Source organism: Streptomyces katrae (assembly GCF_000717655.1).
Taxonomy (GTDB): Bacteria; Actinomycetota; Actinomycetes; order Streptomycetales; family Streptomycetaceae; genus Streptomyces; species Streptomyces katrae_B.
Window position 1 is genome coordinate 57672 of sequence record NZ_JNZY01000008.1, and the last position, 56819, is coordinate 114490.

Consider the following 56819-nt stretch of genomic DNA (forward strand, 5'->3'; position numbering starts at 1 on the left):
TCACCGCGGCCGTGGTGGCCTTCACGCTGCTCCTGGCCAGCTACCACGGGGTGCCGATCGTCCTGCTGATCCTCGGCGTCCTGCTGGTCGGCTTCGGCTACGTGATGCGCAACTCGATCCTCGGCCGGCACACCTACGCCATCGGCGGCAACGAGGCCGCGGCGAGGCTGTCCGGGGTGAAGAGCAAGCGGGTCGTCTTCCTCGCCTTCGTGAACATGGGCGTCCTCGCGGCCCTGGCCGGGATGGTCTTCGCTGCGCGGCTCAATGCCGGTACACCGCAAGCTGGCATCAACTTCGAGTTGGAGGCGATCGCCGCAGCCTTCATCGGCGGCGCCTCCGCGAGCGGCGGTGTGGGCACCGTCCTCGGCGCGCTCACCGGCGGTCTGGTGCTGGGCGTGCTGAACAACGGCATGTCGCTGGTCGGCGTGGGGACCGACTACCAGCAGGTCATCAAGGGCCTGGTGCTGCTGGCGGCCGTCGGCTTCGACGTCTACAACAAGCGCAAGGCGGGAGCCTGACCTCTCCCCTCTCCGGGTCGGTGACACCGTCCGCCCGCGGGAAGGGGCCCTACGGTGATCCCAGCTCCTGCGGCTCCGCCCGCGCGTCGACCATCCGCTCGACACGCCATCGGCGTACACGGCCCGGCCGGCCACGTGGACGTGTTTGGCCTGCCGGATCTCCGGCAGGTCCATCTGTACGATTACGAGGCCGGCTTGACGGTGGACAGCACGGAGTACGCGATCCGCGCCGGCCAGGTCAGCCTGGTACCGCCCGGCGCCGAGGTCCGCCATCGCTACCGGGGCCGGTCCCCACACCTCTACGTCCACTTCCGCCTGGGTGCAGGTGGAACTCCCCACTGCATCCCGGTAATCCAGCAGGTCGGCCCCGAACTCGCCGGTTGGCCGTCCAGTTGCGGCAGGCACTGGCCGCCTGGCCGAACACCCCGGAACGGGCCACGGCCGAGGTGTGGGCCGCCCTGTGGCGGGTCACCCAGCTCGCACCCTCGAGGGAGCGGAACACACAGGCCGCTCATCCGGCGGTCACGGCCTCCGTGGCCCTGATCGAGGCGCGGGGCGGCATCCGCGCCGCCCAGTCCGGTTCCCCGCGCTCCCCCGCCCCGTGACCCGTGACCCGACCGGCACGGGACGCGGCTGCCGGCCCGCCCCGCAGGACCCGCCGCCCCCGCTTCCTCCCCGGCGGCAACCTTTCCGCATCCTGCGGCAACCCAGCAGCGCACCTCGACTCGGATCTTCGAACGGACGGACATGCAGACTGCACGGCAGACCGCGCGGCAGCGCAGGCAGAGACAGAGACTGATGAGGGGCGCGACGGTGCTGCTGACCGTCGCGGGGGTCCTCGTCTGCCTGGTGACGACCATGCGCCCCGGCCCCAAGGCCGAGGCCGCGGCCGAGGTCAGGGCCGACGTGGCGGCCACCGCCGCCACCGGGGCGGGAGCCACGCCCCAGGCCCCGACGAGCCCAGCGCCCTCGACGGACAGCTCGCAAGCGGCCCCCACCCCGACCGCGGCCACGGGGACGACCGCCGCGGCGCCACCGCCTTCGGCGGAAGCGCCCCCGGAGTCGGCGTCGACCACGACGCCGTCGGCAGGACGCATCCAGCCGGGTACCACCTACAGCGGCGTCGCCACCGCCTACGCCGCCGCCGACGGCAACGGCGCCTGCCTGTTCGGCCCGAGCGACGACCTCATGATCGCGGCCATGAACACCACCGACTACGAGTCGTCGAGGGCGTGCGGCGCTTACGTGCGCGTCCGCACGGCGAGCGGCGCCTCGATCACGGTCCGGATCACCAACGAATGCCCGCTGCCCTGCGCACCCGGACAACTGGACCTCAGCGAACAGGCCTTCGCGAAACTGGCCGATCCCAAACTCGGCCGCATCCCGATCACCTGGAGCCTGCTGAGCCCCTCGGCCCCCGGCACGATGTCCATCCGGTACAAGACGGGGTCCAGCCCCTACTGGTGCGGCATCCAGGTGATCGGCCACCGGAATCCGGTCGTACGGCTGGAAGTGCGCACCACCAAGGGCTGGCGGAGACTTCCTCGTACCGACTACAACTACTTCCTCTCCGCCGACGGCAGCGGGTGCGGCGGCGCGATGAGGATCACCGACATCTACGGAGAGCAGCTGACGGTCGAGGGGACCGCGCTGCTGCCGAACGTCGCACAACCGACCCGGGTCCAGTTCGCCCCGCACTGAAACCGCGCCGCCGCGGACGGCGGATCCACGGTGGCGCACGGGAGTGGCCCTTGATCGACCGGGCCGACCGGGCCCTGGTACGCTGCCGCCCGAATGTTAACGCACACATTTTCGGAGGGGGCGACCGACGGACATGGTCCCCGATGACGCGTCCGCGGAGTTCCACGACTTCTTCGAACGCCACTACGCCGGACTCGCCCGGTTCGCCCATCTCCTGACGGGCGAGTCGGACGGCGGCGACGATCTGGCCGCGGACGCCCTGATCGCCCTGTGGCAGCGCTGGGACCGGCTGCGCCAGGCCGAGTACCCGCTCGCCTACGCCCGTGGCGTCGTCGCCAACCTGGCCCGGTCACGGATCCGCAGCGCGGTGCGCGAGCGTCGCCGGATCGCTCTGTTCTGGTCCCGCGGCGTGGAGCCGTCGGACGGTCCGGACGTGGCCTCCGTGGTGGACGTCCGTACCGCTCTCGCCCGGTTGCCGTTCCGGAAGCGGGCATGTGTGGTCCTGCGGCACGCCTTCGACCTGTCGGAGAAGGACACCGCGCTGGCGCTCGGCATATCCGTCGGTACGGTGAAGAGCCAGACCTCGAAGGGGATGGCCGAACTGGAACGGATGCTGGGCAGCACAGGAGCGTCCGGGGAACTTTTGACGGGGAGGAGCAGCCGTTGAACGAGGAACTCGCCCGGCAGCTGCGCACGGCCGCCGAGGCCCATCAGCCCGACCGTGCCCGGATCCTGGCCCGTGTGGAACGCGGCATGGCCGGCGCCCCCGCCCGCCTGCGCCAATCGCCGGGCGCGCGGCCCTGGCGCGGGGTCGCCCTCGCCTCCCTCGCCACGGCCGGCGTCCTGGCGGTCGGTGGCTTCGCGGTCGCCGCCATCGTCCAGTCACCGCCGGCCCGGCCGTCCGTCTCGGCCACCCCCGCCGCGCCGCCCGCGTCCCCGGCGCCCTCCGCGCCGTCCGCGTCCGGGACCCCCCGCTCGACCCCGTTGGCGCCCACCACCGGCGGCTCGACCGCGCCGGGCCACTCGTCCCCGACGAGCCCCGGCCCCGCGGCGTCGGGCGGCGGCGGCTCGGCCGGGCCCGGCGGCGCGCGCGTCCAGGACGGGCCGTTGCGGTCGGCCGGTTCCTTGGCCGCGAACAGCAACCCCTACTGGGCACAGAGCGACCTCACCCTCAAGACCACCGAGCCGCTCACCGCGCTCACCGTGGAGCTGCGCATCACGCAGACCGGCGGAGTGCAGAGCACCGGCGGCTGGCGGACGCTGCCCGCGGACGACTTCACCGTCACCGTCCGGGACGAGGGTGCAGCCGTGGTCTACCGCTGGATCCTCAAGCCGGGCCGTACGGTCCCGGCCGGGCAGCACGTCTTCGCCGGCCAGTACAACCACGCCGCTGGTGAGCGCGAGGCCGGGCTCGACGGTTACCGCGTCGACGCAAACGGTCCCCGCGGCGCCCTCTCGGTCTGGGGCGGCTTCTCCCCGGCACGATGAGGCCGTGCCCGCAGCCTCGGGCTGAGCGGGCGCGGCCCCGGCGATGTGCGGACGTACCGCCGGTGGCCCGTGGGGGGCGGCTCCCATCCGCCGCCCACCCACGGGCCAAGGCGTTCAGGACTGGTCGCCGTAGACCACGCCACGGCCGTAGCCGCCCAGGTAGACCCGGCCGTACACGTCGGGGTCACCGCTGATGACGCTGATGGCGCTGCCGCCGAACTGGTGCTGGTCGTCGTTGATCCGGACCCAGGCCGAGCCGCCGTCGGTGGAACGGAACAGCCCTGCGACGCCCTTCACCTTCCCACTGAGATAGAGCGCCTGGTACCCGGCGCCCGGGGCCGGCCTGCCGAAGCCGACGGCGGTCGCCTGCTCCACGCCACCCAGCTTGCCGAAGCTCTTTCCTCCGTCGGTGGAGTGCAGCAGTCCGTTGCCCGCGCCGGCGATCCACAGGTCACCGGCGATGCCGGGAACCGCCTTGAGCTCCCCGGCGCCCAGGCCGGTGGCCCGGGCGGTGAAGTGCTTCCCGCCGTCGGTGGAGACGTACAAGGTGCCGCCACTGAGGGCGTAGAAGGTGTTCGCCGCCGAACGGTCGGCCACCACGGCCGCGTCCTTGGGCAGACCGGAGGCCGCCGCCCAGGTCGAGCCACGGTTGGCCGAGTAGAACGGAACCTGGCCCGCGGGGGTCCACACCACGGTGGCGCCGTCCGCCGAGACGGCCGCGGAACCGCCGCCCGCGTCGCGCACCGGCGCCGCGGGGAACGGTGCCCAGTCGGCTCCGCCGTTGGTCGAATAGGCGCCGTGCTGCTCGCCGCCGAGACCGACCCGCACCATGAACTGCGGCTTCGACTGGGCGAAGTCGATACCGGTGGTGTTGGTGAACAACGGTCCGGAGAGCGCCTTGGAGGGGACCTTGGTCAGGTCCTCGTGCCGGAAACCGCTGACATCGCCGAGCGCACTGATCAGGGGAAGACCGGGGGGCTTGATCAGTCCGAGCGTCGCGGTCTCCTCCAGGCCCTTGGCCGGAATCGTCCAGTGCGTCGCCCGCCCGCTGTCCGCCGCGGTCACGTCGCGGCTGCCCCACATCCCCGATCCCGTGCCGTACAGCACGTGCCCGGAATCGAAGGGGTCGATGGCCAGGGCGCCCATCCAGTGACCGATGCCGGTGCCCACGTAGGGCGCTGCGGAGTTGTCCCGCACCGAGGTCGCGCCGAGCGCCTTCCAGGAGGCGCCGCCGTCGACCGACCGGTATATCTCGTCCGAGGGCCACCAGCGGTCCAGCGTGGTGACCATGACCGTGGACGGGTGCTGCGGATCGACCGCCAGGCCCGCGAAGCCGTAACCGCCGCTGGACGGCGAGATGTTCTGCCAGCCCCCGGTGGACGGCGTGTACTTCCATACCGAACCAGCCGTCACGCCGTTCGGGCCCGGCGCGTTGGTGTAGGTCAGGTACAGCGAGCCGTCACCGGACAGCACTCCGTGCTGCGGCAGCTGCCCCTTCGGCTGGCCGGGCACGGCCTGCCAGGTGCCGCCGCCGTCGGTGGAGCGGTACAGCGAGGTGGACTTGTCGGCCACCCCGACGTAGATCGTCCGGCTGCCGGACGGGCCGAAGGTCACGAAGGAGAGACCGACTCCGCTGCTCGCACCGTCCTTCACGGGGAAGCCGGCGACCTGGCTCCACGTCACGCCGTAATCGGTGCTGCGCCAGAGCCCGTTCTTGCGGGTACCCAGGTAGAGCGTGCGGTGGTCGGACGGGTCCACCACCAGCCGCTCGCCCATGGACCGGCCGTCCTCGTTGCCGCCCAGTTTGAACGGCAGGTCGGTGCGCTGGAAGGTCCTGCCCTGGTCGGAGGAGCGCAGGATCGCGCCGTTGCCGGCCCAGTCGTTGGTGTAGGTGCCGCTCGCGAGGTACAGGCGGTTCGGGTCGACCGGGTCGGTCGCCAGGCTCTCGATCCCCAGCAGGTTCCAGTCGGCTCCGCCGATCCAGTCGGTCAAGGGGGTCCAGCGTGCGGCGGTCGCGTCCCAGCGGTAGGCGCCGCCGATGTCGGTCCGCGCGTACAGCAGGTCCTTGCGGGCGGGGTTGAAGACCAGCCCGGTGACGAACCCGCCACCGACGATCTGCGCGTTGTGCCAGGTGTACCCGGCCGGGCCGCCCACCCTCACCAGCTTCCACCGCTGATTGCTGCTGCCCTGATCCGCGTACTGGATGAGCGGCACGCCGTCACCGCGGGAACCACCCCATACGTCCAGCACCATGCCGCTGCTCCGGGAGACGATTTTCACCGCCCCACCGCCGACGTCCTCGATCTTCCACTGCTGCGCGGCGGCACCGTGGTCGGACTGCTGCTCGACGGCTGCCGCCGACTCTCTGGAGGCACCCCGGACACCGAGGACCTTCTTGCTGCTGCGGTTCTCCAGCTCGTAGTAGCCGTCCCGCGTCGGCCTCAGCCGCCATTGCTGACTCGCGGCACCGGCCACGCGGCTCTGCTGCCGTGTCCAGGCGCCGTCCGAGGTGTCCGCGCCGGGCACGTCCAGCACCTTGTCGCTGCGCACGGACACCACTTCGTAGTAGCCGTCGGAATCCAACGTCGCGGCCTCCGAGGCGGCCTGCACGAACAGCAGGTAGGGGCCGAGCACACCGGGCACACCCAGCGCCAGACCCATCGTCGCCCAGCGCCGGCGGTGGCGTCCACGCGTACGTCGCTCGCCACCGGCCGCGTGCGTGCGCCGATCGCGACCGTGGGCGGTGGGATCCGTCTCGTTCATGGGGGGTTGCTCCTTGCTCCGGGCCTGCCGCGCCCACCCGCTCAGGTCAGCGGTGCGCAGCGGCATACGGCGCCGTGGTCGGACGATCCGTGGGTGTGATCGTCTTCGGGTCGCCCGTCAGTCGCCACAGCTCCGCCAAAGGTTGCCGACCGCCGAAGTCTTCCTTGGACCACTGACGGCCTGACCCAGCGCGCGCAGATGGTGCTGGCGTCATCAGGAGGCTGGTACCACACGGGTGTCACCGCGGCACGTCGGCGCACCGAGCAGCACCGCTCCGGCGTGCCGGATCTGCCCCTTCCCGTCAGCGGCGACGGACAGCCGCTGGTTCCACCCTGTACGCTCGCTCACCGAGAAGGTGCACCTGTTCTTGTGCGGATCCGGCCTAGACACTCGAATCCGTGCAGCTCAGGAGCACCTTCTCCTCACTTGTCGTCAGATCGCCCAGCCCGGTTGAAAATCCGAGGCACAGGTGTGGCGCCGTACTCGGCGGATCGCTCCCCTGAGGGAGGGGGGAAGGGGGCTCATGAACACGGACCACGCGGGGCTGGTCGTCGCGGCGCAGGCCGGTGACGATCGGGCGCGCGAGAAGCTGATCGCCGCGTACCTGCCGTTGCTCTACAACATCGTCGGGCGAGCGCTGAGCGGACATGCCGACGTCGACGACGTCGTCCAGGAAACCCTGCTGCGCGTGGTGCGCGACCTGCCTGCCCTGCGTTCCCCGGAGAGCTTCCGGTCCTGGCTGGTGTCGATCACGCTCCGCCAGATCAATGCCCACTGGCAGCGGCAACGCGCCTTCGCCGACCGGACGACGGTCATCGACGAGGCACTCCGGATACCGGACGCCGGCGCCGAACCTGAGGACGCGACGATCCTGCGTCTGCATGTGTCGGACGAGCGCCGTCAGGTTGTCGAAGCCCGCCGGTGGCTCGACCCGGACCATCGGGTGCTGCTGTCGCTGTGGTGGCAGGAAGGCGCCGGCTCGCTGAGCCGTGACGACATCGCCGCCGCGATGGGTCTCACGGTCGCCCACGTCGGAGTACGTCTGCAGCGCATGCGCGAGCAGCTGGAACTGAGCCGGACGATCGTCGCCGCGCTGGAGGCCGACCCGCGCTGTCCGGAGTTGAACGAGACCGTCGTCGGCTGGGACGGTCTCCCTGCATCGGTGTGGCGCAAGCGGATCGCGCGGCACACCCGCGGTTGTACGGTCTGCACGGCGACGACGGCAGAACGGGTTCCGGCCGAACTGCTGCTCCTCAGCCTCGCGCCGCTGGCCGTCCCGGCCGGACTCATCGGCGCGCTGGCCGCCAAGGGCCTGCTGTCGGGCACGGCTGCGAGCGCCGCCGGGCCGGCCACGGCACACGTCGCCGTCGGCTCGGCGACGGGAGGAAGCGGTCTGCACAGCTCGCTGATCGGCAAACTCCACGCGGTGACCGCTCATCAGCTGATGGGCCTCGCCACCGGCGCGGTGCTCATCGCCGGGACCGCCACCTACGCGGCCTGGCCCGAACCGGTGCACCGGGTGCCCGGCGTCATCGCCGCTCCCACGGCCGGAGATCCCACGCCGAACCCGTCGCGGTCCACCGCGTCGGCTGGACCATCCCCGGTGAGTCCGTCCGCCGCAGCGGGCACTGTTCCGCTGGGCGCACAGTCACTGGAGTCCGTGGCCGACCCCGCCCTGTACCTCACTTATGCGGGCGACTTCGCGACGCTCGGCCGAGTGTCCGCGTCCAGCAGCGCGCAGGCACGGCAGCGTGTCACCTTCATGGTCATCGGGGGGCTGGCCGACACTCGGTGCGTCACCTTCCGCGCCGCCGACGGCCGCTATCTGCGCCATCGTGACCTGCGGCTACAGCTGAGCACCAACGACGGCAGCGAACTGTTCCGTGAAGACGCCACCTTCTGTCCGAGCCCCGGGGCGGTCGCCGGGTCGGTGACCCTGCACGCGCACAACTATCCCGGATCGGTCCTCCGCCACCGCGACGGCGGCATCTGGCTCGATGGATCCGACGGCACCCGGGCCTTCGCCGGCCAGGCTTCCTTCATCATGCGCAGGGCCTGGGCGACCGCTCCTTAGCATGTTGGACCGACTCGCGCAGTGACCGCTGGTGATCGTGCGCCACCATGGTCCTCACCACGGCGCTTTCAACCCGGCAGTGAGCCGAGTGCTGCGCCGAACCCAGCTCCGATCCGCATTCATCGACGGCTGCCTCGCCGTGACGGCCTGAAGACGGATCACTACGACCGCTGACCGGTACCACTCCCCAGGCCTTCGCTGTGATCAGGACGGCGCGCCTTTTCCCCAGGGGACGGCCGGACGGCGGGGCTGGGCATAACACTTTTTGCCTGCGAGATGCATCACCGGGCAATCGTCCGGACGGCGCGACTTTTTCGTTACGAGACCGCGGGTTCGGAGGCCTCCATATCGTGGGGTTCCTTTCTCGCCGCTCACCACGGGTGCCGGCGTGGCAGGTTCCCCGGCCTTGCCGTTGACGTATCTCCTGAAGAAAGCCGCTTCCATGACGCAACACACCCACGACCCCCGGGCGACCGGTATGCAGGAACGGTCTCACGTCCTGCACCGCACCCACCGCGAGGCGGATCAGGCCGTACCGGCCGATGCGCGCACGATCACGGCACCCAGGGTGACCCGCGACCCCCGAGGAGAATCATGAAGGGGCTGCACCGGCTCGGCCGGCGTCGCCGGACATGGACGATCGGACTGTCGGCCGCGGCGCTGGTGGCCGGTGTCGTGACGCTCCTCCCCGGCTCCGCCGGAGCCGCCAACCTGGGTACGGAGGCGGCCCCGTCGGGCAGGTACTTCGGCACCGCCGTGGCCGCGGGCAGGCTCGGCGACCCGACGTACGCCGCGATCGCGGACCGGGAGTTCAACATGATCACCCCGGAGAACGAGATGAAGTGGGACGCCATCGAACCGTCCCGCGGCAATTTCAACTTCGGCCCCGCCGATCAGATCGTCAACCGCGCCCTGGCACACGGCCAGCGCATGCGCGGCCACACCACGGTCTGGCACTCGCAGCTGCCGTCCTGGGTCAGCTCCATCGGCGACGCGAACACGCTGCGCAGCGTGATGAACACCCACATCACCACCGAGATGACCCACTACAAGGGCAAGATCTATGCCTGGGACGTGGTCAACGAGGCGTTCGCCGACGGCTCCACCCAGCACCGCAGCTCGGTGTTCCAGAACGTGCTGGGCAACGGCTTCATCGAGGAAGCGTTCCGCACCGCCCGGGCGGCCGACTCCTCGGCCAAGCTCTGCTACAACGACTACAACATCGAGAACTGGTCGGACGCCAAGACCCAGGGCGTCTACAGCATGGTCAAGGACTTCAAGTCGCGCGGCGTGCCGATCGATTGCGTCGGGTTCCAGAGCCACTTCGGCGCCGACGGCCCGCCGTCCAGCTTCCAGACCACCTTGTCCAACTTCGCCGCCCTGGGCGTTGACGTCCAGATCACCGAACTGGACATCGCCCGGGCGTCGTCCACCCACTACGCCAACACGGTCAAAGCCTGCCTGTCCGTGGCCCGGTGCACCGGCATCACGGTATGGGGCATCCGTGACAGCGACTCCTGGCGCAGCAGCGACAGCCCGCTGCTGTTCGACAACAACGGCAAACCGAAGGCCGCCTACACCGCCGTCGTGAACGCCCTCAAGGCCGCCGCCGGTACCACCGGCGGGACGGGTACCGGAGCGATCAAGGGCGTCCCCTCCGGTCGTTGTATAGACATCAACGGCTCCACCACAGTCAACGGCACCCAGGCGCAGCTGTGGGACTGCCACGGACAGACCAACCAGCGCTGGACCTACACCTCCGGCAAGCAGCTGATGATCTACGGCAACAAGTGCCTGGAGGCCAAGTCCAAGGGCACCGGCAACGGCACCGCGGTGGTCATCGGGGACTGCGACGGCGGCGCCGGACAGCAATGGAACATCAACACCAACGGCACGATCGCCGGCGTCCAGTCCGGGTTGTGCCTCGACGCCGTCGGCGCGGCCACCGCCAACCGCACCAAGATCCAGCTGTACTCCTGCTGGTCCGGCACCAACCAGAAGTGGACCGGCCTGTCCGGGGCGTCGACCCCGACGACGCCCGCGCCGACGGGCGGCACGTGTGCCCTTCCGTCGACGTACCGGTGGACGTCGACGGGTGCGCTGGCGCAGCCGAAGAACGGGTGGGGCTCGGTGAAGGACTTCACCAGCGTGGTGTACAACGGCAAGCACCTGGTCTACGCGTCGAACACGTCGGGATCGTCGTACGGCTCGATGATGTTCAGCCCCTTCACGAACTGGCCGGACATGGCGTCGGCCGGCCAGAGCGGGATGAGCCAGGCCGCGGTGGCGCCCACGCTCTTCTACTTCGCACCCAAGAACATCTGGGTGCTGGCGTACCAGTGGGGTTCGTGGCCCTTCATCTACCGCACGTCGAGCGACCCCACCAACCCCAACGGCTGGTCCTCGCCGCAGCCACTGTTCACCGGCAGCATCCCCAACTCCCCCACCGGCCCGATCGACCAGACCCTGATCGCTGACGGCCAGAACATGTACCTGTTCTTCGCCGGTGACAACGGCAAGATCTACCGGGCGAGCATGCCGATCGGGAACTTCCCGGGCAACTTCGGCTCGTCGTACACGACGGTCATGAGCGACTCGACGGACAACCTGTTCGAGGCCCCGCAGGTCTACAAGGTTCAGGGCCAGAACCAGTACCTCATGATCGTTGAGGCGAGGGGTGCGAAGGGGCGCTACTTCCGCTCGTTCACGGCCTCCAGCCTGAGCGGTTCGTGGACCGCGCAGGCCGGCAGCGAAAGCAACCCCTTCGCGGGCAAGGCCAACAGCGGTGCCACCTGGACCAACGACATCAGCCACGGTGACCTGGTCCGCAGCAACCCCGACCAGACCATGACCGTCGACCCCTGCAACCTGCAGTTTCTCTACCAGGGCAAGTCCCCCACCGCGGGCGGCCCCTATGACCAACTGCCGTACCGGCCGGGTGTCCTCACCCTGCAGCGCTGACCCGCCCGATCCACGGTGATCGCGATTCGGGGTGGCCTGCCGACCCGCAGACGAGCGGTACACGGCCCGGGCAGCTCCTTCTGCTGACCGATACCCCACCGCCTCGGGGAACCCCAGCCGTGCGTCGGCTGGGGTTCCTCCCCCCCGCAGCCCGCTACGACGCGGGACGGCCCGCCCACCACGCGGGCACGTCGTGGGCGCCAGCCCGGTGGTGATCCACCTGGTGGTCCGATTCCCATGCGCCGGCTGCGGGGACAGTTCGAGGGGGTGAGCTGACGGTTCCGTTCCAGCGGCCGGCAGCGGAAGATGCCTGGCGCTCCGGAGATCGTCGTAGGTGAGCGGCTGCGGCCGCCGGGTTGTGAGTGAGGTGTCACGCTCCGTGTCAGCGTGGCTCGAGGGGCCGCGCCACGTTTACGTCGTCACATCCCCCACACGCGGGACCGTCCGAGAGCGTAGTAGGGCCGCCCATGGTTGCGGGCGAGTCGGGCGCGGGACGAATATGGAAAGGGTCCACCCGGCTTTCGGGCGAGGCGAGGCACCATGCGAAGCGAATGCGAAATCCACATCAGACGCTACGGTGCGACCATGGTCGTCACCCCCGTCGGAGAGCTGGACGCGGACTCCGGCCAGGCCCTGAACGCGGTGCAGACGGCCCTCGACCAAGACGTCGCGGCGGTGGCGTGCGACATGCGCCACCTGTCCTTCCTCGACGTCGTCGGCCTCCACCACCTGCTCGGCCTCGCCCGGGACACCCGGTCCCGGGGCATCGCCTTCTTCGCCTACAACTGGCAGCACCAGCCCCGGCGGCTTGTGGACTTCACCGATGAACTCCTCCAGGGCGAAGGCCAGGACCGCCGTACCGCCCCCACCCGGCTCCTGCGCCGCACCCTGCGAGAAGCCACGGAATCCGCACGCGCCACAGGCGCGGCCCTCGCCAGCACGGCCGACCAACCTGACGCGACACCACACCGGGATGCCGACGGACCCGCCGCCGAAAGGGGGGTCGCCCCGGCGGTGCTGCCCCCAACGGGTGGGCACCGGGCCTGACCCGCGCACGCCATATCGGCACGGCTGCACATACCGCGCGAGCCGACGCCGTACGGCCCGTGGCGGTGCTCGGCGGCGTCAGATGTCGCCGCTCCACACATCAGGGCCGCCCTTGCCTCCTCCTCGCCGACGGCAGCCGGTCCGCTGCCCGGCAGCGCTTGAAACGCAGACCGCCGGGCAGCCGCTCTGTGAAGGGACTCCCGACAGACGCCTCCGTGTAGGAAGCGCCGCCCCAAGGCGCTGCCACTGCGGCGATCAATGAATGCCCGTGGGACGGCCGACCTGTCGGTGCACCGTAAGAGAGGCGCAGAATGCCATGGACAAGACCTCGCACCCCCTTGCCGTGATCACCGGCGCCTCGAGCGGCATCGGATTCGAGCTGGCCCGGGAGTTCGTCCGCCACGGATACGACGTGTTCGTCACAGCCGATGACGAACTCCTCGACGAGGCGGTGGCCCGGTTGCAGCCCTACGGCACGCGGGTCCACTCGGCCCGCGTCGACCTGGCGGCCGCCGACGGCGCGGAGACCTTGCTCGCGGAGCTCCGCGCCCTCGGCCGGACGGCGAGCGCCGCCGTCCTGAACGCGGGGGTCGGCCATGGCGGCCCCTTCCTGGAAACCGCCCTCCCGGATCTGGCCCGCGTCCTCGACGTCAATGTCTTCTCGACCGTCCACCTGACTCACCAGCTGCTCAGCGACATGGCCCGGCGGGGCGAGGGGCGCATACTCATCGTCACGTCCGTGGCCGCCGAGATTCCCGGGCCGTACCACGCGGTCTACAACGCCTCCAAGGCCTTCCTGGAGTCCTTCGCAGAAGCCCTTCACAGCGAGGTGAGGGATTCCGGCGTATCTGTCACCGCGTTGATGCCCGGTGCCACTGATACCCGGTTCTTCGTGCGTGCGGGTCTGCTCGACACCCGCCTGGGGCGAGCGAAGAAGGATGATCCCGCGCTGGTGGCGCGCCAGGGCTACCGAGCGCTCATGGACCGGAGATCACGCAAGGTTGCGGGATCTCTGCGCACAAGGGCACAGCATTCGGTGACCCGGCTCCTCCCCTCGGAGGCACGCGCCGCCCTGCACCGCCGGTGGGCGCAGCCGCACGGCAGTCGAAGCCACCTCTGACCGCGCTCCGGCCCGGTTGTGAGGGTCACCGTTCCGGCCAAGAGCGCTTCGAGGCATGCCGTGTTGGTCAGCCCGCTGCCGCTTCCCGCGCGCTCACTCGGCTGTGACGAAGTTCGCGATACGAAGTCCCCAGGTCTGCACGTCGGCGCGGGTGCGGGCAATGTGAAGTTCGCTCCGCGGTAGGTAGTGGGCCAGGGTGGCCGCCGTCGTTACGGGGTGGCCGGGGTCGTCCGCCCACGTCAGGATCAGTACCGGGCACTTCAGCGCGGCGAGCGCGGTGGTAGGGGGCAGGTCGGATCGGGCCAGGCCGCGCAGAACGGCGGGCAAGATCGGTTCGGGTGGCGTAGGAGGGAACTCCGGGACGTCGGCGGCCGCAGCGGGCCGGTGCGCCTCACCCCTGGTAGCGAGCCAGTGCTCGGCTCCTTGCCGCTCGATGGTGTCGGCGGCGGCCCGGTTGGCCCGGGCATACCCCTCCCGGGTCGCCCAGGCGGTCGGCGGGAGCAGCAGCACCAGCCGGGAGAAGCGGTCCGGCTGCCGGACAGCGGCGTGAAGGCAGGTGCCGCAGCCCATCGAGGCGCCCATCGCGTCGACGGGCTCCCGGGCTTCCAGGTGGTCGAGCAAGCTCATCAGGTCATCGGCGAGAGAGACGTAGGTGTAGTCCTCGTCGACGGGCCGGCCGGTGGAACGGCCGTGCCCGCGTGCGTCGTAGCGGACCAGGCGCCGGCCCGCCCGAAGGACCGGCTCCCAGTCGAAGAGGTCCATCCGGTGCTCGACGTCCTGGCTCGTGAACCCACCGTGCGCGTACACCGCCAGGAGCCCTTCGCCTGCGTCGTCGTACACGAGCTCGGCACCGCGGTGGCGGAACCGGCCCTCGGTGACCGGCCACGTCTTGGGCGTCCCCATGCTTACGCCTCTTTCCGCCCTCGCGGCCGCCCACTCCCCCGCACTGCGAGGGGAAGAGCGAGGCCCGAGCGGATGCGGGGATGCGGGTAAGTCGCCGTCGCCAGGGTGCTCAAACGGTGCTGGCGGCATGAGCGTCGCGGACCACGCCTATTGCGGCCCAGCGGACGAGCAGTACTGCGGTGATGAGTGCGGCGGCAGCGATGGCGTACGTCCGCCAGGACTGCTGAGCCACGAAACTCCTTTCGTTCAGCCGCCGGCGCGTCCTTCGCGGCAGCAGCCGTCAGCTGGAGATGGCTTCGAGGAGATCGCCGACCTGGGGATCGGGCAGGGCGCGGGCCACGTCAGCCTGGGCGACGATTCCGACCAGGTCGTGGCCGTCGATCACTGGCAACCGCCGTACATGGTGCTCGGACATGGTGCGGAGGATCTCGGAGGCGTCGTCGTCGGCGCCGATCGTCACGGCTTCGCCCTGTGCAAGCTCGCCCGCCTTACAGCTCGCCGGGTCCTTACCCACAGCGAGGACCTTGGTGACGATGTCCCGGTCGGTGAGCATGCCCTTGAGCTTGTGATCGGTGCCGCAGATCGGCAGCGCACCGACATCAAGGCGTGCCAGCTTCTGCGCCGCCTCCAGCACGGTGGATTCAGCATCGATGCATTCAGGTTCCGGAGTCATGATGTCGCGTGCGGTAGTCATCACAGCCATCCCGTCTCGGAGGATCGAAGACTCTTACTGGGCCCCTGCCCCCTCTTCCCTCACCTACGCATCAACAGGCTCGTGTCCCTGGGAAAAGGGAGAGGAGCACTCGCGATGTGCTGCATGAGCGCGTACACGACGTCGCCACGGCCGGATCCGATTCAGCACGGCCACGCCGGTGTCCGCGCGGGGACTGCCCACGTGGACGTGCATCCGGCAGATCAGCTGCTCGTCCACCAGCTGGAGCGCCTCGCCTGCCATCCGCAAGTACCCGGGTTCACGCGTGACCGGCCCGGCCGAGGTTCCGCGCACCGGCGCCGCTCCCGTCGCCGCCATCCGGCAGCCGTGAACCTCGGCGGCCGAGGCCAGGGGCGGCGTGGCCACGGCAAATGGCCTCCGACTTGCGGGCTGCGGGCTGCGGGCTGGCGCAGTTCTGCCTCGCCGAAGAGGAGGAGGATGGTTGACCTTCTGCAAGGGCGTTCCGTTGGTGGCCGGGACGACGACTCGGCGCCGAGGCGCAGCAGTCGTCGACCTCCGTCGCACACAGCCCGGGCCGACACTGGAGGCATGGATCCGGACGAAGCTCTGCGTCGGATCGCCTTCCTCCTCGAATGGCGCGGCGCGTCCCCGTACCGGGTGCGGGCCTTCCACACGGCGGCCGACGCCGTCCGCGACCTGCCATCGGGTCCGGTGGACGCCGCCGAGGCCCGACAGCTGCGTGGGGTGGGCCCGGTCACCGCGGAGGTGATCGCCCAGGCATCGACCGGCGCGGTACCGCGCTACCTGGCCCGCCTGGAGGCCGAAGCCGACCGGAACGCCCGTGCCGGCTGGGACCTGGCGGCTGCGAGTACCGGGGACTGCCACCTGCACTCCGACTGGTCGGACGGCGGCAGCCCGCTCGAGGACATGGCCGAGGCGGCCCGCGCCCTGGGCCACCAATGGGCTGTTCTGACCGATCATTCGCCGCGGCTGACGATCGCCCACGGCCTGAGCCGGGACCGCCTCAAACGCCAGCTGGAGGCCGTGGCCGCCGTGAATTCCAGGATGGGCGCAGGCTTCCGGCTGCTCACCGGCATCGAGTGCGACATCCTCGAGGACGGCTCGCTCGACCAGGACGAAGACCTGCTCGGACGGCTCGACATCGTCGTGGCGTCTGTGCACTCCAAGCTCCGCTCGGAACCTGAGCCGATGACCGCCCGCCTGCTGGCTGCGGTGCGCAACCCGCGCGTCGACGTCCTGGGGCACTGCACGGGACGGATCATCACCGGTCGGGGGCGCCCGCAGTCCCGCTTCGACGCCGAGGCCGTGTTCGCCGCGTGCGCGGAAGCGGGTACCGCGGTGGAGATCAACTGCCGGCCCGAACGACGGGACCCCCCGGACGACCTGCTCGTGCAGGCCGCCGCCGCGGGCTGCCGGTTCGCCGTGGACACCGACGCCCACGCCCCGGAACAGCTGCACTGGCAGAGCTCCGGTTACGCACGCGCGGCGCGGATCGGCCTGGGCGCCGACCGGCTGATCACGACCTGGTCGCTCGGCCGGCTGCTGGCGACCAGAAGCGGCAGTCAGTGATCTACCCGCCTTCCGCCCTCCGAACAGGCTCGCGCCGCTGCCGTGACGCTGTGATCAAGGTGATGACAACCGGGCTGTGCAGGTGGGATCGACGATCTGCGGATCCGGAGCGGTCTCCACCTTCATGTTGCGGCGGCCCTGCCAGACCTGAGAGAACGTCTAGGTACCGCCCAGGTGGACGTGGATGGTCTTGCCGCCCTGCTCTCCGAGGTGGCGTACGGAGACCTCTGTGCCGAGCCGGTTGACGAGGTGCCAACCCCATCCGCCTTCGCCCTGCGGACCGGGGTTTCGGGGCCGGGGATCGGCACTGCTCGTGTCGCTGACATCGACGTCCAGGCCGCCGTCGGTTGTCCTGCGCAGTTCCAGCACGCAGCCTCCGGACGTGTGCCGGACGGCGTTGGTGACCAGCTCGCTGATCACCAGCAGGGCCGTGTCGCGTGCGACGGGCGCGAACGCGCGGTCGCCCGCGTCGGACGGCCCCAAGAAGCCGCGCGCTGCGCTCCTCGCAGCAGCTGCGGCACCCGGACCGTTCAGCTCCAGGTGCAGGATCGGGAGGAGGGGCATGGATCGGCTCCGAAAGCCCAGGGCGTACCGGGTGTGACGCCCTCCGTTGTGCCCCTGCCCCCTCCGGCCCAGCCCAGTCGCACACCCGGCGGATACGGAAGCCATCAGGGCGGCGGCCCCCTCCCGTAACACGTTCGGCTCAGCTGCTCTTGTCCCGGGACGGACGAAGGGCCTGACCGGACGCCCGTACTCAGGGGAAGGTGCGCCGCGGGGGCTCGGCCCTGCAGGCGCCTGCCCCGCGCTGCCGAGGTTCCGGGGTTCCGGCCCTCGTTGCCGCCAGGAGTGGAGACCGTAGAGCAGTGCCGGCCAGGGTCTGTGTCAGGGCCCAAGCCCCGCGCCCATTCCGGCCGGTAGACACCCGCTCAGGGCGGTCACTGCGCCTCCGACGCCTGCACTTGCGTCGTCACATGGCCAGCACGATCCCGTAGACGAGGAAGAAGAGCGCCACGAGGGCCACGACGGTCACGATGATCGCGAGCGGCCCCTTGGACCAGCCGCGTTTGAGCGGGCGGTACGGTCCGGCACCGGAGGCGGTGCTCGACTCGGCGGGAGGGGTCTCACCGGGCGGCACCGAGCCGCCCGGTTCCAGACCGGGACTCGTGCGGGGATCAGGATCCGGTGTGTTGGTACTCATGCCCGGCGTGTCCCCGAAATCAGGACGTGCATGCCCGGCCGGGCGGCCACCGCGACGTTACGTTCGGTGAGCACCGACCATCAGGAGAGTCCTGCGCCGTGAGCGTTCAATCGTTGCAGGAGCTGGGGCCGGTGCAGCACGGCGATGCCTTCGAGAAGGTCGGGGTGGCGCAGCAGGGCGGCGGCTTCGCTGTCGAGGGCGCTGGGGTGGGTCAATCGTTGCAGGCTGCCGGTTTCGGTGTGGTGCTCGGTGGTCGCCAGGGCCTGGTGGGCGCGTGTGGCCAGGGCAGGCTCGGCAAGGAGGCAGGCTGCCCAGCTGACGACGGTTTCGTCGACCCAGGTCCGCCAGGCGGTGTCGGTTTCGTCGTCGTGCGGTTCGCATCCGGTGAGCCAGTCCAGCCGATGAGATCCGCTGGGGGCGAGCAGGTGGAGCAGCTGGACGTCCATCCTGGTCGGGTAGCACAGGGCTGCCGCGAGCGCGGTGGCCTGGCGGGCCTGGGCCTCGGCCAGCGCGCGGCTGAGCGCCCCCGTCGGGGGCTGGTAGGCCGCCGTGAGCCAGCGGGCGGATGAGGCTATGAGCGCAGTCAGGTCGGCGAACACGGGCGATCGGTCCTCAGGGGCGAGCTCCCCGGGATCGGCGGACCGGCGGCGAGCTGTTCTGTACGGAGCCGCGCTGCCCCGTTCGTGACCGACCAGTCTAGGCGGCCGACGCGCCGCGAGAGGTGACCCACGTCACGATGCCCGACCGGCTTGCCGAGGGCAGCTGACCCTCCCGGCCCGGCGCAATGCCGCAGCTCGCGGGCGGCAGGTCTGCATGACGTGGATATCGGGGCCCGCACCAGCGGCCCGGGCAGATGCTTGGGGGGATGGTTTTGTAGTCGCTACAGGTCGTGAGTGCACTGGTGGGCATCGACGAGCAGGACGACCGCAGTGATCCGTTTCCCGGTGGGCTCCCGGTAGATCTTGAAGCCCTTGGCTGAGGCGATGACGACTTCCAGGCCGTGCTGTCCGATCCGGAGGGGGTCCGGGGGCAGGATGGCAGGCGGGGTGGGGTTGCTGTCCCAGACGCTCACTTCGAGGCAGCCGCCGATCACTTCAAGGGTCAGCCGGTTCGGGCCAGGCGCGTACTTGCGGGCGTTGGTCACCAGTTCGCTGACGATCAACTCCACCACTTCGACGGCGCGGGCGGAAACCGGCAGACCGTCGAGGATCTGCACCTCGTCGAGGAACGAGCGGGCCAGGCGGCGGGCATCAGCGATCCTCTCCCACTCGTTGAGCAGGAAGGAGGCGGCGATCGGACCGGGGCGGGACGGTTCGGGCTGCTCGTCTGTACCGACACCGCCCATTACGCCGCCTACTTGCTTCCCGCCATGTCTCCCATAGCTCGCACTCTACGGTCTGTCGCATACAAGCGCACCGAACGCGTGGTGGTCCGGGACCTGACCCCGCGGCCGCCCGCCGGCACGGACACCCGATGAGGCCGACACGAATGGCAAAAGGTCTGGACTGGGCTTCGGTTCGTCGGCAGCCGCCCCCGCGCGTAACACGTCGGCGGGTCGGCTACGGGAGGCCGGCAAGTGACCGGCCCAGTGCCCCCGCCGACGGCCGACGGCCGGGGCGCAGTCCGTTCGTCCCCAGTTCAGTTGGGCAATTCGGAGTAAGAGGGGGGCTGAAAAGGAAGACGAAGCAGTCGTTTCGCCTCGCGAGTCCGAGGAATGGTGCAGGTCACCGCCCCTTTGGCGCAGGTGCGGCCGACACGCTGAGCGGAGCGGAACCAGGCTGCTGTGCGCGTCGCACGATTCACTGGGTGGCCAGCAACCTCCGAAAGAAAGGCGCTACCCATGGGACACGGCGGTGACGTGATCGCGGAGCTGATGACCGACCACCAGGAGGTCGAGGAACTTTTCGCGAACATCGAGGAAATGCCCTCCGGTGACGCCCGCAGAAAGATGTACGCCGACCAGGTCACCATGGAACTCGTCCGGCATTCGGTAGCCGAGGAGGCGTACCTGTACCCCGCCGTACGCAAGCACGTGCCGAACGGCGACAGCATGGCCGACAAGGAACTGGAGGATCACGCCGCCGCGGAACGCATCATGAAGGAACTGGAGGGATGCGACGCCGATCATCCCCGGTTCGACGAGCTCGTCATGAAGCTGATGACGGAGATCCGCAGCCACGTGAACGACGAGGAGAACAATCTGTTTCCTCGCCTGCGGCAGGCGTGTTCCACGGAGATGCTGGAGAAGCTCGGCGACAAAGTGCGCCAGGCCAAGAAGACGGCTCCCACGCGTCCACACCCGTCCGCCCCGGACAAGCCGCCCGCCAACAAGCTTCTCGCCCCGGGGGTCGGGCTCGTCGACCGCCTGCGTGACGCGATGAGCGGGCGAGGCAAAGAACCCTCCTGAGAGTCCCGACGCCTTCGCCTCCGCCAGGCCGGGTGCCGCCGGCCTGGCGCGCACGGCTGTTTCGCCGTTTCGCCTGCCCTCTCGCGGGCAGCCGCCCCACGGGGTCATCGAGACGGAAGGACACCGAGATGACCGAGGGCACACCGGACGCCGCCGCGCGGCGGAGCCCGTACGAGCGCGCCCGCAGCAGCGAGGAACCGGGAGCCCACTCCGGCTCGGAGAGTCAGGCGCGGGAGCGCGTCGTGCCCGGCACGGCAAGCGCCCGAGAGGGATACCACCAGGCCGGCACCGGTAGCGGGGTCGGCCGGGGGACGGTTGAGAACTCTCACAGCCATGGCGAAAGGAGCGCCTGATGACTGAGAACCAGATGGCGGACGACGCCTATCAACCCACGGGTACCAATGAGGAGCAGGAGGACGCGGCGCCCTTGGACCTCCAGAACGCCGTGGACGAGCGCACCTACGACGACATGTTGGACGAGGGCTACTCCCCTCCCGAAAAGCCGTTGGGTGTCACCAAATACGGCACGACGGCGGAGGAGCAGAATGCCGGCGAAACCCTGGACGAAAGGCTGTCCCAGGAGGTCCCGGACGTGGCGGAACCCGAAGGGGACGGTCTGGGGGACCTGCCCGGCGGGCAGGGAGAGCTGATGGACCCCGAGGTGGGGACCGACCGCGCCGGGCGACTGAGGGCGCCGGACGAGGGCGCCCGTACCGACACCACCAAAGAACTGATCGCCCGGGACGAGGGCATCGACGCAGGCGCGTCGAGCGCCGAGGAGGCGGCCATGCACGTCGTCGAGGGCGGTCCCGCTGTCGAGGGCGAAGAACCGGACTCGACTGTCTGACCGGCGCCGCGCCGGCCGTCGGCGCCCGACCGCCCTGAGCGGCATCTCTCAGCACGGGCGCCACGGGGGCGCCGTGACCGCCCGACCGGCCCCCCATGGGTCGCGCGTCATCCCGTCGACCCCACCCGAGGTGGCCCCGCCGTGACCCCCGATCCCCGCACCACCGTTGTCGTCATCACGCACAACCGCCGCGATCAGTTGCTGCACACCCTCGACCGGCTGGCAGCGCTGCCGGAGCGGCCGCCCATGATCGTCGTCGACAACGCGTCGACCGACGGGACCCCAGAAGCGATCGCGCGGCTGCGGCCGGAGGTCACCCTCCTGGCACCCGGCCGCAATCTCGGCGCTCCGGGCCGGAATCTGGGCGTACGCCACGCCCGGACGCCGTACGTGGCGTTCAGCGACGACGATTCGTGGTGGGAAGCGGGATCTCTGGCGCGCGCTGCTGACCTGCTGGACCGGCATGCGCGCCTCGGACTGCTCGCCGCCTCCGTCCGCGTGGGTCCCGGTGCCGACCCCGACCCCCTGAACGACCTGCTCGCCGCCTCCCCGCTCGACCGCGCCACCGATCTGCCCGGGCCGCAGGTGCTCGGCTTCCTGGCCTGCGCCGCCGTCGCCCGACGGGACGCCTACCTCCAAGCCGGCGGCTACCACCCGATCCTGTTCCTCGGCGGCGAGGAGACCCTGCTCGCCTACGACCTGAGCGCGCACGGGTGGGGAGTGTGCCACGTTCCGGACGTGGTGGCCGTGCACCGGCCGACCGGCGGGGTGCGGCCCGGCCGGCCCGCGGTCCAGCGCCGCAACGCCGCTCTCACCGCGTGGCTGCGCCGCCCGGTGGGCGTCGCCGTGGAACACACCCGCAGGCTCGCCGCGGAGTCCCCGCGCGACCCGGAAGCCCGCCAGGCACTGGCGGGAATGCTCAAACGGCTTCCGGCGGCGCTGCGCTCACGCCGTCGGCTGCCGCCGACCGTGGAGGCGGCGGCCCGCCTTCTGGACGCGGACGCAGGGCAGGCCTGAAGGGTGGTTGCGGATGATGTCATCCCCTACGGTGAGCCGCTTGATGCGGGGCCCGGGAATCCCACGACGACCGCGACTCGAACGCGCACGCCGGTCGGCGACCGTCGTGGGTTCCCGGGGCGCCGATGCACTCGGCTCCTCCGGTCATGACTCGTGGTGTGGTGCGGCCATCAGCGAGTTGGGGACGGGGGCGGACCTACCTCTCTCGGGATGGGTCCGCCCCCGGGCATGGGATCAGGTGTGCAGGAGGCTGTTCGTGCCGTCGTGGCCGTCGGCGTGGTCCTCGTCGAACCAGTAGTCACCCGCCGCGAGGTAGCGGAAGGAGTGCACCCTCTTCGCCGGCAGACCCACGGTGACGGCGCGGAAGCCGTCGGGGCGGGGCTCCAGGGTGTGGGTGCCGGGCTTCCACTCGTTGAAGTCACCGACCACGCTGACCGGGCCGGGCGGCGTGTCGGCGGGCAGGACGAAGGTGACCTGGGCACGGTCCTTGAGCAGCTTGCGTTCGAGCATGGCAGAGAGCTCCTGGAGACGGGGTGGTCTTTCCGCTCATCCTGCGGCCCTCATCGAGGTCGGGCATCCCCACGCGGCCGCCCGGGGCCACGGCTTCACCCGCCCGGCACTCCAACTGACGGGTCTGCATCCCGCAGGCCGTGAAAAATTGCTCAGCCGGCCGCCGCGGCCGGGCCCGGCGTCCGGAACAGGGGAACGTCCCCGATCGTCGCGTCCAGGCGCAGTCGCTTGAAACGGACCGGGTGCCGGTAGACACCGCCTCGGTCAACGGCGGTGTCGGCGCTGATCTCCGCTACCAGCTCCGGGCGGACCAAAGTCACCTCCAAGAGGTCCCGGCTGCCCCATGCAGATGTGAACCGCGTGCCGGTCCATGGGTGCTCCGGACCGGCCGCGGTCAGGTTCCCGCCGACAAGGCGGGCTGCTTCGGGGCGCAGTGGAGCGGTGCGGCCCATGGGCTGGAGGTGGCCGCAGGGGTCGTGGCGGCCCAGGAGGAGGAACCGGGGCCGGGTCAGGGCGCCGGTGATGGCTCCGATGACAGCTTCGGTGGTGTCCCGGCGTCTAAGTTTGTACCAGCCTCTGTATCCGGTTCGGTAGGGGTCGTCCATGGCTTTGACGACGATGCCTTCCATACCGGCGACGTCGGTGCAGGACTCCAGCCACTTCTGGGCTTTGATCAAATCCGTGGTCATCGGGCAAAGGGTCCATGGGGCCTTCAGCCCGTGCGTGTCGAAAAGGGCTTCCAGGCGCAGGCGGCGTCTCCGGTAGGGGTCGTGCAGGAGCTCTTTTCCGTCTTGCTGGAGGATGTCGAAGGCGATGAAGAACGCGGGCAAGGGCCCGGCGAGCTCCCGCGCGGTGCGGCCGCGGGCGGCGGCCCGGCGTTGCAGTCCCTCGAAGGACAGCTCGCCCGTGTCGATGTTCCAGACGACGAGCTCCCCGTCGAGGACCAAGCCGCCGGGCAACTGCGCGGCGGCGGCGGTGAGGTCCGGGAAGCGGCCCTGGACAAACCTCCCACGCCGGGTCTGGACGAGAGGTTTGCCTGCCTCGGGGGGAGTGAACAGCAGCGCCCGGTATCCGTCGAACTTCTGCTCAAAAGCCAGCTCGCCCAGCACGCCAGGGCCTGGCACCGACTCCACGGCCTGCGCCAGCATGGGCTCCACCGGCGGTCGCAGCGTCACCCTGAGAGCCTCCCCTTGCGCTTACGTCCGGGCTGAGGGCCGGGCCAAAACTGTGACGACGTGGGTTCGGGTCATACACGAGCAGCCGAGACGTCGGCGCCACCTTCTCCTGGAACCGTTGCAGGCGATCTCACCTGCGGTTGAGTGGCCCCCAGGTGCCCTGTTGCTGCTTGACCTCCTCTTCCGCTTCGGTGATCACTTTCCGATCGACCCATCCGAGCGGCTCCACGTCTCGCACCAGGGGTTCGTTGTCGGGGCCGCGACCGGACTCCACGCCGTGCAGCAGCCACGGCCTTACCCGGCCGTCCTTCACACGCGGCAGGTGGGAGTAGTCGTAAAGACGGCGCGCGGCCCATGTGCGGAGCGGCCGCTGCCCCCACCAGTCCTCCACGTCCATGGGATTGGCCGACAGGCCCGGCAGTTCGATGCCCGTGAGCCCGTCCCGACTCGACGGCTCGCGAAAGAGATCGACCTGGGGGCCCAACGACCACCGGACGTACAGCCCCCGTCGAGTGGCGAGCATGCCGGTCAGCTCATCCAGCGATCGAATGAGCGCCATATGCGACCGGTCTCCCTTCCCGCTCATGATTGGCTGCTACCCCGCTCCTCGCGGGATACCACCTCTCGAGGGCCGTGAGCATCGAGCCCGATCCATCGCCGAGCGGCGACACCGATCCCGGCGACCGGCACCCCGTCCAGCCTCGGCTCCGCTCCCGGCTGGTCGGCCCGCGGCCCCCGCAACGTCGCAGGTATTCCCCGTCATGCCGCCGATGAACGGGCTGGGCGCGGCACGGGCCATGCGGCACCCAGCCCTCAGTGGCTCTGGTGTGCCGCAGCGGACCCGCCGTGAAGGCTCAGGGCCTCGGTCTCCCTCCGCATGAGTGCGGAACCGCGGCACGGAAGTGAGGCTTTCCGGTTCGCGGCGCCTCAAACCCCGTCCCGTTTCGTCCCGTCCAGTCCCGTCCACTCCAGTCCAGTCCAGTCCAAGATCACGCGGTTCGGCCGCGCCTTTCGGTTTACGCCGCGGCGCTTCCGCTGGGGGCCGCCTGGCCGACCCGGACGGACAGTGCGCCCGCCGTGTAGGAGCCGGTCGGGCGGGCATGCGCCCCGCATGACGAGCCACGGTCGGCATGACCACCCGTGGAAGCCGGGACCCCTGGAGGGCCGCGTCGCCGTCGTCACGGGCGCCGCACGCGGACTCGGCCAGGGGCTCGCGTGCGCGCTGTCCCGTCACGGCGCCCGGGTGGCGTTGGTGGGCCTGGAAGGTGAGCGCCTCGGCCGCCTCGCGGCGGACCTGCCCGGCGCCGCCCACTGGACCGTCGACGTAACCGACGCCGACGAGCTCGCCGCGGTCGCCGAGGCCGTGCGCCGCGCCCTCGGCAGGCCTTCCGTGGTCGTCGCCAACGCGGGCGTGGCGCTCGGTGGGCCCCTGCTGGACTGCGACACCCACGACTGGCGACGGGTGATAGAGGTCAACCTCGTCGGCAGCGCCCTGACGGCCCGCTCCTTCCTGCCGGACCTGCTTCAGACATCCGGCTACTACCTGCAGGTCGCCTCCCTGGCAGCATTCGTGCCCGCGCCCCTGCTCACGGCGTACTGCGCGTCCAAGGCCGGTGTGGAGGCATTCGCGCACGCCCTGCGCGCCGAGGTCTCGCACCGCGGCGTCGGTGTCGGCATCGCCTACCTGAACTGGGCCGACACTTCCATGATCCGTGCAGCCGACGAGACGGCCGTCTTCCGCGAACTGCGGACGCACCTGCCCTGGCCGGCCTCCGTCGTCCAAGACCCCGCGCTCTACGTCCGAGCCATGGTCCGGGGCATCGAACGCCGGTCCGCGCACATCTACGCCCCGCCGTGGCTGCGCGGCGCGCAGGCAGCGCGGGCGCTCCTGACGCCCGTCGTCGCGCACCGTTCCCGGCAGGCCCTCGCGGCCAGGGGAGAAGAAGCGCCCCTGTCGCCCAGCGGTCTCCTCGGGCCCGGCGGCGCTGCCGCGGGCTCCCGGATCGGGGGCCCGGCACCCGACCCGTTCCTCAAACCCCGGGAGTGACACCATGGCCGTACGCCACCGACTGATCCACGCCACCCCGCAGCAGGTGTGGGACGTACTCGCCGATGCCTCGAGCTACGCCGCCTGGGTGGTCGGCACGAGCGAATCGCGCGTCGCCCGCGGCCCGTGGCTCGAGCTCGACTCAGCCCTCGAGTACACCGTGAAGATCGGACCGTGGACGGGGTCGGGCACCACGGTCGTCCGGCGCGTGAACACCCTCCGCGAACTCGAACTGGAAGTCGACAGCGGCCCCGTCGGCACGGCCCGGGTGGCGATCGAGGTCCGCCCCTGGGGCAGGGATTCCCTGGTCATCGTGGACGAACACCCGCTGCACGGGATCGGCGGCACCCTGCACAACGCCGTGTTCGACGCACTGATCCAGCTGCGCCACCGCGACATGCTCAGGCGGCTCGCCGACGTCGTCGAGGAACAGGCCGGAGCCGGTGCACACGAACACGCCTGAGCACGAGGGGAAACGCCATGCCCGACGCGATCGTGATCGGAGCAGGTCCCAACGGGCTGGTCGCCGCAAATCTGCTCGCCGACGCCGGCTGGAGCGTGGAAGTCCTCGAAGCACAGCCCGGACCCGGGGGCGCCGTACGCAGCGACCGCGGGGTGCACCCCGACTACGTCAGCGATTTGTTCAGCGCCTTCTATCCGCTGGCTGCCGCCTCGCCCGTCATCGCTTCCCTCGGCCTGGACCGCGAAGGCCTGGTCTGGGGCCACGCTCCGCGTGTGCTCGCCCACCCCCTGGCCGACGGCCGGTGCGCGGTGCTGGACCGGCTGCCGCACGACACCGCCGCGGGCCTGGACGAGTTCGCTCCCGGCGACGGCGACGCGTGGACCGACCTGTGCAAGGTGTGGGACCGGCTCGGCCCTGACATCGTCCAAGGCCTGTTCACGCCCTTCCCGCCCATGGTTCCCGCGGCCCGGCTCCTGTACGGCGTGCGCCGCGCCGGAGGGCTGGGGCTCGTACGGCGGCTGCTGCTGCCCGTGCGCCGGCTGGGGGAGGAGGAGTTCCGCGCCGAAGCGGGAGGCCTCCTCCTCGCGGGCAACGCCCTGCACGCCGACCTGCCCCCCGAGGCGGCCGGAAGCGGCGGCTACGGATGGCTCATGTCGATGCTCGGCCAGCATTTCGGGTTCCCCGTTCCCGTCGGCGGGGCCGGTGAGCTCACGGCCGCCCTGGTACGGCGGCTGGAGCGCCTGGGTGGCGCGGTCCGCTGCGGCACACCGGTCGTCGAGGTCGTCGTACGGAGGGGCCGGGCCGTCGGCGTGCGGACGGCCTCGGGCGAGGGCGTGCCGGCCCGGCGGGGCGTCCTGGCCGACGTGTCGGCTCCCGCGTTGTACGGCTCCCTGGTCGGCGAGGAGCACCTGCCCGACCGCGTCCTGCAGGACCTGCGGCGCTTCCAGTGGGACTTCGCCACGTTCAAGGTGGACTGGGCACTGGAGTCCCGGGTGCCGTGGGCGGCGCCGCAGGCGGCGACGGCCGGCACCGTGCACTTGGCCGCCGGCATCGACGGCCTGACCGCCTACGCCGCCCGGATCGCCACGGGACTCGTACCCGAGGACCCCTTCCTCATCTTCGGCCAGATGACGGCGGCCGACGCGTCCCGATCGCCGGCGGGGACGGAGTCCGCCTGGGCCTACACACACCTGCCGCACCGGATCAAGGGCGACGCGGGCGGCCAGGGCCTGACCGGGCGCTGGGAGGGCAGTGAGAGCGAAGCGATGGCCGACCGCATGGAGGAGGTCGTCGAGCGCTACGCCCCCGGGTTTCGCGCGCGCGTCCTGCGCCGGAGGGTCCTGGCTCCTCCCACCTTGGAGGCGATGGACGCCAACCTGAGCGGCGGCGCCCTCAACGGCGGCACGGCCGCCCTGCACCAGCAGCTCGTCTTCCGGCCCGTCCCGGGCAACGGACGCCCCGAAACGCCGGTCAAGGGGCTCTTCCTCGCGTCGGCGTCGGCCCACCCTGGCGGGGGTGTGCACGGCGCGCCGGGTGCCAATGCGGCCCGCGCGGCCCTGCGGCGCCACCTGCCGACGGTCCTGACCGTGCGCCGCCGGCGACTGCCCCGGTCCGTTTAGCTCCACCGCGCCCCGGCGGGCCGCGTCCGTCGAGGTGCTCACGGCCGATGCCTGCGGTGGAGCGCCTTACGGTGGAACGCATGCGGCTCCTGCTGGCCTCGACGGGGCACTGCCCCTTCCCCGCGGCCGGACAGGGCAGTCCAGGTTCTCGGACACACTCGACCGCGTCCTCGGACGTGAAAGCGGGGAAGCCGGTGGCCACAAGCACCCCTTACCGTCTTTGCGGCTTAATGTCTTATATGTGACTGATGACAGCATCGCGTCTGACGGCGAGGTGTCTCTGGACCAGGCACTCAGGGGCACGGTGCAGCGTACGGGGGCCTTGGCGGCCGGGGTGTACCTGCTCTCGCCGGACGAGCCGGTGTTGAGCCTGACGGCGCTGTGCGGTCTGCCGGGGCGGGCGGTGGCCCCGTGGTGGCGGGTGACGCTGTCGGCTGTCGGCCCGCTGTCAGAAGCGGTGCGGGAGGACCGCCTCGTATGGGTGGGGCGCCAGGAGGACATGGCACGCATGTACCCCAACGCGGCCGCAGGTCTGCCGTACCAGTTCGCACTGGCCTTCGCCCCCCTCCACGGCGTCCGCCGGTGGGGGGCGCTGGTCCTGGTGTGGTCCAAGAGCCGCCCGTCCTCGCTGACCCGCCGGGAACGCGGGCACATCCTGTCCAGCGCAAACCGCATCACCCGAGTGCTGGACCAGGCGCCTGCTCCATGGAGCATTCCTGATCGGCCGCGTGCCGTGCCCCTGCTCCTGCCCGGTCCGGACCCGGCACAGGCCGGGCTCGCCGCCATGGACCTGCTGCAGCGGCTGCCCGTCGGAGCCCTCAGCATCGATCTGCAGGGCCGCATCACCTACCTCAACGACGCGGCCGCACGACTGCTCGGCCGCAGCGCCGACAGCCTCCTGGGTGCCCAGCCGTGGCAGGCGGTGCCCTGGCTCGACGACCCGGTCCACGAGGATCATTACCGCGCCGCCGTCTTCAGCCGCGAGGCCGTCGCCTACACCGCGCTGCGGCCGCCCGACCGCTGGCTCGACATCCGCCTCTACCCCGACGACAGCGGCATCAGCGCCCTCATCTCCCCCAGCCTCCACAGGCAGCCGGCCGACGCCTCGCCACCCCCGATCCCCGCGGATCTCGGCGCCTCACCGGAGGCAGTCGGCAGGGGACGGATCCACCAGCTGATCCACCTGGCGGCTGCCCTGAGCCAGACCGTCACCGTGGCCGACGTCATCAACATGGTCGCCGACCAGATCCTGCCCGCCTTCGGCGCCCAGGGCATGGTCATCTCCGCCGCCGACGCCGGACGGCTGAGAATCATCGGACACCGAGGCTACGACCCGCGCGCCGTCGCGGCCTTGGACGGCCTGCCCCTGGACACCGACGTCACTCCCGCCGGCCATGTCCTGCAAAGCGGTATCCCGGCCTTCTTCGCCGACCCCGCCGAACTGGCCCGGGCCCACCCGCGGGCACCCGCCCTCAGCGGTAAACAGGCGTGGGCGTTCCTGCCCCTGCTGGTCTCCGAGCGCCGCGTCGGCTGCTGCGTCCTCACCTACGACCACCCGCACCCCTTCAGCGCGAGCGACCGCGCCGTCATGGTGTCGTTGGCCGGGCTCATCGCCCAGGCCATGGACCGAGCGCTGTTGTACGACGCCAAGCACGACCTTGCCCACGGCCTGCAGCAGGCGCTCCTGCCGGTGACCCTGCCCCTCATCCCCCACCTCACCGTCGCCGCCCGCTATCTGCCGGCCGCCCACGGCATCGACATCGGCGGTGACTTCTACGACCTGATCCGTCTCAGTGACACCGCCGCCGCCGCGGTCATCGGTGACGTACAAGGGCACAACATCAACGCCGCTGCCCTCATGGGTCAGGTCCGCACCGCCGTCCACGCCACCGCCGGCGCCCTGCCCGGCGAAGTCCTGGCCCGCACCAACCGCGTACTGATGGATCTCGAAACCGACCTGTTCGTGTCCTGCCTGTACATCCACATCGACCTTGCCGAGCGACGCCTCCACCTGGCCAGCGCAGGACACCTGCCCCCGCTGCTCCGCAACCCCGCCCCCGCACCGCACACCCAGGCACTCGAAGTGGAGCCGGGCCCCTTGCTCGGCATCCGTATGTGCAGCGAAGCCGACTACCCCGTCGCCACCGTCCCCCTGCCCGCAGGATCCCTCCTCGCCCTCTATACCGACGGTCTCGTGGAAACCCCTGACACCGACATCACCGACTCCATCACCGACCTCGCCGACCGCCTCACCAGGAACGGCGACCGGCCGCTCGACGCCCTGGCCGAGAGCCTCCTCCACCACGCCGGTCTGCAACACACCCGCACCGACGACATCGCCCTGCTCCTTTTGCGCAGCCGGTAGGCCGGTAGAAGACAGGGCTCGCCCCCGCCCAGCCTGCATACCGGGCGGCCGGGAGCCCTCCCAGGGAGGGCGCGGCGGTGTGAGCTCCACCGGATCCCCGCTGTCCGCGTTCCTGCCGCCCCGCCTCGGAAGCGGCGGCGGTATCGACACTGTGCTCGTACGTCCACGCCCCCTACGCCGGAGAACGTCCAGTCATCCGTATGGCACGAGGCTCGTTTGGGGCGAGCCGCGCGGGAGAGACGCCTCCACAGAGCATGCTGTCGAGGTAAAAAGGGCAAATCCATGGGACGAGCGGGCGCAATTACAGGCCCGGTGGGAGTGCGTACACCGTCCAGCATGGAGCGTGCCGACCGTTGGGCGACGCGGTCGGTGGCTGCCTGGGACGGAGCGTTGGCCCGCCGGGTGTTCCCGGCGGTGGGCCGGGCGGCGGAACACACCAAACTGTGGCTGGCCACTGCCTGCGTGCTGGCAGCGACCGGGGGCGCCGCAGGACGCCGGGCCGCGATGTCGGGGCTGGCGGGCATGGCGGGAGGTCAGCTGCTGGCAGCCCTGGCGAAGCGTACGTGGGAGCGCCGCAGGCCACCCGCGGAGCTGATCCCCCACAGCCGGGTCCAGGAGCGCCCTGACACCTCTTCCTTCCCCTCCGGTCACACAGCAGCGGCCGTCGCCTTCACCACCTCTGTCGTCCCGGAGTGGCCGACGGCCGGGGCGGTCTGTGCCGCGCTTTCGGCTGCGGTCGGCCTTGACCGGATCCACAGCGGGGCGCACTATCCGAGCGATGTCGCTGCCGGAGCGGTCATCGGGCTCGTCGGCTCGCGCTCGGTGCGCATGGCAGTCCGGACACGTTTCGGCCGACACCCGGGGGCCGGCTGAATCCGCTGTTCGTCCGTCGGCGGTTGATCGCCACTCGCGGCGCGATGCACCGAATCAGGGCCGGTAGACGGCGAGGTATCGGAAGGGCTTGACGACTGCCATGTACCCGCCCTCCCGCTCACGGGGGCGGTTTGAGGGCTGGAGTTTGGGCATGCGCAGCGTGCAGGAGAACTGTTCAAGGGGAGGGCGGAAAGGAGGGCGGGCTCATGTCGACCGGTCCGAAGTCGCATGTACCGCATGGCGAGGGGCCCAGCAGACACCAGGGATCGGAGCAGCACGGCTGGTCTCCCGATGTCGATGCGACCCACAAGCAGGACAACCCGAGCGCGAAGCGTTCGTTCCACCCCGATGAACACGCCCCCAAGTCGAGAGCCAAGACCTCCGACTCGTCCGAAAAGGTCGACGAGGGCGTTCCGGTCAAGAGCAGCAGCCGGCGCGGGGAAGACCAGGCCAAGGGAAGCGGTCAGAAGGGCCACCACGACATGGGCTCGCGCGGGCGTTCGCAACGCCCCAGCGGCGGCAAGGACGCATCGGCCTATACCGGTATCAACCCGGAAGGCGGGTCCAAGAAGACGCGCCGCGGCTGAACCCGTGCCGTGCCTTTCCGGGGCCAGGGCGGCCCGCGCCTGCTGACCGCCCACCCGCCCCGTGCAGTGAGCCCCCGTCCTTTCGTGGACGGGGGCTCACTCCGGCCGGGTGGTCGGCGGCGCACGCCCATTGGGAGCGGCCGCCGCTCCGCCCTCAAGGCCTGAAGAGGACCTTGACCGCGCCGTCCTGCTTCTTCTGGAACATCTCGTACGCTTCCGGGGCCTGCTCGAGGGGCAACCGGTGCGTGGCGAAGTCGTCCACGCCGAGGGGATCCCCGTCGGTGAGCAGAGGGAGGATGTCGTCGACCCAGCGCCGGACGTTGGCCTGGCCCATGCGCAGCGTGAGCTGCTTGTCGAACATGGTCAGCAGGGGCAGCGGATCGGCCGCACCTCCGTAGACCCCGGACACGGAAATGGTGCCGCCGCGGCGGACGAGGTCGATGGCGGTGTAGAGCGCGGAGAGCCGGTCGATACCCGCGCGTTTCATCATGGCCGCGGCCAGGGAATCCGGCAGGAGGGTGGTCACACCCTGCGCGGCGGCCGCGATACGGCTGCCCTGGGCTTCCATGCCGACGGCGTCGATGACGGCGTCGGGGCCCCGGCCTCCCGTGAGCGCAAGGACGGCGTCGGCCAGGTCTTTGCCGTACTCCTGGATGTCCAGGGTGTGGATGCCGCGCCGACCGGCCCGCTGCAGGCGCTCGGAAACGACGTCGATTCCGATGACCGTGCCGGCGCCCCGGTGAGCGGCGATGCGACAGCTCATGTCGCCGATGGGTCCCAGGCCCAGGACGGCGACACTGCCACCCGGCGGAACGGACGCGTACTCGACCGCCTGCCATGCCGTGGGCAGCACGTCGGACAGATAGACGAACCGCTCGTCGGGCGGCCCCTCCGGCACCCGGATCGGAAGGGAATTGCCGAACGGGACCCGCAGGAATTGGGCCTGCCCGCCCGGGACCTGCCCGTAGAGCTTCGTGTAGCCGAAGAGGGAGGCTCCGGTGCCGTGCTCGCGCACCTGCGTCGTCTCGCACTGGGACTGCAGCCCCTGGTCGCACATGAAGCACGACCCGCACGAGATGTTGAAGGGGACCACCACCCGGTCCCCGACCTTCAGGGAGGTGACGTCCGGTCCCACCTCCTCGACGGTGCCCATGGGTTCGTGGCCGAGGATGTCGCCTGGGTCGAGGAACGCTCCTAGAACCTCGTAGAGGTGCAGGTCCGAGCCGCAGAGACCGGTGATCGTGATCTTGACGATCACGTCCTCGCGGTCACGGATCGTGGGGTCGGGCACGGTGTCGACGCGTACGTCCCGCTTGCCGTGCCATGTAAGTGCCCTCATGACGCCTCCTTGCCGACCTGCTGCTTCGCTTCTGTCAGTCCCTGCTGTGTCCCCCCCTGTGCGCGTGCCCCCCGCGGTGCCGGCGAACCGGACCGTCCCGGCCTTCCTCTCCGGTGCCGCCGCATCGGCGCTGCGGGCCGCCGACCGGAGCGACGGCGCTTGAGAGTGGTTCTCCTGGGCAGCCGCCGGATATGAACCGACCTCCGGACACCGGCCGCTCCTACTGGATGCAGACAGCAGCCCTGCCGTCCTTCACCCCCCTCTCGGGGGTCGCGGAGGCGGATGTTGCGGTCATCGGCAGCGGCATCGCCGGTCTCAGCGCGGCGTCGGAACTCGTCCGGGCCGGCTTCAAGGTCATCGTGCTGGAAGCGGACCGTCTCGCCGGCGGCGTCAGCGGCCATACGACGGGAAAGCTCACCGCGCTGCACACCGCCGTCTACGACACGCTCCGCTCCGAGCACGGAGAGGATGCCGCCCGGCAGTACGCGGCGTCGCAAAGCGCTGCGCTGCGTCACGTCTTCGAGGTGGCCGAGGCACTCGGCATCGACTGCGAGCTGGAGCGGCGCCCGGCCCTCACTTACTGCGAGCGGCCCGAGGGCGTCGAAGCGTTGCGTGCGGAGGCCGAAGCGGCCCGGTCGGCAGGCCTCAGCGCTTCGTTCGTCGCCGAGACCGGCCTGCCCTTCCCCGTGGCCGGCGCCGTCAGGGTGGAGCACCAGGCCCAGTTCCATCCGCTCAAGTACCTGCGCGGGCTCGCCGACGAGATCCTCGCGCTCGGCGGCCGGATTCACGAGGGCACACGCGTCACCGGGCTCGAGGAGGGAGACCCCTGTCGGCTCGCCACCGACTCCGGGGCCACTCTCTTCGCGCGGCACGTCGTCGTGGCCACCCATCACCCCGTCTTCGACCACGGGCTGCTGGCCACGCGGCTCACCCAGCACCGTGACCTCGTGATCGCGGGCTCCCTGCCCGCTCGTCGGGATCCCGACGGCATGTACATCACGGAGGAGGGCGGCAAGCGGTCCGTACGTACGGCGCCGCTCACGGACGGCAGCCGGCTCCTGATCGTCACGGGAGAGGCGTTCACCCCCGGCGCCGGGGAAGACACGGAGGCCGGGTACACCCGCCTCCAAGCCTGGACCGAGCAGCACTTCCCCGGAGTCACGATCTCCCACCGGTGGGCAGCCCAGGACAACAGCGCCACGGACACGCTGCCCCTCATCGGCCGGCTTCCCACGGGCGGCGAGCACGTGTACGTCGCCACCGGCTTCGCCGGCTGGGGCATGACGGGTGGGGTCCTGGCCGGGACGATCATCGCCTCCCTCGTCAGCGGGGAACGGGAGCCCTGGGGCGGCCTCTACGACCCAGGCCGCCTCGGCTCCGCTCTCCGCTCCGCCCCGGCGCTCCTCAAGGCTCAGTGGGACACCGGGAAGCACTTCGTCAAGGGCCGCCTGGACGCGCTCGGCGACGGCACCCACGGAACCGTCCGAAGCCTGCGGCCCGGTGAGGGAACCGTGGTTCGGGCCGGCGGCAAACCCTGTGCCGTCCATCGCGACGACGAGGGCCGACTGCATGCCGTGTCCGCCGTCTGCACCCACCTCGGGTGCCTCGTCGCCTTCAACAACGCCGAACGCACATGGGAATGCCCCTGCCACGGCTCCCGATTCGGCGTCGACGGCAGCATCCTCCAGGGACCGGCCCTGCGTCGACTGGAACCGCAGGATCCCGGAGAGCTCTGACTCACCCGTCAGCCTCCCACCGTCGCAGGAGCCGGCGTCCATGTGGCTCGTTCCTGGCGGGCCCGGTCTGGGGGGCTGGCTCGGTCACGGGGCGGTACCGAGATGCTGCTCCAGCCAGTCCGCGGCAGCGCGCCGGTAGAGCCGCCGGTTGTCCGCCCGCAGGAATTCGTGGCCCTCGTTGCGCAACGTCAGCTGCCGCGCCGGCACGCCGCGCGCGCGTGCCGCCCGGACGAACTGCTCCGACTCCGTCGGCGGCACGTTGGTGTCGTGCTCCCCGTGGACGGCCAGTACGGGTGCGCGCAGCTGATCGATCCGGCTCATCGGGGACAGAGCGCGGAGCAGTTCGCGGTCGTGCTGGGGGTGCCCGTACTTGACGGCTGCGGACTGCGCGATCCACGGCTCCGTACCGGCGAAGAAGGTGGCGAAGTCCGACATCCCGCAGACCGCGACTCCGGCGCGGAAGAGGTCCGGATGCCATACGAGAGAGGCCATGGTGAGGTAGCCGCCGTACGAGCGGCCCATCACCCCGAGCCTCAGGGGGTCTGCGTACCCGAGCGAAACCACATGTGCGGCGCAGTCGGCGACGTCTTCGATCGCCGCGAACCGGCCGGCGCCGAGGTCGGCGTCCACGAAGGACCGTCCGCGGCCGGACGAGCCTCGGACGTCGGGGGCGAACACGTCGAGGCCCCTGCCGAGGAGCTCGTGGTACAGCGGGCTGAACACGGGCCGTTCCTGTTCCTCCGGTCCGCCGTGGAGGTGGATCACGCACGGCGCCGGCCGACCCGGGTCCTGCTCCGGCGCACGGTAGTACCAGCCACCGAGTACGAGCCCGTCCCGGGCCTCGCAGCGCAGGGGCACCGGCCGTACGGGCGGCCGCCCGGGCGGGACCGCGTCCTCGTCCCGCGCCGACCAGCCGGTGCGCGCGGGGACGAGGGCCTCGTCCACTTCCCAGATGCCGGGCCTGCGCCGGGATCCCGACAGGGCGGCGAACAATCCGCCGCGCTCCAAGGGCGCGATGCGGGTCACCACCTCGTGGGGCAGGACCGGTTGGTGGCGCGGTCCGACGCCGCCGTCCGTACGGCCGACGGCCAGCCCCACGCTTTCCAGCTCGCTCGCGCCGTGCGCGTTCCAGGCGAGGACGGCCCACCGGCCGTGGTCGGGCACGCTCAGCAGATCGAGGGCGGACTCCTCCCGCTCGGCGGCGACGGACAGCCCCCGCGACGCGCCCTGCTCGTCCAGCCGTACCCGCAGGAGGGCAGCGAACTCCCGCTCCGCGTCGCTGCGCAGCCACAGTGTCCGCGCGTCGGCCGAGAAGCGGCCGATCCAGGGGTCGCCGTCGGCGGCGCGCAGCGCGAAGGTGGTGCGGCCCGAGGCGGTGTCGAGTACGAGGGCCTCGCGCCGGCCGCGCGGGCCGCGGCGGACGAGCGCGTAGCGGCCGTCCGCGCTCATGTCGCACACGCGCAAGGAGGCGGCCCCCTCCTCGCTGAACAGCCGGACCGGGGCGTTGGCCCCGTCCGGGTCGACCAGGTAGGCGGCCAGCCCGCCGCTGCGCGCCGGGCCGAGGTCAGCGGCCGGCGCACCGCTCGCCGCAGGACTGCCCGCTGCGAGCACGGACGGCGCGGGGTACCGCCCGGCCGGTCGTCGTGCGGCCCCACCGTCGAGCAGCGTGGCCGGGCCGTCGCGTTCGGACCATGCCGGGCCCGGTGCCCTTCCGTCCGCCGGCGGCCCCTCCGCGTCCGGCGGCAGGTGCCCCGGTCCGGCGTGCTCCGAGCCCGTCGGGGAGGGCTGTGCGACCGTGACGGCAAGGGCGGTGCCGTCGCGCGTCCAGCACCCGAGGTGAGCCGAACTCCCCGGCTCCGCACCCGCGAGAACCTGCCGTCCGGTGCCGTCCGGGCGCACCACCAGGACCCGGGTGTGCTCCCCGCCGCCGGGCGCCGAGGTGTAGGCGATCCAGCGCCCGTCCGGCGACCAGGACACCTCGGTCACCGGGTCCGGGTCGCCGTCCAGCACGTGTACCTCACTCCCCCGGGCGGGCCCGCTCCACAGTTGGGGGACGCCGGCCCGGTCGCAGATGAACGCCACGTGCTCGCCCGTCGGATCGGCCGACGGGTACCAGCATCCGTGGGCGACGAGGAGGGTCGGGGGGTCGATGCCGCGGTGGCCGGGCACCCGCACCGGCGCGGGCGCGGGCGCCGGATCCGGCACCGGGTCCGCTCGGTCCGCTCCGCCGACGGGCGGGCCGGGCGCCCTGCGGGGGGTTTCGTGCTCGTGCCTCAGGGGTTTCGTGTGCTCCAGGGGCATGGGCCGCCTCTCCCGGGCTTCTGCTTTCGCTTCAGGTGTCGACCGCTCACTTGATACCGTGCTTTTGCAGCCAGATTTCCAACGACGCGACTTGCCACAGGGTGTTGGCCCCGCGTTTGGTGCGATGGCGGTTGGGTGCCCCGAGCAGCTCCTGAACAAGGCGTTGGTCGAAGATGCCGCGTCGGCGTGCATCCGGGGCCGTGAGGGCGTCGCGAACGCGAGCGAGCACGGGCGGGGCCATGTGCCGGACCGCCGGCACCGGGAAGTAGCCCTTCGGGCGGTCGACGACTTCGGGGGGCAGGATCTTGCGTCCGATGTCCTTGAGCACGGCTTTGCCGCCCTGCGCGAGCTTGAGCTGCGGAGGGCACGCCGCGGCCAGCTCGACCAGCTCGTGGTCCAGGAAGGGCACTCGCGCCTCCAGGCCCCAGGCCATCGTCATGTTGTCGACCCGCTTGACGGGGTCGTCAGGCATCAGTGCGTGGACGTCCATGCGCAGGGCCGCGTCGAGAGCGGTCGCGGCCCCCGGTGCGCCCATGTGCGCCCGGACGAACCCCATCGAGGCGTCGTGGTCGGCGGTGAGGTCGGGGTGCAGCATTGCGGTGAGATCGGCGTGCGTACGGTCGAAGTACGAGTCCGCGTACGCCTCGTCCGCGTCCGGCCGGGTGGCTGCGGCGATGCGCGGGTACCAGTGGTAGCCGGCGAACACCTCGTCGGCGCCCTGGCCGCACAGCACGACCTTGACCTCCTTGGAGACCTGTTCCGACAGCATGTGGAACGCGACGGCGTCATGGCTGATCATCGGCTCGCTCATGGCGCCGATCGCGGCGTCCAGCGCCGACGGAAGCCGATCGGAGGGGATCAGGAACTGATGGTGGTCGGTCGAGAACCGTCGCGCGATCAGGTCCGAATACCAGAACTCGTCTCCGTCCTCCCCGTTCTCCGCCTCGAAACCCATGGCGAACGTCGCGAGGTCCTCCTGCCCGGCCTCGGCGAGCAGCGCCACGATCAGGCTGGAGTCCAGCCCGCCCGACAGGAGCAGGCCCACGGGTACGTCCGCGACCGTGCGCCGCCGAACCGCTGTGCGCAGCGCGTCGTGCACCGCCTCCTGCCAGAGCGCCGGGTCCTCGCCGAGCTCGGAGTGCCGGGTGTAGGACGGTTGCCAATAGCAGTGGTCACGGTGCGTGCCGTCCCGCTCCACCACGCGCACGGTGGCCGGCGGGATCTTTCGCACTCCGGCCAGTACGGTACGGGGCGCCGGGACCGTGCCGTGCCAGCTCAGGTACTGGTGCAGCGCCACCGGGTCCAGGGACGTGTCGACTCCCCCGCCCGCCAGCAGGGCGGGCAGGGAGGATGCGAAGCGGAGCCGGTCGCCGTCCTGGGTGATGTACAGGGGCTTGATGCCCAACCGGTCGCGGCCGAGCACGACACGGCCGGTGTGGTGCTCGACCACGGCGAAGGCGAACATGCCGATGAGGGACTGCACGCATTCCCAGCCCCACTCGGCGTACGCCTTGACGACCACCTCGGTGTCGGAGCGCGAGAAGAAGCGGTGTCCGAGCCCTTCCAGGCGATCGCGGAGTTCGCGGTGGTTGTAGATGCAGCCGTTGAAGACCACCGTGAGGCCCAGCTGCGCGTCGGTCATGGGCTGGGCGCCGCATTCGGAAAGATCGATGATCTTCAGGCGCCGGTGCCCCAACGCCACCGCCCCCTGCGACCACGCTCCCCGGCCGTCCGGTCCTCGCGGCTCCAGAACGTCGGTCATGCGTTCGATCGCGGCGAGGTCCGGTCTACAGCCGTCGAAACGCATCTCCCCGCTCACACCACACATGGGGCACCCACCGCCTCCACGGCACCGCGGGGGCGCCACCCCCTGGAGACCTCACTCTCCGTGGAGCACCTGGTCACGTACGCCATCACTACACTCCTGTACCACTTCGGCCGAGGGCGGCCGGCCGGCCCGGAACGGGCGATCGACATATGCGGCGCCTGCCCGTCCGAGCGGCCCTTAAGCGGTCGCTCTTCGTCGACGTCGCCGGTACCGCGCGTCGGTGCCGGTGCCGGCGCGGGGCGGATGCCTCAGCCCTCGACGCCCGTCGACGTGTGGGCGGCGCCCACGGGCTTGGACTCGGGTGAGCCCCTCTGGCGCAGGTAGACGGACAGGATGACCATGGCGGCCACCGCCAGCAGCTCGGACTGCCAGTTCTGCAGGGTGCGGCTCCAGAAGTCCGGCAGCGTCAGGTACGTGCCCCAGCCGACCGGGTCCTGGAGCTGCCGCAGCCGCTGCTCGTCGTACGCCGACGTGCCCGAGACCGACTGCGCGAACCAGGACCCCACGAACAGGACTCCCATGACGAGGCCGAGCGAGCGGGAGTACAGCCGCTGCCGCCAGTCCTTCGTACCTGCCCAGCGGGGCGACTCCTTTTCCGCGTGGTCCCCGAGGCGCTGCTCTCGGTCCGACTCCGTACCCGTCTTGTGGAGTTCCTTGGACTCGGGCGAACCCCGCTGGACCAGCCACACCGTGCCGAAAATGAAGAGGAAGAACTGCAGGAACTCCGACTGCCAGTTCTCGGTGACGTCCACGGCGAAGTCGGAAGTCGTCACGTATTCGCCCAGGCTGATCCGCTGGAGGCCGTCGACGGTGAGCTGGTCGTTGAACTCGGCGTGTCCGGCGAAGGCCTGCCCGGCCAAGACCAGCAGGAACCCCGTCCCGAACGCCAGGGTCAGACTGTTGTCCCGCCAGAACCCGCTCCGTCGCGGCTTCTCGTGCGCGTCGTCGCTCATCGGTGCATCGCTCCGATCGCGGTGAAGTAGGCGAGCCCACCCACCACCACGACCAGACACGTCACGAACAGGAAGCGCATCCTCAGCCGCCCTTCAGCACACACTGGTAGGGCTGCTCCCCCTGCGGGGTGCAGCCGGCCGCCACAACCTTCCATCCACCGCTGAACTGCGACAGGAACAACGTGTCGCCCTCAAGGCTCAGCTGGGCTTGACGTCCGTACACCTCGGTCTGGCGGACCGCCCCCGCCGTCGGCAGCTGCTCCGTCCCCAGCGCCTCTGCGCACGCCTTTCCTTCGTCCTGTTCCAACTGCGCCAATGTCTCGGGGGCCACCAGCCGGCAGGCCGCCTCGTGGTTGCCGGACGCGAGAGCTCGCTCGAACCGTTCACCGGCGGCCCGTGCCCCGTCCACCCGCGCCGCGGATGCTCCGCATCCGGCGAGGAGCGAGCCGACGGCACCGGCACACAGGGCGGCGCGAGCGGCCCTGGTCATCGCCGCTCTCATGGGCGGTCCCGCTCGGACATGAGGGCCGGCTTCACCACGATCTCTCCTCACGTAGGACATTTCGGCTCCCTACGTATGCCCCGCTCCCGCCCTCGAACCCGTCCCTCTCCCGGCAGACCACTCGACCGGACGGCATTGCGCCGGGAGGCGGTCGGCCTACCTCACCGCGGCCAGCTCGTCGAGGAACCGGGCCAGCGTGCGGACACCGAGGCGAAGTGCTTGGATCTCCACCCTCTCCTCGGGTCCGTGCCAGCGGTCCCCGGGTAGTCCCGTCCCGAAGAAGACCACAGGCGCCGTGCAGGCGCGGGCCAGCTGTGCGGCGGGCGTGGCCCCGCCGTTGCCGATGTGCCGCGCCGGAGCCCCGTAGGCGTGGCCGACGGCCCGTGTGAGAGCCGTCAGCGCAGGGTGGTCGGGCGGCGTCCGGTAGGGGTCCGAGATGGTCGACGAGATTTCCAGAGCGTAGGTGAATCCCGGTCGACGGTGCCCGTCCAGCCAGGTGCGCAGCTGGTCGGCGACCTGGTCGGCCCGCTGGTCCGGTACGAGCCTGAACAGCAGGTCCGCACTTGCCTCCGCCGGGATGAGCCCGAGCGCGGGAGCGTCGGTGCGGCCTGCCGCCAGCCGGGCCACCTCGACGGAAGGGCGGGCCCACAGGCGCTCCGCCACCGTGTACCCCGGTTCACCGGCGGCTTCGAAGGTACCGGTGTCGGCCAGCCAGCTCGGCAGGTCGAAGGGCAGGGTGGCCAGCGTCGCGAGGTTCGTTCCGAGGTCGGCCACCGGGTCGTAGAAGCCCGGCAGGGCGACCCGGCCGGAGCCGTCGCGCAGAAGGCTCAGCAGGCGGCACAACTCGAAGGGCGCGCTCGCGGCGGCGCCGGACACCACACCGCTGTGGATGTCGCGCTCGGCACCGCGGACGGCAAGGGAGGCGGTGACCGACCCGCGGACCACCGCACAGACGGTCGGCTCGTCCAGGGACCAGAGCATGGAGTCGGAAACCATGACCACGTCCGCTTCCAGATCACCGGCGTGCTCCGACAGCAGGCCGGCCAAGTGCACGGAGCCGATCTCCTCCTCCCCCTCGATCAGGTATTTCACCGTCACCGCCGGGGCCGAGCGCCCGGCCAGATGTGCAGGCAGAGCCCACAGGTGGCACATGATCTGCCCTTTGGCATCGGAGGCGCCCCGTCCGTACAGGCGGCCGTCGCGCCTGAGCGCTGCGAACGGCGTGCTGACATGCCATTGCGAAGGCTCGGCCGCGTGCACGTCGTGATGGCTGTAGACCAGCAGGACCGGCGCGCCCGGATCGGCGGCCGGCCAGCAGCCGTAGACGGCCGGGAGACCTTGCGTCTCCCAAATTTCCGCGCGGGGCAATCCGGCCCGGCGCATGGCATCCGCGAGCCATCGGGCGGACCGCCGCACGTCCTCCCGGCGGTGCGGGTCGGACGACACGGACGCGATGCCCACCCAGTCCGCCAGGTCGGCCACCCCGTCATGCCCGGCCGCCGCCCCTACGGGCTCCACGGCGTTCTCGGCGTCGCTCATGGTCGTCGGCTGCCCCGTGCGTCGCGTCCGGAGACCGGCGCGCGGCGGGAGGTCGTCCCACGCGCTCCCTCCCCCCTGTCTCCGTGAATCGTGTCCAGGAGATCCGCCATCTGCTCCAGAACCTTGACGAAGTCCCTCCATGGAGCCGTCCGGTCCTCGCCGTCGTCGGCAGCGCCCGTACGGCTCAGCCTCGATGCGGTCGGTGTCATGGTCCACCTCGTCGTTCTGGCCGACCCTGCACGGCCGGTCCGTACACGCCACAAGCGGCGTACGCGACGTCTTCCCCCGCACCGAATGTTCATGCGGCTCGGTCAAAGCGGTCGTCGTCTGTGCAGCCGGACGCACGTCGGGAACGTGCCGGCCCACCTCGGCGCGCGCCATCGGACCCATGGGGTGGTATCGCATACGAACCCGCGTTGGTGGTTCCGGGATCCGCCGGCTGGAGTGAACCGGATCGGCGCCGGTCCAGGCTGTGTCCGCGCCGGTGGGTCCTGCTTCACCGCGCATGCAGGGCATCGAAGGTGATGTCGTCCACCGCGCAGATGTCCGCGGACATGTTGCAACGCATCATCCGCAAGGCCGCTTCGGCCAGGTCGGCGTCGATGTCGGCGACCGCGTCGGCCGCCACGACGACGTCGAAGTGCCGGATGTGGGCGTCCAGTGCCGAGTACATGACGCACTGTTCGGTCACCTGCCCGCACAGGACCAGGCGCTCCGTCCCGAGTTGGCCCAACAGGTAGGCCAGGGGGGTTTCGAAGAAGATCGAGTGCCGCGCCTTGACGACGAACAGCGAGTTCTCGTCGGGCGCGACCGGCTCCACCAGGTCGCTGTGCCGGCCGTCAAGGGCCGCCCGCAGGATCTCCCCGTGGTGCGAGCGCCACTCCCCGAAGTTGTCGTTCACGTAGATGACGGGCGAGTCGCTGGCCCGGGCGTGCTTCAGCAGCGTCGTGATCCCGCGGAGCGCCTCACGGACGGACGGGACCAAAGCCTCGGCGTCTTCGTGCTCGTAGGTGTTGAGCATGTCGATCACGATGAGCGCCGTGCGAGGCATGGGAGCCGCCACCTCTCGTCCCGCCCCGCCGCCAGATCGGACGAGAGCCCGGGAGGTGGGCTCGGACGAGCGAGGTCAGATCGTTTGCCGGTTCCAGTCTCCCCCATCCGGGGCGGCACGGCCCACGGGACTGCTCGAACTCCCGAGCCTGCTGCCGGGCCGCCTTCCAGTTCGCACACACCCTGCTCGTGCGCGGCGGCGACCGCGTAGCGCCAGGGGCGGCCCTCCGGCGGTACGTCCCCGTAGAGCACCATTCCCCGGCACGCCGGCAGTGCTCGGGCGGCTCCCCGGCCGCCGGAGTGAGATGCGCCCAGACGCGGGTACGCGCACCATGACCCTGACGTCACGCCCCCTGATCCGCCCGAGAAGGGCGAGGACGGAGAACCCATGCCTCAGGACGATTCCCAGGCCCCCGACCCGGTGACACGCCACCCCCGCCCGCCCTTTCCGGACCAGGAGCAGGACCACCCCGGTTCCACGGAGCAGATGGAGCCACGACCCGACCATGGCGAGGATTCCTACCAAGGTCACGACGTACTGCTCGACCGGGCGGCGGTCGTCACCGGCGGTGATTCCGGGATCGGCAGGGCCGTCTGCGTGGCGTTCGCCCGCGAAGGCGCGGACATCGTCTTCACTCACCTCTCCGAGGAGGCGGACGAGGCAGCCGAGACGGTACGCCTGATCCGCGCGGCGGGCCGCAAGGCGGTACCGGTCGCCTGTGACATCCGTGAGGAGGAACAGTGCACGGCCCTGATCGACCGGGCCGTGCACGAATTCGGGCGCGTCGATCTCCTCGTCAACAACGCCGCCTACCAGATGTCCCAGCCCGACGGGATCGAAGCGATCACCACGGAGCAGTTCGACCGGGTGATGAAGACCAACCTGTACGGGATGTTCTGGCTGACCCGCAAGGCTCTGCCCCACATGCCGCGGGGCGGGTCGGTCATCAACACGACCTCCGTGCAGGGCTACCAGCCGAGCCCCCACCTCCTCGACTACGCGATGACGAAGTCGGCGATCATCTCCTTCACCCACGGGTTGGCGCAGATGCTCGCCGAGCGCGGCATCCGCGTCAACGGGGTCGCCCCGGGCCCGGTGTGGACCCCGCTGATCCCGGCGACGATGCCCGGCCCGACGAAGTTCGGCGAACAGTCACCCCTGGGGCGGCCCGCCCAGCCCGCCGAGATGGCACCCGCTTACGTGTTCTTGGCCTCGCCCGGAGCGAGCTACATCACCGGGGAGATCGTCAACGCCACGGGCGGCACTCCTCTGCCCTGACAGGCGCCGGGGCGGATCGCCCAGCCGGGAGACGGCGATGGACCTGGTTGTCTCGCGCTCCCGCGAGCTCCTCGCCGCGCGCGGGCCCGGCTCGATCGGCTTCTACACCACCGGCCGGCTCGCCGCCGGGCCGCCGTGGACCTCGCCCCGCGCGTCGGCTCGACTGCGTCCGCCGCCCGCTCGTCCGCGCTGCTGGTTTGCCTCAGCTCGTCCGGGTAGGCGCGGGAGCGAAACGAGAAGGACCGACGGCCGGTCGAAGGGTTCGGCGCACGACCGTCCGGCTGGAGGGAGCAGAAGGTGTCCAGTCCACAGCAGCCCGAGGCGCGACGCAGCGGCAAGGGCGGAGGCACGCCGCAGGACAGCAGGAAGCTCAAGGCCGAGGAGGCAAGCCAGGGCACCCGGAAGAGCCGATCGCAGGGAACGGACGGAGGACAAAAGGGTGGCGGCAAGGGCGGAGCAGTACCTCCCGAGCAGCAGCCCGACCACCCGTAGCCGCTCACGCCACGCAAAGCTCGTGGCTCGCGCCCTGCCCCCGGCTGCGCGAGCAGGTGTCGCAAGATCTCGCCGGGCGCGGTTTGACCCGCGCCCGGGTCCTGGCCTGCCTGACCGAGCTGCTCGACCTGGGCTTCCTGCGGATCGGCGGCGAGCGCTACGCGCGCGACAACGGCAGCTACGGCCTCACCACCCTGCTGCGGGGGCACGTCACCTGTCGGCGCGGCGAGATCCGCTTGCACTTTCCGGCCAAGCCGCCGACGCGGCCCCCGCCCGGCGCAACCGGGTCGTGACGCGCGCCGTGCGCGAGGTCAGCGGATACCTCGGGAACACTCCCGCTGTCTGCCGGGCTGCCGTCCTGAAACTCCTGCAAGCAGGCCACGTATGACGAAGCCGTAGGCCCGGCGGGGTCACGCCGCGTCCGTATGGGCGCCGGACCCCGGCGTGACCGGGGACGCGGCGGCACCTGGAGAGGGGCGGGCGCGCCACCTGCTGGCCTAACACCGCGCGCCGGGTGCCCGGCCCTTGCCCAGAGTTGGTCCCACACGATGCGTCGGCGCCCGCCCCGTCCCTTCCGGTGGGCGGCACCGGCCGCCGGAACCGAGGGAAGGCCAAGCACAGCATGGACAGCGCGACACAGTTCGACCTGACGGGCAAGCAGGCTTTGGTCACCGGCGGCGCCCGGGGGCTGGGCGCCGCCATCGCACGGCGGCTCGCAGCGGCCGGCGCCTCCGTCCTGGTCGCCGACGTGCGCAAGGACCTCGCGCAGGAGCTCTGCGCGGACCTCGTGGTGATGGGCGGGCGCGCCCGCTTCGTCGAGATGGACGTGTGCGACCCCGACGCGGTCGCGGCGGTCCTCGGGGACATCGAGTCGGACGGGGGCCGCGTGGACATCCTCGTCAACAACGCGGCCGTCGACGTGTCCAAGTCCACCGAGCACCTGACCGCGGAGGAGGTCAGGCACGTGGTGACCACCAATCTGCTGGGGCCCATGTACCTGTGCCTGCAGTCCTACCGGCGCATGGTGGCCGCAGGCGGGGGCCACATCGTCAACATCCTCTCCACCGCCGCGAACCGGACCTGGACGGAAGCGGGACCGTACGCGGCGAGCAAGTCCGGGCTGCGGGCCTTCACGCACACCCTCTTCAAGGAGGCGCAGCGGGACTGCACCGGGATCGGCGTCACCGGGATCATCGCCGGCGGAATGGAGACCGCTTTCATCCTGGACCGGTTCCCGGACGCCGACACCGCTCTGCTGCAGAGCCCGGAGGTCGTGGCCGACACCGTCATGTACGCGCTGTCCGTACCCGCGGGGAGCGTGATCGGCGAACTGGTCGTGGTGCCCCGCCGGGAACCGTCCTGGCCCTGACGGGAGGCTCCGACCATGATCAGCCCCCTGGACTTCTCCCCCACCGCGGCGGTGGTCACCGGTTCCGACTCCGGCATCGGCCGCGCCGTAGCCGTGCGACTGGCCACGGCAGGACTGGACGTCGGCATCACCTGGCACCAGGACGAGGCGGGGGCCGAGCGCACGGCCGAGGAGGTGCGGGCCCGCGGCCGACGCGCCGTACTCGCCCGGCTCGACCTCACGGACCTGCCCGCCGCCGCCGACGTCATCGACCGGCTCGCCGACGGTCTCGGGCGCATCGACGTGCTCGTGAACAACGCCGGCACCGGAACCGCCACGCCTTTCCTGGACCTGGACCTGACCACCGTTCGCCAGGTTCTGGACATCGACCTCGTGGGCCCCCTGTTGTGCGGTCAACGGGCGGCCCGGCACATGATCCGCCAGGGCACCGGCGGCCGGATCGTCAACGTCACCTCCGTCCACGAACACCAGCCGCGCGTCGGCGCCGGCCCGTACTGCGCCGCCAAGGGCGGACTGGGCCTCCTCACCCAGGTCATGGCACTCGAACTCGCCGAACACGGCATCACCGTGAACGCCGTGGCTCCGGGCGAGATCGCCACCCCCATGACCGGCCAGGAAGACGAGGACGTGCGTACGGAACCCCGGCCGGGCATTCCCGCCGGCCGGCCGGGCGACGCCCACGAGGTCGCCGCCGTCATCGCCTTCCTGGCCGGCCCCTCGGCTTCGTACGTCACCGGCGCCTCCTGGACGGTGGACGGGGGCATGCTGCGGATGGGGCCCATGGCCGGCTCGCACATGGACCACGACCGGTGGCGCCGGCCGTGAGGGGCGGCCACTCGGCGCGATCCGACGCAACGCCCCTCCCGGACTGGTGCTCCACCCGACACGCCGTCCGGTCCGCACTCGCCGTGCCGCCTGGTGGCTGAGGCTGCCGGCTCGCGGCGGCCCGGTCGACGCGGGTTCGCGGCAGCCGGCTGTTAGCTTCACCCGGTAGCGGCGGACACGGCGAAAGGACCACCCGGTGGGCGGCGCGGGAAGCAGGTACCAGGGCGCCGGACAGCGCGCTCACATCGGTTCGTTCGCCTCCGGTGGCGGCCGCGGGATCACGACGGCGACCGTGGACCCCGTCACCGGGGCGCTCACCGTACTGAACGTCGTGGATGACTTCCCGGACGCCTCGTGCCTGGCCCTGTCCCTCGACCGGCAGGTGCTCTACACCGCCGGGGGCACCGATCACGGCCTCGCGGCGGCGTACCGGATCACCGCCGACGGTCTCGCTGCGCTCGGACGGCCCGTCCCCGTCGAGGGCCTCGGTCCCACGCACCTGAGCGTCGTCGAAGACCGGCTGCTGACCGCCAATTACACGTCCGGCAGCGTGAGCGCTCTCCGGATCGCGGGCGACGGCCGGCCGCAGGGCCCCGCCGCGGTCCTCACCCACCGCGGCCGCGGGCCCGATCCTGAACGGCAGACCGGCCCGCACGCCCACCACGTGGCGCCCGATCCTAGCGGCCGCTGGGTGCTCGGCGTGGACCTCGGCACCGACTCGGTGCGCGTGTGCGTGCCCGATCCGGCCGGCGGGCCCCTCCGTGTACATGCCGAGACACCGCTGCGTACCGGGAGCGGTCCCCGTGAGGTGGCCTTCCACCCCTGCGGGGACGTGGCGTACGTGATCCACGAGCTGGAGCCGCAGCTGACCGTGTGCCGATGGGACGCGGGCTCCGGGCGCCTGCACCCGACCGGTGAGGTCCCGCTGGGCTCGGCCGAGGCCACGTCGGACACCAGGGAGTATCCGTCGGTCGCCCTCGTCTCGGGGAACGGCCGCTTCGTCTGGGCTGCGGTCCGGGGCAGCAACCTCATCACCACCCTGTCGCTGGCGGACGGCCCCGAGAAGCCACGGATCACGGATGTCGTGGACTGCGGCGGTCAATGGCCGCGACATCTGGCGGCCGACCCGTCGGGGCGTCATCTGTACGTGTGCAACGAGTGGTCCGGTGACGTCACCTGGTTCGACACCGATCCCGAGAGCGGACGCCTGCACCCGGCAGGCAAGCTGGATGTCCCGGCCGCCGCCTGCGTCGTCCTCGCCTGATACAGCCCGCCGGGCCGGACGCCGGGGCGGTCCACGGTGCGCAGCCGGTGTGCCGGCGTGCCTCGACGCGCTGCAACAGGCCTCGCGAACAGGGGCGTGCCGGTGATGACGGCAGCGGCTGCCGCCCCGCCGCGCCCTCACCCGATTGCACCGTAAGAAGGGACCCGGACCTCGTTCTGCACCTGGCCTCCCCCGCATCCCCCGCCGACTACCTCAGGCTGCCGCTCCACACGTTGGAGGCCGGAAGCCTCGGCACGCGCAACGCCCTGGAACTCGCGCACCGCAGCGGGGCCCGCTTCGTCCTCGCCTCCACGTCCGAGGTCTACGGTGATCCGGAGGAGCACCCCCAGAACGAGCGGTACTGGGGGCACGTCAACCCCGTCGGCCCTCGTAGCGTCTACGACGAGGCCAAGCGCTTCGGGGAGGCGCTGAGCACCGCTCACGCCTCGGCCCTGGGCACGGACGCGTGCATCGTGCGGCTGTTCAACACCTACGGTCCGCGCATGCGGGGCTATGACGGTCGCGCCGTACCCACGTTCATCCGCCAGGCGCTCGCGGGTACCCCACTGACCGTCACCGGCGACGGTCTGCAGACCCGTTCGCTGTGCTACGTCGAGGACACCGTCGCCGGTATCCTCGCGGCGGCCGACCACGGGATGCGGGGGCCCGTGAACCTCGGCAACCCCGACGAGCTCACCATGCTGGAGCTCGCACGCCGGATCATCGAACTGACCGGTTCCTCCTCGGAGATCACCTTCATCGAGCGGCCCACCGACGACCCCACCGTGCGCTGCCCGGACATCACGCTGGCGCGGGACAAGCTCCAGTGGGAGCCGCGGGTGGCGGCCGAGGACGGGCTGGGCCGCACGATCGCCTGGTTCCGCGCGGAAGGCGACGACTGACCCCTTCGGCTCACTCGTGCTTCACCGGCGGCCGTGCCCACGCTCGGCCCCACCCGGCTCCCTCAGCCGAAAGGTCCTTTTCGCGATGCGCATTCTCGGAATCAACGCGCTCTTCCACGACCCTTCCGCGGCACTCGTCGTCGACGGCCGTACGGTCGCCGCCGCCGAGGAGGAGCGGTTCTCCCGTCGAAAGCACGGCAAGCGGCCGGTCCCCTTCTCCGCCTGGGAACTCCCGGAACAGGCCGCGGCCTGGTGCCTGAAGCGGGCCGGCCTGCGGCCCCAGGACCTCGATGCCGTGGCGTACTCCTACGACCCGGATCTGGCGCGGCCGGCCGACGCCATGGGTCTGGACGACCCGTGGGACCACCTGCGCCAGAGGTACGCGCGCGAGGCCCCGGGGTTCCTGGCGACCGCACTGCCCGGCCTCGACCCCGGCCTCGTGCGCTTCGTTCCGCACCACATGGCCCATGCCGCGTCCGGCGCCTTCGCGGCCGACGGCGCGGACCGCAGTTCCGTCCTGGTCCTCGACGGACGCGGTGAACGCGCTTCGCACCTGGCGGCACGCCGGACGGGCGACAGGCTGGAGCCCCTGTACGCGCAGGACCTTCCGCACTCGCTCGGACTCGTTTACGAGGAACTGACCGATCATTTGGGCTTCTTGAGGTCGTCCGACGAGTTCAAGGTGATGGCACTCGCCTCCCACGGAAGCCCGCGGATGCTGGCCGAGCTGCGCCGCTGCGTGTACCCGACGGGCGACGGCGGGTTCCACGCCACCGGCGTCCCCTGGACCGAGTTCTGTACGCCCCGCGGCGCGGACGAGCCCTGGACCGGGGCTCACGCCGATCTCGCCGCGAGTGCCCAGGCCGTCTTGGAAGAGACGCTGCTGGACCTGGTCCGCTGGCTCCACGGACGCACCCACGACGACGTGCTCACCCTCGCCGGGGGCGTCGCACTGAACTGCGTGGCCAACTCCCGCATCGCACGCGAGGGTCCGTTCTCCCGCGTGTGGGTCCAGCCGGCCGCCGGAGACGCGGGAACGGCGCTGGGTTCAGCGCTGCTCCTCGCCGCCGGAGCGGGGGACGCCCCCGAGCCCATGGCCGGCGCGGACCTGGGCCGCGACTGGTCGGACGCGGAGCTCGGCGCCTGGCTCAAGACGGCAGGAGTCCCCTTCGAGCGGCCCCCGGACATCGCGTCCACCGTTGCGCAGGCGCTCGCCGACAATGCCATCGTGGCCTGGTTCCAGGGCCGTTCGGAGTTCGGGCCGCGGGCCCTGGGACACCGCTCGCTGCTGGCGCATCCCGGACACGCGGGGAACCTGGAGCGTCTCAACGACGTCAAGGGCCGTGAACAGTTCCGTCCCGTGGCCCCGATGGTGCTCGCCGAACGGGCGGCCGAGATCTTCGACGGGCCGCTGCCCAGCCCGTACATGCTGTTCGTGCACGACGTGGCCTCCGATTGGCGCGAGCGCATCCCCGCGGTGGTCCACGTCGACGGCACGGCCCGCATCCAGACCGTGGACCGCGAGAGCGAGCCTCTGGTGGCACGGATGCTCACCGAGTTCGAACGGCGCACCGGACTGCCGGTCGTCGTCAACACCAGCCTGAACACCGCCGGCCGGCCGATGGTCGACGATCCCCGGGACGCCCTGGAGTGCTTCGGCTCGTCGCCGGTGGACCTGCTGGCCATCGGGCCGTACGCCGTCCGCCGGGACGGCATCTTCCGTTCCGCTGAGGAAGGTTGACCGCGATGCCCCAGGCTTCGGCGCTGCCGCCGCCGTACGCGATCGTCGTGCCCACCCTCGGCCGGCCCAGCCTCAGGGCCTGCCTGGACGCCGTGGCGGACGCCGCGGCCGCAGGGCGCGGGCCCGTGCGGATCGTTCTCGTACACGACCGTCCCGGACCCGACGGAACTCCGCCCGCCCTGGACGTTCCCCCGGCGCTCCGCCCGATCACCACCGTCGTGGCCGGCCGGGCCCGGGGGCCCGCGGCCGCCCGCAACACGGGGATGCCGGCGGCGGGTCCGGTGCCCTGGATCGTGTTCCTCGACGACGACGTGGTGCCGGGACAGGGCTGGGGCGAGGACCTGGCGCGTGATCTGCTGTCCGCTTCCCGCGACACGGCGGCCGTCACGGCCCGCATCGAGGTCCCCCTTCCGCCCGGCCGCCGTCCCACGGACTGGGAGCGCAACACCGCGGGCCTGGCCACCGCCCGCTGGATCACTGCGGACATGGCCTTCCGCAGGGAGGCGCTGGACGCCGCCGGCGGCTTCGACGAGCGCTTCCGGCGCGCCTTCCGCGAGGATGCCGAGCTGGCCCTGCGCCTGCTCGAAGGCGGCTGGGTCCTGGCCCCCGGAACCCGCCGCACCACGCATCCGGTCCGGCCCGCCGATCGCTGGGTCTCGGTTCGGCTCCAGGCCGGCAACGCCGACGACGTACTGATGGGCCGGCTGCACGGGCCCGACTGGTGGGGCCGGGCGGGCGCCCCTCGCGGGCGGCTGCCGCGCCATTTCGCCGTGACTGCCGCCGCCGCCGCGGCCGTGGGCTGTGCGCTGGCCGGCAGGAGGGGCGCCGCCGCGTTGTGCGCGGCCGGCTGGGCGGCGGGGACCGCCGAGTTCGCCGCTGCCCGGATCGCACCGGGCCCGCGCACCCGGTCCGAGGTCGTCACCATGGCGGTCACGAGCACGGTCATCCCAGCCGTGGCGGTCTGGCACTGGCTGCGCGGGACGGCCGTGCACCGCCGGATCCGCCGAGCGGATCCGGCGGCGCCGCCCGGGAGCCGCTCGGCGGCTCCGCAGGAGGCTCCCCGCGAGCAGGTCCGGTCGTGAGGCACCGGCCCGTCGGAGAGACCTCCGTCGGTGGCGCCCCGGCCGGGGCCGCCCCCTGGCTGTGGGGAGCCCCCGGTGCAGTCCGAACCCGGCGACGGCCGGGGAAGGCCGGCCGGCTTCCGGAAGCGGTCCTCTTCGACCGTGACGGCACGCTCGTCGTCGACGTCCCGTACAACGGCGACCCCGCCCGGGTCTCCCCCATGCCCACGGCGCGGGCCGCCGTGACCGCGCTGCGCGAGCTCGGGGTTCCGGTCGGTGTCGTGAGCAACCAGTCGGGCGTCGCCCGCGGGCTCCTGACGCAGGAGCAGGTGGTTGCGGTACGCCGGCGCGTGGACGAACTGTTCGGGCCGTTCGACGTGTGGGCCGTGTGCCCCCACGGCCCTGCGGACGGCTGTGGCTGCCGCAAGCCCGCACCGGGCCTGATCCTCGCCGCGTGTGAGCGGCTGGGCGTGGCCACCGAACGCACGGTGGTCATCGGGGACATCGGCGCCGACGTGCGGGCCGCCTCCGCCGCGGGGGCACGCGGGGTGCTGGTGCCGACGCCGACGACCCGCCTCGAAGAGGTCGCGGAAGCCCGCGAGGCGGCCCGCGATCTGCTCGCCGCCGTCCGGCTGGTCTCGTACCCCGCCGGCTCCGTAGCCGGCCGTGGCGGCACGGACGTCGTGCCGGCGCCGGGACCACTGCGGGGGCGGCCGCGCGGTGGCGGCGGTGGCAGCGGTACCGACGGTGGCGGCGGTGCCGGATGAACGCCCCGCGCAGTCTCGTCGTACGCCTCGACAGCGCCGGGGACGTGCTGCTGGCCGGTCCTGCCGTGCGTGCGGTGGCGGCCGGCTCGTCCCACACCACGCTGCTCTGCGGGCCGCAGGGAATTGCCGCGGCGCGGCTGTTGCCCGGTGTGGACCAGGTGCTGGTGTACGAGGCCCCCTGGGTGGGGCTGGAGCCGCGCCGCACCTCGCGCGAGGAGTGCGGCCTGCTGGTCGACGCCCTGGCAGCCGGCCGCTTCGACCGTGGCGTGATCCTCGTGTCCCATCACCAGAGCCCGCTGCCGGCGGCCCTGCTGCTCGCGCTCGCGGGAGTGGAGCGGGTCGCGGCCGATTGCGAGGAGTACCCGGGATCCCTGCTCGCGCTGCGCCACCGCCGGCTGCCGGAACGGCACGAGGCGGACGCGGCCCTCGACCTGGTGCGCGACTTCGGTTTCGCGCTGCCCGACGGCGACGACGGCGCACTGCGCGTGTGCGTCCCACCCGACACGACGCGGTTGACGGGTCCCGAACCGTACGTGGTGCTGCATCCCGGAGCCGCGGTGTCCGCCCGTGCCTGGAGCGCCGCCAGGGCTGCCCGCGCCGCGGCCGCCCTCCACGAGGCGGGCCACCGGGTGGTGGTCACGGGCAGCCCTGCCGAGAAGGGGCTGACCGCCGAGGTGGCCGGCCGCCACGGACTTGACCTGGGCGGCGTCACGGGCGACCTGCACGAACTGGCCGGTGTCCTGGCCGCCGCGCAGGTCGTGGTGGCGGGCAACACGGGTCCGACCCATCTGGCCGCCGCCGTGGGCACGCCCGTGGTGTGCCTGTTCGCACCCGTGGTTCCGGCCGACCGGTGGCGGCCGTACCGGGTGCCGCACGTGCTCCTCGGCGACCAGCGGGCTTCGTGTGCGGGCAGCAGGGCGAGGGTGTGCCCCGTTGCGGGACACCCCTGTCTGGACTCGGTGGATGACGACGAGGTACTGGCGGCCGTCGCCGGACTCCTCACGGACGGCCCGCCGGGCGGCCGCAGACCGCGACCGCCCGAGCCGAGCGAGACCGACGGAGGAGTGACCGTATGAACATCCTGCTGTGGCACGTGCACGGTTCCTGGACGACCGCCTTCGTCCAGGGGCCGCACACCTACCTCGTACCGGTCACCCCGGACCGTGGACCCGACGGGCTGGGCCGCGCCCGCACCTTCAGCTGGCCCGACTCGGTGCGGGAGGTCACGCCGGCCGAACTGGCCGACGCTCCGGTGGACCTCGTCGTGCTGCAGCGGCCCCACGAGATGGAGCTGGCCGAGCGCTGGCTGGGCCGCCGCCCCGGGCGCGACGTTCCCGCCGTCTATCTGGAGCACAACGCACCGGACGGCGACGTACCGCGCACCCGTCACCCCTGCGCCGACCACGGGGACCTGACGCTCGTCCACGTCACCCACTTCAACCGGCTCTTCTGGGACAACGGTGCCACCCGCACCGAGGTCATCGAACACGGCATCGTCGACCCCGGGCACCTCTACACCGGTGTGCTCCCCCGCGCGGCCGTGGTGACGAACGAACCGATCAGGCGGGGGCGTCACACCGGAACGGACCTCCTGCCCGAGCTGGCCCGGGCGGCGCCGCTGGACGTCTTCGGCATGGGCACCCAGGGCCTCGCCGAGCACCTGGGGCTTTCCGCACAACGGTGCCGCGCCTATGAGCTCCCCCAGCGCCACCTCCACGCGGCGATGGCGGAGCGCCGCCTGTACCTGCATCCCGTGCGCTGGACCTCACTGGGACTGTCGCTCCTGGAGGCCATGCACCTGGGCATGCCCGTCGTGGCACTGGCCGCCACGGAGGCCGTGGAGGCCGTCCTGCCCGGCACCGGGGTGCTGTCCACCCGGCCCGAGGTGCTGGCCCGGGCAGTCGTCCGCTATCTCAACGAACCCCAGGCCGCTGCCGAGGACGGCGCGCGCGCCCGGCAGGCCGCGCTCGAACGCTATGGCCTCAAACGCTTCCTCGCCGATTGGGAGCGCCTGATGACGGAGGTACGGTCATGACGCCCCCCACCGCCCGTCCGGTTCGGTCGCCCCACCGGCTCCGGCCCCTGTCGCTGGCCCTGGTCTCCGAGCACGCCAGCCCACTGGCGACACTCGGCGGTGTCGACGCAGGCGGCCAGAACGTGCACGTGGCCTGCCTGGCCGGGGCGCTGGCCGACCGAGGTCACACCGTCACGGTGTACACGCGACGGGATTCCCGGGACCTTCCGGCCATGAGCCGATTGCGCCCGGGTGTGACGGTCCACCACGTGCCGGCCGGGCCTGCCGAACAGTTGCCCAAGGATGAACTGCTGCCGCACATGCGGGAGTTCGCGTACTACTTGATGCTCCATTGGCGGGAGACCGGTCCGCCCGACCTGGTCCACTCGCACTTCTGGATGTCCGGGCTCGCCTCGCTGGCGGCGGCGCGGGAGCTCGGCCTGCCGATGCTGCACACCTACCACGCGCTGGGAACCGTCAAGCGGCGCCACCAGGGTGCCGCCGACACCAGTCCGCCCTCACGCATCGGCTGCGAGCGCGAGGTCGGATTCGGCTGCGACCGAGTCGTGGCCACCTGCCGCGACGAGGTCACCGAACTCGCCCGGATGGGCCTCCCCGAGAACAAGGCCGACGTCGTTCCGTGCGGCGTGGACACCGAACGGTTCCGGCCCGACGGACCGGTCGCCGAGCGCGGGACCGCCCACCGCCACCGGCTGCTCCAACTGGGCCGGCTCGTCCCCCGCAAGGGCGCGGCCCTGTCCATCGCCGCTCTCGCCCACCTGCCGGACGCGGAACTCCTGATCGCCGGCGGCCCCGCCCCCGACCGCCTCGACGCCGACCCCGAGGTGCGGCGGCTGCGCGCCGTCGCCCGGGGAGCAGGCGTCCTTGACCGCGTGCGCTTCGTCGGCGCGGTGCCCTGCGAAGGCGTGCCGGCCCTGCTGCGCAGCGCCGACGTCGTGCTGTGCCCCGCGGACTACGAGCCGTTCGGCATCGTGCCCCTGGAGGCCATGGCCTGCGGTCGGCCCGTCGTGGCGAGCGCCGTCGGCGGCCAGCAGGACACCGTCGCCGACCGGGAGACCGGGCGGCTCGTACCGCCCGGAGACGTACGCGCCCTCGCGGCGGCCACGTCCGAGCTGCTGGCCGACGACACCGTACGCCGTGCGTACGGGGCCGCCGGCCGGCGGCGCGTCCTGAACCGGTACGGCTGGTCCCAGGTGGCCGCCGCGACGGAACGGTCCTACCGTTCGGTGCTCGCCGGGCGGCTCGTGGCCGCCGGGACGCCATGACCCCGCGCTGCCCGTCGTCCGTACGGCTTCCGTCCGATGCCTCCGCCGGCCAAGACCGGGCCGGCCCCCGCGCAGTACCGATCGCCCGAAGGAGGTGGGGTGCGGCCCGCTCTCCCGAGCGGCCGCACCGACGCCATGAGCCGATCTCCCGCAACCACCGGAGCCCAACAGCACTGCCAGTCGCTCGAGGACGCGCTGAGACGTCTGCGCGTCCACGGTCTGGACCAGCTCGCCCACTGGGGTCACCGGCTCGCCGCGGTGCTCCCCGCCGGAGGCCGCCTCCTCGCGGCCGGCAACGGCGGCAGTGCGGCGCAGGCACAGCACCTGACGGCGGAGTTGGTCGGCCGCTACCGCGAGGAGCGGCCGGCCTACTCGGCGATCGCCCTGCACGCCGAGACGTCCAGCGTCACCGCGATCGGCAACGACTACGGATTCGAGCAGGTCTTCGCCCGGCAGGTTGCTGCGCACGGCCGGGACGGTGACGTCCTGGTGCTGCTGTCGACGTCGGGGCGCAGCGAAAACCTGCTGGCGGCCGCGATGACGGCCCGTGCGGCGGGCATGGAGGTCTGGGCCCTGACCGGAGCCTCTCCCAATCCGCTGGCGGAAGCCGCCGACCAGGCGCTGT

General features: G+C 71.5%; 51 protein-coding genes and 1 pseudogene (2 of these 52 cut by a window edge). 33 read left to right on the forward strand and 19 right to left on the reverse strand.

The window, feature by feature from the left end:
- The 5 genes from mmsB to IF09_RS0111830 form a co-directional block, all read left to right on the forward strand.
- A protein-coding gene (mmsB, locus tag IF09_RS0111810) for a multiple monosaccharide ABC transporter permease (RefSeq protein ID WP_030294698.1) crosses the window boundary here: on the forward strand, positions 1–518 show its end. It extends 718 nt beyond the left edge of the window; 518 of the gene's 1236 nt are visible here — the last part of the coding sequence; its start codon lies beyond the left edge, outside the window; its stop codon occupies positions 516–518.
- Positions 519–898: 380 nt separating this feature from the next.
- Positions 899–1123: a hypothetical protein gene (locus IF09_RS41675; RefSeq protein WP_051832349.1), complete on the forward strand. Its 225-nt coding sequence runs from the start codon at positions 899–901 to the stop codon at positions 1121–1123.
- Positions 1124–1316: 193 nt separating this feature from the next.
- Entirely contained in the window at positions 1317–2219 is a 903-nt protein-coding gene (locus tag IF09_RS0111820; RefSeq protein WP_234320960.1) for an expansin EXLX1 family cellulose-binding protein, read from the forward strand.
- Between the two features lie 133 nt (positions 2220–2352).
- Entirely contained in the window at positions 2353–2886 is a 534-nt protein-coding gene (locus tag IF09_RS0111825) for a SigE family RNA polymerase sigma factor (protein WP_030294702.1), read from the forward strand.
- On the forward strand, positions 2883–3707 hold the full coding sequence (locus IF09_RS0111830; protein ID WP_030294704.1) for a hypothetical protein: 825 nt from the start codon (positions 2883–2885) through the stop codon (positions 3705–3707). The genes IF09_RS0111825 and IF09_RS0111830 overlap by 4 nt, the downstream gene beginning before the upstream one ends.
- Before the next feature lie 114 nt (positions 3708–3821).
- On the opposite strand, the gene IF09_RS0111835 is transcribed toward IF09_RS0111830, so the two are convergent.
- Positions 3822–6368, reverse strand: a complete 2547-nt coding sequence (locus tag IF09_RS0111835; RefSeq protein WP_030294705.1) for an RICIN domain-containing protein — start codon at positions 6366–6368, stop codon at positions 3822–3824.
- A gap of 625 nt (positions 6369–6993) precedes the next feature.
- Between IF09_RS0111835 and IF09_RS0111845 the strand changes: the two genes are divergently transcribed.
- From IF09_RS0111845 to IF09_RS0111860, 4 genes are all read left to right on the forward strand, one after another.
- The gene (locus tag IF09_RS0111845) at positions 6994–8544 is read left to right on the forward strand and encodes a sigma-70 family RNA polymerase sigma factor (protein ID WP_030294707.1); all 1551 of its coding nucleotides are present in this window, start codon (positions 6994–6996) and stop codon (positions 8542–8544) included.
- A 594-nt stretch (positions 8545–9138) separates the two neighbouring features.
- A complete protein-coding gene (locus tag IF09_RS0111850; protein ID WP_030294708.1) occupies positions 9139–11505 on the forward strand; it encodes a non-reducing end alpha-L-arabinofuranosidase family hydrolase in 2367 nt (788 codons plus the stop codon).
- Positions 11506–12045: 540 nt separating this feature from the next.
- A complete protein-coding gene (locus tag IF09_RS0111855) occupies positions 12046–12552 on the forward strand; it encodes an STAS domain-containing protein (protein WP_106975035.1) in 507 nt (168 codons plus the stop codon).
- 316 nt (positions 12553–12868) lie between these two features.
- Positions 12869–13672 carry an SDR family NAD(P)-dependent oxidoreductase gene (locus IF09_RS0111860; RefSeq protein WP_030294712.1) on the forward strand — a complete coding sequence of 268 codons (804 nt, stop codon included), beginning with the start codon at positions 12869–12871 and terminating at the stop codon, positions 13670–13672.
- 93 nt (positions 13673–13765) lie between these two features.
- On the opposite strand, the gene IF09_RS0111865 is transcribed toward IF09_RS0111860, so the two are convergent.
- The 4 genes from IF09_RS0111865 to IF09_RS48455 all read right to left on the reverse strand — a co-directional run bounded on the left by IF09_RS0111865 (position 13766) and on the right by IF09_RS48455 (position 15920).
- Positions 13766–14575 (reverse strand): alpha/beta fold hydrolase, encoded by an 810-nt coding sequence (locus IF09_RS0111865; RefSeq protein ID WP_030294714.1) that lies wholly within the window; start codon positions 14573–14575, stop codon positions 13766–13768.
- 109 nt (positions 14576–14684) lie between these two features.
- Positions 14685–14807: a hypothetical protein gene (locus tag IF09_RS47895; RefSeq protein WP_267882142.1), complete on the reverse strand. Its 123-nt coding sequence runs from the start codon at positions 14805–14807 to the stop codon at positions 14685–14687.
- A 48-nt stretch (positions 14808–14855) separates the two neighbouring features.
- Positions 14856–15269 (reverse strand): CBS domain-containing protein, encoded by a 414-nt coding sequence (locus IF09_RS0111870; protein ID WP_030294716.1) that lies wholly within the window; start codon positions 15267–15269, stop codon positions 14856–14858.
- A gap of 63 nt (positions 15270–15332) precedes the next feature.
- Complete coding sequence (locus IF09_RS48455; protein WP_418953039.1) at positions 15333–15920, reverse strand: glutamate-cysteine ligase family protein; 588 nt, start codon at positions 15918–15920, stop codon at positions 15333–15335.
- Between IF09_RS48455 and IF09_RS0111880 the strand changes: the two genes are divergently transcribed.
- A complete protein-coding gene (locus tag IF09_RS0111880; RefSeq protein ID WP_030294718.1) occupies positions 15837–16838 on the forward strand; it encodes a PHP domain-containing protein in 1002 nt (333 codons plus the stop codon). The two genes, IF09_RS48455 and IF09_RS0111880, sit on opposite strands and share 84 nt — an antisense overlap.
- 159 nt (positions 16839–16997) lie before the next feature.
- On the opposite strand, the gene IF09_RS0111885 is transcribed toward IF09_RS0111880, so the two are convergent.
- From IF09_RS0111885 to IF09_RS0111900, 4 genes are all read right to left on the reverse strand, one after another.
- Positions 16998–17402 (reverse strand): ATP-binding protein, encoded by a 405-nt coding sequence (locus IF09_RS0111885; RefSeq protein WP_037634636.1) that lies wholly within the window; start codon positions 17400–17402, stop codon positions 16998–17000.
- A 403-nt stretch (positions 17403–17805) separates the two neighbouring features.
- Positions 17806–18036: a DUF6480 family protein gene (locus tag IF09_RS0111890; protein WP_030294722.1), complete on the reverse strand. Its 231-nt coding sequence runs from the start codon at positions 18034–18036 to the stop codon at positions 17806–17808.
- Positions 18037–18116: 80 nt separating this feature from the next.
- Complete coding sequence (locus IF09_RS0111895) at positions 18117–18635, reverse strand: hypothetical protein (RefSeq protein ID WP_030294724.1); 519 nt, start codon at positions 18633–18635, stop codon at positions 18117–18119.
- Between the two features lie 281 nt (positions 18636–18916).
- Positions 18917–19381, reverse strand: coding sequence for an ATP-binding protein (locus IF09_RS0111900; RefSeq protein WP_030294726.1), 465 nt, complete (start codon positions 19379–19381; stop codon positions 18917–18919).
- Positions 19382–19876: 495 nt separating this feature from the next.
- Here IF09_RS0111900 and IF09_RS0111905 point away from each other — a divergent pair, with 495 nt between their 5' ends.
- From IF09_RS0111905 to IF09_RS0111920, 3 genes are all read left to right on the forward strand, one after another.
- Positions 19877–20443 (forward strand): hemerythrin domain-containing protein, encoded by a 567-nt coding sequence (locus IF09_RS0111905; RefSeq protein ID WP_030294728.1) that lies wholly within the window; start codon positions 19877–19879, stop codon positions 20441–20443.
- Between the two features lie 352 nt (positions 20444–20795).
- On the forward strand, positions 20796–21290 hold the full coding sequence (locus tag IF09_RS0111915; RefSeq protein WP_030294730.1) for a DUF5709 domain-containing protein: 495 nt from the start codon (positions 20796–20798) through the stop codon (positions 21288–21290).
- A gap of 141 nt (positions 21291–21431) precedes the next feature.
- On the forward strand, positions 21432–22307 hold the full coding sequence (locus tag IF09_RS0111920; protein WP_030294732.1) for a glycosyltransferase family 2 protein: 876 nt from the start codon (positions 21432–21434) through the stop codon (positions 22305–22307).
- Positions 22308–22541: 234 nt separating this feature from the next.
- On the opposite strand, the gene IF09_RS0111925 is transcribed toward IF09_RS0111920, so the two are convergent.
- From IF09_RS0111925 to IF09_RS0111935, 3 genes are all read right to left on the reverse strand, one after another.
- Entirely contained in the window at positions 22542–22817 is a 276-nt protein-coding gene (locus IF09_RS0111925; protein WP_030294734.1) for an isoamylase early set domain-containing protein, read from the reverse strand.
- Positions 22818–22969: 152 nt separating this feature from the next.
- Entirely contained in the window at positions 22970–23992 is a 1023-nt protein-coding gene (locus IF09_RS0111930) for an ATP-dependent DNA ligase (protein ID WP_037634646.1), read from the reverse strand.
- Between the two features lie 130 nt (positions 23993–24122).
- A complete protein-coding gene (locus IF09_RS0111935; RefSeq protein ID WP_037634689.1) occupies positions 24123–24551 on the reverse strand; it encodes a DUF6098 family protein in 429 nt (142 codons plus the stop codon).
- A gap of 552 nt (positions 24552–25103) precedes the next feature.
- Between IF09_RS0111935 and IF09_RS0111940 the strand changes: the two genes are divergently transcribed.
- The 6 genes from IF09_RS0111940 (at position 25104) to IF09_RS0111965 (ending at position 31946) form a co-directional block, all read left to right on the forward strand.
- Positions 25104–26039, forward strand: a complete 936-nt coding sequence (locus IF09_RS0111940; RefSeq protein WP_051832353.1) for an SDR family oxidoreductase — start codon at positions 25104–25106, stop codon at positions 26037–26039.
- 4 nt (positions 26040–26043) lie between these two features.
- A complete protein-coding gene (locus IF09_RS0111945; protein WP_030294739.1) occupies positions 26044–26502 on the forward strand; it encodes an SRPBCC family protein in 459 nt (152 codons plus the stop codon).
- 17 nt (positions 26503–26519) lie between these two features.
- Positions 26520–28121: a phytoene desaturase family protein gene (locus tag IF09_RS0111950; protein ID WP_030294740.1), complete on the forward strand. Its 1602-nt coding sequence runs from the start codon at positions 26520–26522 to the stop codon at positions 28119–28121.
- A 241-nt stretch (positions 28122–28362) separates the two neighbouring features.
- Entirely contained in the window at positions 28363–30486 is a 2124-nt protein-coding gene (locus tag IF09_RS0111955) for a SpoIIE family protein phosphatase (RefSeq protein ID WP_030294741.1), read from the forward strand.
- 336 nt (positions 30487–30822) lie between these two features.
- The gene (locus IF09_RS0111960) at positions 30823–31359 is read left to right on the forward strand and encodes a phosphatase PAP2 family protein (RefSeq protein WP_037634648.1); all 537 of its coding nucleotides are present in this window, start codon (positions 30823–30825) and stop codon (positions 31357–31359) included.
- Between the two features lie 206 nt (positions 31360–31565).
- A complete protein-coding gene (locus IF09_RS0111965; RefSeq protein WP_030294743.1) occupies positions 31566–31946 on the forward strand; it encodes a hypothetical protein in 381 nt (126 codons plus the stop codon).
- A 154-nt stretch (positions 31947–32100) separates the two neighbouring features.
- Here IF09_RS0111965 and IF09_RS0111970 read toward each other — a convergent pair whose 3' ends face one another.
- A complete protein-coding gene (locus IF09_RS0111970; RefSeq protein WP_030294746.1) occupies positions 32101–33285 on the reverse strand; it encodes a zinc-dependent alcohol dehydrogenase in 1185 nt (394 codons plus the stop codon).
- Between the two features lie 191 nt (positions 33286–33476).
- On the opposite strand from IF09_RS0111970, the gene IF09_RS0111975 reads away from it, so the two are divergent.
- Positions 33477–35021 (forward strand): FAD-dependent oxidoreductase, encoded by a 1545-nt coding sequence (locus IF09_RS0111975; protein WP_030294748.1) that lies wholly within the window; start codon positions 33477–33479, stop codon positions 35019–35021.
- An 84-nt stretch (positions 35022–35105) separates the two neighbouring features.
- Here IF09_RS0111975 and IF09_RS0111980 read toward each other — a convergent pair whose 3' ends face one another.
- The 6 genes from IF09_RS0111980 to IF09_RS0112010 all read right to left on the reverse strand — a co-directional run bounded on the left by IF09_RS0111980 (position 35106) and on the right by IF09_RS0112010 (position 43195).
- Entirely contained in the window at positions 35106–37322 is a 2217-nt protein-coding gene (locus tag IF09_RS0111980) for a prolyl oligopeptidase family serine peptidase (protein WP_078613198.1), read from the reverse strand.
- A gap of 46 nt (positions 37323–37368) precedes the next feature.
- Positions 37369–39150, reverse strand: a complete 1782-nt coding sequence (locus IF09_RS0111985) for an N-acetylglutaminylglutamine amidotransferase (protein WP_030294752.1) — start codon at positions 39148–39150, stop codon at positions 37369–37371.
- Positions 39151–39398: 248 nt separating this feature from the next.
- The gene (locus IF09_RS0111990) at positions 39399–40103 is read right to left on the reverse strand and encodes a DUF6766 family protein (protein ID WP_030294754.1); all 705 of its coding nucleotides are present in this window, start codon (positions 40101–40103) and stop codon (positions 39399–39401) included.
- Positions 40104–40185: 82 nt separating this feature from the next.
- Complete coding sequence (locus IF09_RS0112000; protein WP_063607365.1) at positions 40186–40593, reverse strand: hypothetical protein; 408 nt, start codon at positions 40591–40593, stop codon at positions 40186–40188.
- Between the two features lie 168 nt (positions 40594–40761).
- Entirely contained in the window at positions 40762–42144 is a 1383-nt protein-coding gene (locus tag IF09_RS0112005; protein ID WP_030294757.1) for a M20/M25/M40 family metallo-hydrolase, read from the reverse strand.
- A 496-nt stretch (positions 42145–42640) separates the two neighbouring features.
- A complete protein-coding gene (locus tag IF09_RS0112010) occupies positions 42641–43195 on the reverse strand; it encodes a cysteine hydrolase family protein (protein ID WP_030294758.1) in 555 nt (184 codons plus the stop codon).
- Between the two features lie 387 nt (positions 43196–43582).
- Here IF09_RS0112010 and IF09_RS0112015 point away from each other — a divergent pair, with 387 nt between their 5' ends.
- From IF09_RS0112015 to IF09_RS0112075, 13 genes and pseudogenes are all read left to right on the forward strand, one after another.
- Positions 43583–44473 (forward strand): SDR family oxidoreductase, encoded by an 891-nt coding sequence (locus IF09_RS0112015; protein ID WP_030294760.1) that lies wholly within the window; start codon positions 43583–43585, stop codon positions 44471–44473.
- Positions 44474–45021: 548 nt separating this feature from the next.
- Entirely contained in the window at positions 45022–45258 is a 237-nt protein-coding gene (locus tag IF09_RS42860) for a hypothetical protein (RefSeq protein ID WP_324606842.1), read from the forward strand.
- Between the two features lie 329 nt (positions 45259–45587).
- Positions 45588–46334 carry an SDR family oxidoreductase gene (locus IF09_RS0112025; protein WP_030294763.1) on the forward strand — a complete coding sequence of 249 codons (747 nt, stop codon included), beginning with the start codon at positions 45588–45590 and terminating at the stop codon, positions 46332–46334.
- A 15-nt stretch (positions 46335–46349) separates the two neighbouring features.
- Positions 46350–47159 carry an SDR family oxidoreductase gene (locus IF09_RS0112030; protein ID WP_051832355.1) on the forward strand — a complete coding sequence of 270 codons (810 nt, stop codon included), beginning with the start codon at positions 46350–46352 and terminating at the stop codon, positions 47157–47159.
- A 196-nt stretch (positions 47160–47355) separates the two neighbouring features.
- Positions 47356–48423, forward strand: a complete 1068-nt coding sequence (locus IF09_RS0112035; RefSeq protein ID WP_030294767.1) for a lactonase family protein — start codon at positions 47356–47358, stop codon at positions 48421–48423.
- A gap of 152 nt (positions 48424–48575) precedes the next feature.
- Positions 48576–49325 (forward strand): annotated as a pseudogene (locus IF09_RS0112040) (NAD-dependent epimerase/dehydratase family protein); the annotation flags it as partial.
- Between the two features lie 85 nt (positions 49326–49410).
- Positions 49411–51066, forward strand: a complete 1656-nt coding sequence (locus IF09_RS0112045) for a carbamoyltransferase (RefSeq protein ID WP_030294770.1) — start codon at positions 49411–49413, stop codon at positions 51064–51066.
- Positions 51067–51071: 5 nt separating this feature from the next.
- Positions 51072–52148: a glycosyltransferase family 2 protein gene (locus IF09_RS0112050; protein ID WP_030294771.1), complete on the forward strand. Its 1077-nt coding sequence runs from the start codon at positions 51072–51074 to the stop codon at positions 52146–52148.
- Positions 52145–52894 (forward strand): D-glycero-alpha-D-manno-heptose-1,7-bisphosphate 7-phosphatase, encoded by a 750-nt coding sequence (locus tag IF09_RS0112055; protein ID WP_051832357.1) that lies wholly within the window; start codon positions 52145–52147, stop codon positions 52892–52894. The genes IF09_RS0112050 and IF09_RS0112055 overlap by 4 nt, the downstream gene beginning before the upstream one ends.
- Positions 52891–53970, forward strand: coding sequence for a glycosyltransferase family 9 protein (locus IF09_RS0112060; RefSeq protein ID WP_037634655.1), 1080 nt, complete (start codon positions 52891–52893; stop codon positions 53968–53970). The genes IF09_RS0112055 and IF09_RS0112060 overlap by 4 nt, the downstream gene beginning before the upstream one ends.
- Positions 53967–54929, forward strand: coding sequence for a glycosyltransferase (locus IF09_RS0112065; RefSeq protein WP_030294776.1), 963 nt, complete (start codon positions 53967–53969; stop codon positions 54927–54929). Before IF09_RS0112060 ends, IF09_RS0112065 begins: the two co-directional genes overlap by 4 nt.
- Positions 54926–56194, forward strand: a complete 1269-nt coding sequence (locus tag IF09_RS0112070; protein ID WP_051832358.1) for a glycosyltransferase — start codon at positions 54926–54928, stop codon at positions 56192–56194. The genes IF09_RS0112065 and IF09_RS0112070 overlap by 4 nt, the downstream gene beginning before the upstream one ends.
- Positions 56195–56329: 135 nt before the next feature.
- Positions 56330–56819: the 5' portion of a D-sedoheptulose-7-phosphate isomerase gene (locus IF09_RS0112075; protein WP_030294780.1), read on the forward strand. The gene runs 158 nt beyond the window's last position; 490 of the gene's 648 nt are visible here — the first part of the coding sequence; its start codon is at positions 56330–56332; the stop codon falls past the right edge of the window.

What these genes read in the sequence shown, in the direction of transcription:
- IF09_RS0112025 (WP_030294763.1), top strand. Translation starts at nt 45,588, where the DNA reads ATGGACAGCGCGACACAGTTCGACCTGACGGGCAAGCAGGCTTTGGTC.
- IF09_RS0111960 (WP_037634648.1), top strand. Translation starts at nt 30,823, where the DNA reads ATGGAGCGTGCCGACCGTTGGGCGACGCGGTCGGTGGCTGCCTGGGAC.
- IF09_RS0111880 (WP_030294718.1), top strand. Translation starts at nt 15,837, where the DNA reads ATGGATCCGGACGAAGCTCTGCGTCGGATCGCCTTCCTCCTCGAATGG.
- IF09_RS0111975 (WP_030294748.1), top strand. Translation starts at nt 33,477, where the DNA reads ATGAACCGACCTCCGGACACCGGCCGCTCCTACTGGATGCAGACAGCA.
- IF09_RS0111965 (WP_030294743.1), top strand. Translation starts at nt 31,566, where the DNA reads ATGTCGACCGGTCCGAAGTCGCATGTACCGCATGGCGAGGGGCCCAGC.
- IF09_RS0111825 (WP_030294702.1), top strand. Translation starts at nt 2,353, where the DNA reads ATGGTCCCCGATGACGCGTCCGCGGAGTTCCACGACTTCTTCGAACGC.
- IF09_RS0111860 (WP_030294712.1), top strand. Translation starts at nt 12,869, where the DNA reads ATGGACAAGACCTCGCACCCCCTTGCCGTGATCACCGGCGCCTCGAGC.
- IF09_RS0111885 (WP_037634636.1), bottom strand. Translation starts at nt 17,402, where the DNA reads ATGCCCCTCCTCCCGATCCTGCACCTGGAGCTGAACGGTCCGGGTGCC.
- IF09_RS0111945 (WP_030294739.1), top strand. Translation starts at nt 26,044, where the DNA reads ATGGCCGTACGCCACCGACTGATCCACGCCACCCCGCAGCAGGTGTGG.
- IF09_RS0111835 (WP_030294705.1), bottom strand. Translation starts at nt 6,368, where the DNA reads ATGGGTCTGGCGCTGGGTGTGCCCGGTGTGCTCGGCCCCTACCTGCTG.
- IF09_RS0111980 (WP_078613198.1), bottom strand. Translation starts at nt 37,322, where the DNA reads ATGCCCCTGGAGCACACGAAACCCCTGAGGCACGAGCACGAAACCCCC.
- IF09_RS0111970 (WP_030294746.1), bottom strand. Translation starts at nt 33,285, where the DNA reads ATGAGGGCACTTACATGGCACGGCAAGCGGGACGTACGCGTCGACACC.
- IF09_RS0111950 (WP_030294740.1), top strand. Translation starts at nt 26,520, where the DNA reads ATGCCCGACGCGATCGTGATCGGAGCAGGTCCCAACGGGCTGGTCGCC.
- IF09_RS0112060 (WP_037634655.1), top strand. Translation starts at nt 52,891, where the DNA reads ATGAACGCCCCGCGCAGTCTCGTCGTACGCCTCGACAGCGCCGGGGAC.
- IF09_RS0112045 (WP_030294770.1), top strand. Translation starts at nt 49,411, where the DNA reads ATGCGCATTCTCGGAATCAACGCGCTCTTCCACGACCCTTCCGCGGCA.
- IF09_RS0111940 (WP_051832353.1), top strand. Translation starts at nt 25,104, where the DNA reads ATGACGAGCCACGGTCGGCATGACCACCCGTGGAAGCCGGGACCCCTG.
- IF09_RS0111850 (WP_030294708.1), top strand. Translation starts at nt 9,139, where the DNA reads ATGAAGGGGCTGCACCGGCTCGGCCGGCGTCGCCGGACATGGACGATC.
- IF09_RS0112065 (WP_030294776.1), top strand. Translation starts at nt 53,967, where the DNA reads ATGAACATCCTGCTGTGGCACGTGCACGGTTCCTGGACGACCGCCTTC.
- IF09_RS0111990 (WP_030294754.1), bottom strand. Translation starts at nt 40,103, where the DNA reads ATGAGCGACGACGCGCACGAGAAGCCGCGACGGAGCGGGTTCTGGCGG.
- IF09_RS0112000 (WP_063607365.1), bottom strand. Translation starts at nt 40,593, where the DNA reads ATGACCAGGGCCGCTCGCGCCGCCCTGTGTGCCGGTGCCGTCGGCTCG.
- IF09_RS0111900 (WP_030294726.1), bottom strand. Translation starts at nt 19,381, where the DNA reads ATGGGCGGTGTCGGTACAGACGAGCAGCCCGAACCGTCCCGCCCCGGT.
- IF09_RS0111985 (WP_030294752.1), bottom strand. Translation starts at nt 39,150, where the DNA reads ATGTGTGGTGTGAGCGGGGAGATGCGTTTCGACGGCTGTAGACCGGAC.
- IF09_RS0112050 (WP_030294771.1), top strand. Translation starts at nt 51,072, where the DNA reads ATGCCCCAGGCTTCGGCGCTGCCGCCGCCGTACGCGATCGTCGTGCCC.
- IF09_RS0112030 (WP_051832355.1), top strand. Translation starts at nt 46,350, where the DNA reads ATGATCAGCCCCCTGGACTTCTCCCCCACCGCGGCGGTGGTCACCGGT.
- IF09_RS0111820 (WP_234320960.1), top strand. Translation starts at nt 1,317, where the DNA reads ATGAGGGGCGCGACGGTGCTGCTGACCGTCGCGGGGGTCCTCGTCTGC.
- IF09_RS0111855 (WP_106975035.1), top strand. Translation starts at nt 12,046, where the DNA reads ATGCGAAGCGAATGCGAAATCCACATCAGACGCTACGGTGCGACCATG.
- IF09_RS0111905 (WP_030294728.1), top strand. Translation starts at nt 19,877, where the DNA reads ATGGGACACGGCGGTGACGTGATCGCGGAGCTGATGACCGACCACCAG.
- IF09_RS0111870 (WP_030294716.1), bottom strand. Translation starts at nt 15,269, where the DNA reads ATGACTACCGCACGCGACATCATGACTCCGGAACCTGAATGCATCGAT.
- IF09_RS0112070 (WP_051832358.1), top strand. Translation starts at nt 54,926, where the DNA reads ATGACGCCCCCCACCGCCCGTCCGGTTCGGTCGCCCCACCGGCTCCGG.
- IF09_RS0111935 (WP_037634689.1), bottom strand. Translation starts at nt 24,551, where the DNA reads ATGGCGCTCATTCGATCGCTGGATGAGCTGACCGGCATGCTCGCCACT.
- IF09_RS0111865 (WP_030294714.1), bottom strand. Translation starts at nt 14,575, where the DNA reads ATGGGGACGCCCAAGACGTGGCCGGTCACCGAGGGCCGGTTCCGCCAC.
- IF09_RS0111890 (WP_030294722.1), bottom strand. Translation starts at nt 18,036, where the DNA reads ATGAGTACCAACACACCGGATCCTGATCCCCGCACGAGTCCCGGTCTG.
- IF09_RS0111845 (WP_030294707.1), top strand. Translation starts at nt 6,994, where the DNA reads ATGAACACGGACCACGCGGGGCTGGTCGTCGCGGCGCAGGCCGGTGAC.
- IF09_RS0112010 (WP_030294758.1), bottom strand. Translation starts at nt 43,195, where the DNA reads ATGCCTCGCACGGCGCTCATCGTGATCGACATGCTCAACACCTACGAG.
- IF09_RS0111915 (WP_030294730.1), top strand. Translation starts at nt 20,796, where the DNA reads ATGACTGAGAACCAGATGGCGGACGACGCCTATCAACCCACGGGTACC.
- IF09_RS0112015 (WP_030294760.1), top strand. Translation starts at nt 43,583, where the DNA reads ATGCCTCAGGACGATTCCCAGGCCCCCGACCCGGTGACACGCCACCCC.
- IF09_RS0112005 (WP_030294757.1), bottom strand. Translation starts at nt 42,144, where the DNA reads ATGAGCGACGCCGAGAACGCCGTGGAGCCCGTAGGGGCGGCGGCCGGG.
- IF09_RS0111925 (WP_030294734.1), bottom strand. Translation starts at nt 22,817, where the DNA reads ATGCTCGAACGCAAGCTGCTCAAGGACCGTGCCCAGGTCACCTTCGTC.